Annotated in this window: 50 protein-coding genes, 3 tRNA genes and 1 pseudogene (1 of these 54 cut by a window edge); 30 read left to right on the forward strand and 24 right to left on the reverse strand. The window is 50.2% G+C overall.

From position 1 onward, the window contains the following. Positions 1 to 24 precede the first annotated feature (24 nt). The 4 genes from dksA to IAE48_RS06905 all read left to right on the forward strand — a co-directional run bounded on the left by dksA (position 25) and on the right by IAE48_RS06905 (position 2984). On the forward strand, positions 25 to 447 hold the full coding sequence (dksA, locus tag IAE48_RS06890; protein ID WP_110223138.1) for an RNA polymerase-binding protein DksA: 423 nt from the start codon (positions 25 to 27) through the stop codon (positions 445 to 447). Positions 448 to 502: 55 nt separating this feature from the next. Further along, positions 503 to 1438 (forward strand): GTP cyclohydrolase FolE2, encoded by a 936-nt coding sequence (folE2, locus tag IAE48_RS06895; protein ID WP_110223139.1) that lies wholly within the window; start codon positions 503 to 505, stop codon positions 1436 to 1438. Beyond that, entirely contained in the window at positions 1428 to 1988 is a 561-nt protein-coding gene (locus IAE48_RS06900; RefSeq protein ID WP_110223140.1) for a carbonate dehydratase, read from the forward strand. The genes folE2 and IAE48_RS06900 overlap by 11 nt, the downstream gene beginning before the upstream one ends. A 129-nt stretch (positions 1989 to 2117) precedes the next feature. Continuing rightward, positions 2118 to 2984, forward strand: coding sequence for an isocitrate dehydrogenase (locus tag IAE48_RS06905; RefSeq protein ID WP_370568970.1), 867 nt, complete (start codon positions 2118 to 2120; stop codon positions 2982 to 2984). 16 nt (positions 2985 to 3000) lie between these two features. Here IAE48_RS06905 and IAE48_RS06910 read toward each other — a convergent pair whose 3' ends face one another. Continuing rightward, a complete protein-coding gene (locus IAE48_RS06910) occupies positions 3001 to 3810 on the reverse strand; it encodes a DUF1460 domain-containing protein (protein WP_200133895.1) in 810 nt (269 codons plus the stop codon). A 2-nt stretch (positions 3811 to 3812) separates the two neighbouring features. Next, positions 3813 to 4081, reverse strand: a pseudogene (locus tag IAE48_RS06915) (metal ABC transporter solute-binding protein, Zn/Mn family); the annotation flags it as partial. A 203-nt stretch (positions 4082 to 4284) separates the two neighbouring features. On the opposite strand from IAE48_RS06915, the gene thrS reads away from it, so the two are divergent. The 7 genes from thrS to IAE48_RS06950 all read left to right on the forward strand — a co-directional run bounded on the left by thrS (position 4285) and on the right by IAE48_RS06950 (position 11841). Next, complete coding sequence (gene thrS, locus IAE48_RS06920; RefSeq protein ID WP_200133896.1) at positions 4285 to 6237, forward strand: threonine--tRNA ligase; 1953 nt, start codon at positions 4285 to 4287, stop codon at positions 6235 to 6237. Beyond that, positions 6230 to 7081, forward strand: coding sequence for a M14 family metallocarboxypeptidase (locus tag IAE48_RS06925; RefSeq protein WP_200133897.1), 852 nt, complete (start codon positions 6230 to 6232; stop codon positions 7079 to 7081). Before thrS ends, IAE48_RS06925 begins: the two co-directional genes overlap by 8 nt. Further along, entirely contained in the window at positions 7078 to 8427 is a 1350-nt protein-coding gene (locus IAE48_RS06930) for a dihydroorotase (protein WP_200133898.1), read from the forward strand. The genes IAE48_RS06925 and IAE48_RS06930 overlap by 4 nt, the downstream gene beginning before the upstream one ends. A 59-nt stretch (positions 8428 to 8486) precedes the next feature. Then, positions 8487 to 9509 carry a porphobilinogen synthase gene (gene hemB, locus IAE48_RS06935; RefSeq protein ID WP_110223146.1) on the forward strand — a complete coding sequence of 341 codons (1023 nt, stop codon included), beginning with the start codon at positions 8487 to 8489 and terminating at the stop codon, positions 9507 to 9509. Positions 9510 to 9661: 152 nt separating this feature from the next. Next, positions 9662 to 9997, forward strand: coding sequence for a hypothetical protein (locus IAE48_RS06940; protein WP_200133899.1), 336 nt, complete (start codon positions 9662 to 9664; stop codon positions 9995 to 9997). Between the two features lie 41 nt (positions 9998 to 10038). After that, the gene (locus IAE48_RS06945; protein ID WP_110223148.1) at positions 10039 to 11223 is read left to right on the forward strand and encodes an FAD-binding oxidoreductase; all 1185 of its coding nucleotides are present in this window, start codon (positions 10039 to 10041) and stop codon (positions 11221 to 11223) included. Positions 11224 to 11586: 363 nt separating this feature from the next. Next, entirely contained in the window at positions 11587 to 11841 is a 255-nt protein-coding gene (locus IAE48_RS06950; RefSeq protein ID WP_071825797.1) for a hypothetical protein, read from the forward strand. 223 nt (positions 11842 to 12064) lie between these two features. Here IAE48_RS06950 and aztD read toward each other — a convergent pair whose 3' ends face one another. The 7 genes from aztD to IAE48_RS06985 all read right to left on the reverse strand — a co-directional run bounded on the left by aztD (position 12065) and on the right by IAE48_RS06985 (position 19860). Continuing rightward, positions 12065 to 13318: a zinc metallochaperone AztD gene (aztD, locus tag IAE48_RS06955; RefSeq protein WP_200133900.1), complete on the reverse strand. Its 1254-nt coding sequence runs from the start codon at positions 13316 to 13318 to the stop codon at positions 12065 to 12067. 38 nt (positions 13319 to 13356) lie between these two features. Continuing rightward, positions 13357 to 14307, reverse strand: a complete 951-nt coding sequence (gene aztC, locus IAE48_RS06960; protein WP_200133901.1) for a zinc ABC transporter substrate-binding protein AztC — start codon at positions 14305 to 14307, stop codon at positions 13357 to 13359. Positions 14308 to 14338: 31 nt separating this feature from the next. Beyond that, the gene (gene aztB, locus IAE48_RS06965; RefSeq protein ID WP_076737899.1) at positions 14339 to 15196 is read right to left on the reverse strand and encodes a zinc ABC transporter permease AztB; all 858 of its coding nucleotides are present in this window, start codon (positions 15194 to 15196) and stop codon (positions 14339 to 14341) included. After that, positions 15193 to 15930 carry a zinc ABC transporter ATP-binding protein AztA gene (gene aztA, locus IAE48_RS06970; RefSeq protein ID WP_200133902.1) on the reverse strand — a complete coding sequence of 246 codons (738 nt, stop codon included), beginning with the start codon at positions 15928 to 15930 and terminating at the stop codon, positions 15193 to 15195. Before aztA ends, aztB begins: the two co-directional genes overlap by 4 nt. A 278-nt stretch (positions 15931 to 16208) precedes the next feature. Continuing rightward, on the reverse strand, positions 16209 to 18182 hold the full coding sequence (locus IAE48_RS06975; RefSeq protein WP_110223152.1) for a PhoX family phosphatase: 1974 nt from the start codon (positions 18180 to 18182) through the stop codon (positions 16209 to 16211). Positions 18183 to 18366: 184 nt separating this feature from the next. Continuing rightward, the gene (locus IAE48_RS06980) at positions 18367 to 19623 is read right to left on the reverse strand and encodes an integrase arm-type DNA-binding domain-containing protein (RefSeq protein WP_200133903.1); all 1257 of its coding nucleotides are present in this window, start codon (positions 19621 to 19623) and stop codon (positions 18367 to 18369) included. Between the two features lie 161 nt (positions 19624 to 19784). Continuing rightward, positions 19785 to 19860, reverse strand: a tRNA-Asn gene (locus tag IAE48_RS06985). A gap of 341 nt (positions 19861 to 20201) precedes the next feature. On the opposite strand from IAE48_RS06985, the gene nac reads away from it, so the two are divergent. Together nac and cbl are read left to right on the forward strand one after the other, a co-directional pair. Continuing rightward, positions 20202 to 21119, forward strand: a complete 918-nt coding sequence (gene nac, locus IAE48_RS06990) for a nitrogen assimilation transcriptional regulator NAC (protein ID WP_054803190.1) — start codon at positions 20202 to 20204, stop codon at positions 21117 to 21119. Positions 21120 to 21220: 101 nt separating this feature from the next. Continuing rightward, a complete protein-coding gene (gene cbl, locus IAE48_RS06995; protein ID WP_200133904.1) occupies positions 21221 to 22171 on the forward strand; it encodes an HTH-type transcriptional regulator Cbl in 951 nt (316 codons plus the stop codon). A gap of 41 nt (positions 22172 to 22212) precedes the next feature. On the opposite strand, the gene shiA is transcribed toward cbl, so the two are convergent. Then, on the reverse strand, positions 22213 to 23529 hold the full coding sequence (gene shiA / locus IAE48_RS07000; protein ID WP_200133905.1) for a shikimate transporter: 1317 nt from the start codon (positions 23527 to 23529) through the stop codon (positions 22213 to 22215). Between the two features lie 243 nt (positions 23530 to 23772). On the opposite strand from shiA, the gene IAE48_RS07005 reads away from it, so the two are divergent. The 3 genes from IAE48_RS07005 to IAE48_RS07015 all read left to right on the forward strand — a co-directional run bounded on the left by IAE48_RS07005 (position 23773) and on the right by IAE48_RS07015 (position 25171). Then, complete coding sequence (locus IAE48_RS07005; protein WP_054803188.1) at positions 23773 to 24312, forward strand: DUF2058 domain-containing protein; 540 nt, start codon at positions 23773 to 23775, stop codon at positions 24310 to 24312. A gap of 108 nt (positions 24313 to 24420) precedes the next feature. Continuing rightward, the gene (locus IAE48_RS07010) at positions 24421 to 24897 is read left to right on the forward strand and encodes a cold-shock protein (protein WP_023479132.1); all 477 of its coding nucleotides are present in this window, start codon (positions 24421 to 24423) and stop codon (positions 24895 to 24897) included. A 28-nt stretch (positions 24898 to 24925) separates the two neighbouring features. Then, on the forward strand, positions 24926 to 25171 hold the full coding sequence (locus tag IAE48_RS07015; protein ID WP_094420860.1) for a YmjA family protein: 246 nt from the start codon (positions 24926 to 24928) through the stop codon (positions 25169 to 25171). 77 nt (positions 25172 to 25248) lie between these two features. On the opposite strand, the gene IAE48_RS07020 is transcribed toward IAE48_RS07015, so the two are convergent. The 3 genes from IAE48_RS07020 to mtfA form a co-directional block, all read right to left on the reverse strand. After that, positions 25249 to 27222, reverse strand: coding sequence for a PhoX family phosphatase (locus IAE48_RS07020; protein ID WP_200133906.1), 1974 nt, complete (start codon positions 27220 to 27222; stop codon positions 25249 to 25251). Positions 27223 to 27393: 171 nt separating this feature from the next. Continuing rightward, a tRNA-Asn gene (locus IAE48_RS07025) sits at positions 27394 to 27469 on the reverse strand. A gap of 99 nt (positions 27470 to 27568) precedes the next feature. Next, a complete protein-coding gene (mtfA, locus tag IAE48_RS07030) occupies positions 27569 to 28366 on the reverse strand; it encodes a DgsA anti-repressor MtfA (RefSeq protein WP_200133907.1) in 798 nt (265 codons plus the stop codon). Positions 28367 to 28459: 93 nt separating this feature from the next. Here mtfA and IAE48_RS07035 point away from each other — a divergent pair. Continuing rightward, a tRNA-Ser gene (locus tag IAE48_RS07035) sits at positions 28460 to 28549 on the forward strand. A gap of 192 nt (positions 28550 to 28741) precedes the next feature. Here the strand turns inward: IAE48_RS07035 and IAE48_RS07040 are convergent. Then, on the reverse strand, positions 28742 to 29491 hold the full coding sequence (locus IAE48_RS07040) for an SDR family NAD(P)-dependent oxidoreductase (RefSeq protein ID WP_200133908.1): 750 nt from the start codon (positions 29489 to 29491) through the stop codon (positions 28742 to 28744). Positions 29492 to 29588: 97 nt separating this feature from the next. Between IAE48_RS07040 and IAE48_RS07045 the strand changes: the two genes are divergently transcribed. Both IAE48_RS07045 and IAE48_RS07050 read left to right on the forward strand, forming a co-directional pair. Continuing rightward, positions 29589 to 29948: a helix-turn-helix domain-containing protein gene (locus tag IAE48_RS07045; RefSeq protein WP_200133909.1), complete on the forward strand. Its 360-nt coding sequence runs from the start codon at positions 29589 to 29591 to the stop codon at positions 29946 to 29948. Between the two features lie 420 nt (positions 29949 to 30368). Further along, the gene (locus IAE48_RS07050) at positions 30369 to 31163 is read left to right on the forward strand and encodes a topoisomerase (protein ID WP_200133910.1); all 795 of its coding nucleotides are present in this window, start codon (positions 30369 to 30371) and stop codon (positions 31161 to 31163) included. Positions 31164 to 31514: 351 nt separating this feature from the next. On the opposite strand, the gene IAE48_RS07055 is transcribed toward IAE48_RS07050, so the two are convergent. The 3 genes from IAE48_RS07055 to IAE48_RS07065 form a co-directional block, all read right to left on the reverse strand. Further along, positions 31515 to 31883, reverse strand: coding sequence for a hypothetical protein (locus IAE48_RS07055; RefSeq protein WP_200133911.1), 369 nt, complete (start codon positions 31881 to 31883; stop codon positions 31515 to 31517). 70 nt (positions 31884 to 31953) lie between these two features. Continuing rightward, a complete protein-coding gene (locus IAE48_RS07060) occupies positions 31954 to 32469 on the reverse strand; it encodes a hypothetical protein (protein WP_200133912.1) in 516 nt (171 codons plus the stop codon). Positions 32470 to 32772: 303 nt separating this feature from the next. Further along, positions 32773 to 33174, reverse strand: coding sequence for a GNAT family N-acetyltransferase (locus IAE48_RS07065; protein ID WP_233631462.1), 402 nt, complete (start codon positions 33172 to 33174; stop codon positions 32773 to 32775). Positions 33175 to 33493: 319 nt separating this feature from the next. Here IAE48_RS07065 and IAE48_RS07070 point away from each other — a divergent pair, with 319 nt between their 5' ends. Next, positions 33494 to 33934, forward strand: a complete 441-nt coding sequence (locus IAE48_RS07070) for a hypothetical protein (RefSeq protein WP_124967925.1) — start codon at positions 33494 to 33496, stop codon at positions 33932 to 33934. A gap of 123 nt (positions 33935 to 34057) precedes the next feature. On the opposite strand, the gene IAE48_RS07075 is transcribed toward IAE48_RS07070, so the two are convergent. Continuing rightward, the gene (locus IAE48_RS07075) at positions 34058 to 35128 is read right to left on the reverse strand and encodes a LacI family DNA-binding transcriptional regulator (RefSeq protein WP_200133913.1); all 1071 of its coding nucleotides are present in this window, start codon (positions 35126 to 35128) and stop codon (positions 34058 to 34060) included. A 203-nt stretch (positions 35129 to 35331) separates the two neighbouring features. Here IAE48_RS07075 and IAE48_RS07080 point away from each other — a divergent pair, with 203 nt between their 5' ends. Then, positions 35332 to 35586, forward strand: a complete 255-nt coding sequence (locus tag IAE48_RS07080; RefSeq protein ID WP_200133914.1) for a hypothetical protein — start codon at positions 35332 to 35334, stop codon at positions 35584 to 35586. Beyond that, positions 35573 to 36838 (forward strand): MFS transporter, encoded by a 1266-nt coding sequence (locus IAE48_RS07085; protein ID WP_200133915.1) that lies wholly within the window; start codon positions 35573 to 35575, stop codon positions 36836 to 36838. The genes IAE48_RS07080 and IAE48_RS07085 overlap by 14 nt, the downstream gene beginning before the upstream one ends. A gap of 64 nt (positions 36839 to 36902) precedes the next feature. Here IAE48_RS07085 and IAE48_RS07090 read toward each other — a convergent pair whose 3' ends face one another. Together IAE48_RS07090 and IAE48_RS07095 are read right to left on the reverse strand one after the other, a co-directional pair. After that, on the reverse strand, positions 36903 to 38126 hold the full coding sequence (locus IAE48_RS07090) for an MFS transporter (protein WP_200133916.1): 1224 nt from the start codon (positions 38124 to 38126) through the stop codon (positions 36903 to 36905). 184 nt (positions 38127 to 38310) lie between these two features. Then, complete coding sequence (locus IAE48_RS07095) at positions 38311 to 39213, reverse strand: LysR family transcriptional regulator (RefSeq protein ID WP_200133917.1); 903 nt, start codon at positions 39211 to 39213, stop codon at positions 38311 to 38313. Between the two features lie 124 nt (positions 39214 to 39337). Here IAE48_RS07095 and IAE48_RS07100 point away from each other — a divergent pair, with 124 nt between their 5' ends. Further along, complete coding sequence (locus IAE48_RS07100; RefSeq protein WP_200133918.1) at positions 39338 to 40729, forward strand: MFS transporter; 1392 nt, start codon at positions 39338 to 39340, stop codon at positions 40727 to 40729. A gap of 282 nt (positions 40730 to 41011) precedes the next feature. Here IAE48_RS07100 and IAE48_RS07105 read toward each other — a convergent pair whose 3' ends face one another. After that, positions 41012 to 42220 carry a sugar efflux transporter gene (locus tag IAE48_RS07105; RefSeq protein ID WP_200133919.1) on the reverse strand — a complete coding sequence of 403 codons (1209 nt, stop codon included), beginning with the start codon at positions 42218 to 42220 and terminating at the stop codon, positions 41012 to 41014. 214 nt (positions 42221 to 42434) lie between these two features. Then, on the reverse strand, positions 42435 to 42821 hold the full coding sequence (locus IAE48_RS07110; RefSeq protein WP_200133935.1) for a VOC family protein: 387 nt from the start codon (positions 42819 to 42821) through the stop codon (positions 42435 to 42437). A 345-nt stretch (positions 42822 to 43166) separates the two neighbouring features. Between IAE48_RS07110 and drpB the strand changes: the two genes are divergently transcribed. From drpB to IAE48_RS07130, 4 genes are all read left to right on the forward strand, one after another. After that, positions 43167 to 43430, forward strand: coding sequence for a cell division protein DrpB (gene drpB, locus IAE48_RS07115; RefSeq protein ID WP_042717193.1), 264 nt, complete (start codon positions 43167 to 43169; stop codon positions 43428 to 43430). A gap of 33 nt (positions 43431 to 43463) precedes the next feature. Next, positions 43464 to 44162, forward strand: a complete 699-nt coding sequence (locus IAE48_RS07120) for a phosphohydrolase (protein ID WP_200133920.1) — start codon at positions 43464 to 43466, stop codon at positions 44160 to 44162. Positions 44163 to 44174: 12 nt separating this feature from the next. Continuing rightward, positions 44175 to 44645 carry a very short patch repair endonuclease gene (locus IAE48_RS07125; protein ID WP_200133921.1) on the forward strand — a complete coding sequence of 157 codons (471 nt, stop codon included), beginning with the start codon at positions 44175 to 44177 and terminating at the stop codon, positions 44643 to 44645. A 329-nt stretch (positions 44646 to 44974) separates the two neighbouring features. Then, positions 44975 to 52831: a hypothetical protein gene (locus IAE48_RS07130; protein WP_200133922.1), complete on the forward strand. Its 7857-nt coding sequence runs from the start codon at positions 44975 to 44977 to the stop codon at positions 52829 to 52831. A 101-nt stretch (positions 52832 to 52932) separates the two neighbouring features. On the opposite strand, the gene yedA is transcribed toward IAE48_RS07130, so the two are convergent. Beyond that, positions 52933 to 53844 (reverse strand): drug/metabolite exporter YedA, encoded by a 912-nt coding sequence (gene yedA / locus IAE48_RS07135; protein ID WP_200133923.1) that lies wholly within the window; start codon positions 53842 to 53844, stop codon positions 52933 to 52935. Between the two features lie 212 nt (positions 53845 to 54056). On the opposite strand from yedA, the gene IAE48_RS07140 reads away from it, so the two are divergent. From IAE48_RS07140 to dgcQ, 3 genes are all read left to right on the forward strand, one after another. Then, the gene (locus IAE48_RS07140) at positions 54057 to 54965 is read left to right on the forward strand and encodes a DUF808 domain-containing protein (protein ID WP_200133924.1); all 909 of its coding nucleotides are present in this window, start codon (positions 54057 to 54059) and stop codon (positions 54963 to 54965) included. A gap of 73 nt (positions 54966 to 55038) precedes the next feature. Then, positions 55039 to 55221 (forward strand): YodC family protein, encoded by a 183-nt coding sequence (locus IAE48_RS07145; RefSeq protein WP_042717206.1) that lies wholly within the window; start codon positions 55039 to 55041, stop codon positions 55219 to 55221. Between the two features lie 87 nt (positions 55222 to 55308). Continuing rightward, on the forward strand, positions 55309 to 57009 hold the full coding sequence (gene dgcQ, locus IAE48_RS07150) for a cellulose biosynthesis regulator diguanylate cyclase DgcQ (RefSeq protein ID WP_200133925.1): 1701 nt from the start codon (positions 55309 to 55311) through the stop codon (positions 57007 to 57009). On the opposite strand, the gene IAE48_RS07155 is transcribed toward dgcQ, so the two are convergent. Beyond that, a protein-coding gene (locus IAE48_RS07155) for a mannosyl-3-phosphoglycerate phosphatase-related protein (protein ID WP_200133926.1) crosses the window boundary here: on the reverse strand, positions 56973 to 57671 show its 3' portion. The gene runs 132 nt beyond the window's last position; only the last 699 of its 831 coding nucleotides appear in the window; its start codon lies beyond the right edge, outside the window; the stop codon is at positions 56973 to 56975. The genes dgcQ and IAE48_RS07155 overlap by 37 nt on opposite strands.

A 57671-nucleotide genomic window follows, 5' to 3' on the forward strand; every position in this document is an offset into this window, starting at 1 on the left:
ATATGCTTTTTATCGGTACAGGACATGACTAAACCTACCCGTGATGAACGAGAAAAGATCCTGGCTATGCTGCCAGAAGACTACATGAACTCTGTGCAACAGGACTACTTCCGGCGGCTTATCCGCCACGAAAGGCAGGAGGTACTCGATCATATCGATCAAATGAAGCAACAGTTGCAGGAGAATCCCGAAACGGGTGACGAAGGGGATATCGCCATTCGTGAAGAGCAGTTACGTCTGTTGTTCAGACAGATAGACAGGGAAAGCCGCCTGCTGCCGAAATATGATGCAGCGCTGATACGGCTGGAAAAAGGAGAGTATGGCTTCTGCCGGGATACTGGCGAACCTATCGGCCTGCAACGCCTGCTACTCAGGCCCACCGCAGAATTAAGCATTGAAGCCAAAACCAAGGAGGAAAAAGTTGAGGTTCAGTACCGAAAGAAATAAAGCCGCCCGGGGCGCGGGCAGGGATAGGAACGAATAACAGATCAGGCAGGTATATATGAGTATGGCAGCGAAACAAACCTTATGCCCCGGCATGCTACCGGATATTCAGTCCACTAAGGGCGAGGATGAGGGTGAGTCATTATCCTGGGTCGGTATGGAGCAAATCGATCTGCCGGTAGATATCGCAGGCAGGCCGGTGGCCGCAAAGGTTAATGCCGGCATCAACCTTCTCAGTTCACCTGAAGCCGAAAAGGGGATCCATATGTCTCGCCTTTATCTGCTACTGGATGAACTAACACAAGGGGAAATGACGCCGGATTTATTGCAACGTGTGCTGAAAGCATTTCTGGTATCGCATCAGGGACGTAGTGATGAAGCCAGTATTGAGATTTCAGGGGAGGTGTTACTGTCGCGTAAGTCGTTAAATTCTAATCACTCCGGCTGGAAAGCCTATCCTCTGACTCTGAGCGCCGAACTCAGGCAATCTTTTACGGTTACCCTCAAAGTGGGTATCCCTTATTCGTCAACCTGTCCTGCTTCCGCTGCGCTTAGCCGCCACGTCGCGGGTTTGCAGTTTAGCAAAGACTTTGGTAACCGGATCGACAGGCTCCCGGCAGCAGAAATAGCGGACTGGCTTGTTGAGAAAGGAATGCCGGCAACCCCGCACAGCCAGCGAAGCTGGGCATGGGTGAGTATCCGGCTTAATCCTGAAGCAAAATCACTGCCTGTGATTGAGCTAATTGATTATGCTGAAGTTGCTCTCGGGACAGCCGTGCAAACGGTTGTCAAGCGGAGCGACGAACAGGCTTTTGCGGTGGCTAACGGTCAGAATCTGATGTTTTGCGAAGATGCTGCCCGTCGGCTCCATAATGTTTTTCGTTCGGCACCCTTCTGTGAAGCATTTGATATCAGGGTCGAGCATCAGGAAAGTCTGCATCCTCATAATGCCGTTGCCCGTATCCACTGGAAAGGAAGTAATAATGTTACGTAAAAACCCATCGGGTCATACCCCCATTGTTTCCACTAAAGCCTATATTGATCCCACCGCGGTCATTTGTGGGCGTGTTATTATTCATGATTATGTTTACGTCGGACCTTATGCGGTTATCCGGGCTGACGAGCTAAATGCAGACGGGGATATGGATCCTATCATTATCCATTCCCACTCTAATATTCAGGACGGGGTGGTTATTCACTCAAAAAGCGGCGCGCCAGTGACAATAGGAAGCGGAACGTCTATTGCCCACCGTGCAATAGTGCATGGCCCCTGTCAGGTTGACGAGCGGGTATTTATTGGATTCAACAGCGTGTTGTTTAACTGTCATATTCAGACTGGTTGTGTTATTCGCTATAATGCAGTTGTGGATGGCGTTACCTTGCCTGAGAATACCTATATTCCATCAACGGAACGCGTGGGGCCTGATTCCGATCTTAAAAGTTATTCGAGGGTAGACCCCGCTTCTTTACAATTTTCAGAAGAAGTGGCCAGTACCAACGTTAAGCTGGTCGAAGGTTATCAGAAGTTACGCAATGAATTCTGAGTATGGCTCGGCTGGTGCCGTTAACGTAACACCGTATTATTAACGATTTGTTATTAATGTAGCAAAATGATACTTGCCTCTTCAAACCTTTTGCGGAAGAGGCTTTTCTGTTTTATTAAAGAGGTAGCGGTGAAACTTTTTATTAATGATCTGACGGTCATGGATTTTAGTTTCCTTGATGCGGAAGCCGGACTGATTGGCGATAGCCTTATCGTTGATATTATTCTTGAGGGGGATCTGAATGCTGAATCAATGGTAATGGATTTCTCACATGCAAAAAAAAGTATCAAGCATGAAATTGATAAACTGGCCGATCATGTCCTTATTGTGCCGGAACAAAATAGTCATATTATTGTTAGTCATGCAGGCACTACGACGGGAGTCGCCATGCTGCGTAAGAATGGGGAGACCCAGTGTTTTATTTCCGGGCCGCAGGAGAGTTTCTGGCTGGTCCAGACAGATAATATTAATTCCCGTTGCCTTGAATCCCAAATAGAAAAACATTTACTGGCGTGTTTGCCGCAGGGAATAAAGGATATAACGATAACGTTACGGCCGGAAGGTATTAATGGTGACAGTTATCATTACTCGCATGGACTGAAAAAACATCGCGGAAATTGCCAGAGAATAGCGCATGGGCATCGCTCTGCGATCAGAATTTTTGTGGATGGTGAGCGAAGCCATATGTGGGAACAGGAGTGGGCAACGCGATGGAATAACGCTTATCTGTTAAGCCGGGAAGATGTCGCTACAGTGACAACACTTTCACCGCGTGCCGTAGCATACTGGCATAAGGGGCTGACATGTTCTTCCTGGCGAAGTTCTCAGGGATACTTTGAAATCATGCTTTGTTCTGAGGTAGTAGATATTCTGCCGTGTGATACCACGGTTGAGTCACTGGCTTTATTTATCAGGCAATCAATTGAGCACGGTTTACCCGCAGCGAAAATAGAAGTCCATGCCTTTGAGGGAGTGGGTAAAGGCGCTATTGCCTGACACACTATTCTACTTTTCAGGGGTATTGATCTGTTTTCTCTCGTAAAACTACAATACCCGGTTTTGTAGCTACGTATCTAATAAAAGGCGAGTCAACAACCTTTCTGTTTTTCGCTAATGATGATGCATTTCTGAACCAGATGTTATTGTGGTTTTTGATAATTATCCCAACATGTGAAACATCCAGCCCTCTTTTTGTTGAATAAATACCCACGTAATCACCTGTTTGCAGTTTATTTATTACCTCTTTATCTATCGCAGAAGCCGGTATATAGCTTATCCGGCGTGAGATAATGCCGAGACCCTTAACATATTCTTGTTTTTTATTCTTCTGGTTTAGCTGTTTGTTGACAGTAATAGTATATGGGCTGATGTCCTGAGTAATATCTTGTGCATTTCGCGGAGATGTGACCGCCCAGTCCGTGAAAAAATGTTTTCTGCCAGTAAAATCAATCTTTCCGTTTGTATAACGGGTATTAACAAGTTCAGATACATAAGTTTGCCAGCTACTGGCGTGCGCCATGGAGCGAACATAATCAAGAAAAGTAAAACAATCCACGGTGCTGGGGTTAGTGACCAGCCTCTCTTGCATCGAAGATGATCCAATCAGTGTATGAGCCTGGTAAGGCGTTCCGAGGAAACGGGAAGATATCTGAGCAACGCGTTCACTATAGCTGAGGCCCTTCCTGTACAAAGAAGTGGTATGAAGGATTTTGTTAACTTTAGCCTGACCTTCTTCAGTAGAATAGTCGCTTCGTACCTGCTGAGGTTCAGCAAATCCCGTGCAGCTATAAAACGAAAGGAGAAAGATGGTTGCTATTTTCATAAAACATTAACTTCCTCAGAGGTATTTCTCATTCCCCCCTGAGCGCGCTTTATAACTCTGGTTGTAGGCTGATATTCATGGATTTCTGCGCCAGGCCGGGTAATCGAACTGGCTTCTGCGGCGTCCCCGCCACGTTCTGTGCCATGTCAGCAATTACCGTGAAGGTCGTGATGGCCTTACACTTTGCAGCAGCGTAAGCCCCCTGGATAGCTGTCAATCCTGTGATAGGCGTGCTTAACAGGATTATCTTTACCGTGTTGAGTTGAAGCATGGTTATCTCCTGATGACATCACTGCTTGTTAATGTCAGGTGATGTTATATCATATCATTTTTATCTAGCACCGCAATTTTTTATGCCTTACGCAGGGATTGATATTTCCATGCAGGCGACTTTTAATGCAACATGGTTGCGTTAATTTGTGGGTTAATGCAACATAGTTGCTGTTAATCACTGAGCTATGTCGGGATACGAAAATGTCAGAAGCGCTTATAACAGAGTCAGAACCTCTCACCTTTACTCTTCCTGATGGCTCTCTGAAGCTCGTCAGAAAAGGGACCACGTTGCAGAACGTCGCGGAAAGTATCGGTTCTTCCGTTGCGAAAAACGCCGTGTATGCTGAAATCGATGGCCAAAACATCGATCTGAACGAGGCAGTGCAGAAAAGTGGCACGCTCAATATCATCACGCTTTTTGACGAAGAAGCGTTGGACCCGATTCGCCGTGGCTGCCTTCTCCTTCTTGCTGCGTCAGTAAATCAGCTGTTTCCCTCTGCCAGAGGGGTAGAAGGGCATCTGACAGAAGAAGGGTTTTATTACGATTTCGCGACAGATAAGCCTTTTACCAGCAGCGATTTGCTGAAAATTGAGCAGCACATGACCAAATTGATCGCCGATAACCCGCCGGTTTTTAAAGAGCAGGTTACGCGAGCGCAGGCAGTCGACTGTTTTGAGCGGCAGGGAGAGAAATTCAAATCAATGAGGCTGATGGAAATACCGGCAGATGAGCTGGTGACATTATGCCATCTCAAACAGTTCACAGACGGCTTTAATGGCCCACTGATTCCGGATCTTCGTTTTCTGAAAAATATGAAGTTGCTTAACGTATCTGGTGCGTACTGGCAGGGGGAGGCCAGCAACGTACAGCTACAGCGGATTTATGGCACGGCCTGGGCCAGTAAAAAACAGCTTGATGGCTGGCTTGAGAAAACGGCAGAAGCGGAGAAACGCGACCATCGCAAGCTGGGCCGGGAGCTGGATTTGTTTCATTTTCAGGACAATGCACCTGGCGCGGTTTTCTGGCATCCCAAGGGGTGGACAATCTTTCAGTCGCTTATTGCCTATATGCGCAACCGCCATGAGGTGGCGGGTTACGTTGAGGTCAATACACCTGATGTCATGGATCGCAGTTTGTGGGAAATTTCCGGTCACTGGGATAATTATCGTGATCATATGTTTACGACACAAACCGAGGATGGGCGGAATTTTGCTCTCAAGCCAATGAACTGTCCGGGGGCGGTATCGCTGTTTAAATACGGGCTCAAGAGTTACCGCGATTTACCCGTTCGCCTGTCTGAATTTGGTAAAGTCCATCGTTATGAACCCTCTGGATCGCTGCATGGTTTATTACGGGTCCGCCACTTTACTCAGGATGACGCGCATATCTTTTGCACGCTGGAACAGGTAGAGGGGGAGTGTAAAAGTATCCTTCAACTGGTGCTTGATATTTATAAGCAGTTTGGATTTGAAGAGATCGCAATCAAGTTATCTACCCGTCCTAAAAAGCGCATGGGATGCGACGCCGACTGGGATCGGCTGGAAAACGCGCTTTCAGACTCTCTGGAAGCGCAGGGAATACAATGGTCGGTAAATCCCGGTGAAGGTGCCTTCTATGGCCCTAAACTGGAGTTTGTGTTGCGCGACGCGATTGGTCGTGACTGGCAGTGCGGAACGCTACAGGTGGATATGAATCTGCCTGAGCGATTTGATATTGGTTATATTGCCGAGGATGGCTCGACAAAACGCCCGGTGATGTTGCACAGGGCGCTCTTCGGCTCCCTTGAGCGGTTCACCGGTATCCTTCTTGAACATTATGCCGGTAAACTGCCCGCCTGGCTGTCGCCGGTTCAGGCCGTGGTCATGACGATTACCGACAAGCAGCACCAGTATGCGGAGCAGGTTGTGAAGGCGCTTCGCAAGAAAGGGCTGCGTTGTGAGGCCGACCTTCGCAATGAAAAAATTGGATTTAAAATCCGTGAACAGACTCTGGCCCGCATTCCTTTCCTGCTGATCGTTGGCGATGCGGAGGAGGATGCGGCGCGTGTCACGGTGCGCGATCGTACCGGGAAGTGCATGGGAACGCTGTTACTCAATGAGGCGGCAGAAGCTATCAAAATATGTTGCCAGCCACCGGAGATTCACGTTGATTAAGCAAAGCAGAAGCGATATCCCCCGGCGCAAGAGCGGTTGTCACGTCTGGCCAGTGAAGGAGGATGATACCCAAAGCAACGATATCGATTTTTATAAAACAGCGTTCAGAGAACAATCCAGGCTATGGGGGCTTTCCGAGATCATTCTTAGTAATACTGGTGATGGAGAAATATCACTCTATCAGTCTGTTAATCAGGGGGCAGATGTTCCTCACGTACTGATTGCGGCAGGGTTTCATGGAGAAGAACCCGCGGGATGTTGGGGGATGCTGGATTTTTTGTGCGAAGGCTCCCCTGAATTGTTTGATAACGTAGCCGTGAGTTTTTTACCGCTTGTAAACCTGTCTGGCCTGCGCACAGGTAGCCGCCTGAACAGTCTTGGACAGAACCCAAACCGAGGCTTTACCAAAGGGGCAGAGGTCGAGCCTTCTGTTGAAGGTAAAGTACTGCTCAACTATGAAACGCTTCTGAAAAACGCAGCCAGTCATGGTGTGCTCTGTTGCCATGAAGATATTCTTCGTCATAAGGCGTATCTCTACACTTTCGAACATGCTACTCGCCCGGGTCATTTCAGCGTGGCATTACGTGATGAACTCGAACGCTTTTTCCCGGCCATGGAAAAAGAGCAGGTTGATGGCTGTGAATGTGAGGATGGCGTCATCTTTAACCATTTTGATTCGTCATTTGAATCTTGGTTGTTCTCTTCAGGTTCCGACGTCGCAGCGTGCACTGAAACGCCGGGGTTGCAACCCTTTGCAAAGCGAATAGAGGCAAACCGTTATTTAATCGGCGCGTTTATCTCATCCATACTGGAGCGCAACAGCATCGGGGGCGGGATGTCATGAAGCCTTTATTACTAACCAATGCATTAATAATCAGTGAGGACATGCGCTATCCGGCCGACATCTTCATTGATAAAGGACGGATCCAGAAAATTGCCTCGCTTATTCCCTCCCGACCGGAATGGCAGGTTATTGATGTGCGAGGAAAGTGGGTGATCCCCGGTATGATTGACGATCAGGTTCATTTCCGCGAACCCGGTCTGACGCATAAGGGAAACATTGCCACTGAATCCACCGCCGCAGTAATGGGAGGCATTACCAGTTTTATGGAAATGCCGAACGTTACGCCACCAACAACGACCCTGCAGGCGCTGCGTGAGAAATTTCAACGTGCTTCGCATTCTTCGCTGGCGAACTACAGTTTTTACTTCGGCGCGACGAACAATAATCTTGACGAACTGAAGGCGCTTACGGCTTCGCAAGCCTGCGGGGTGAAGGTCTTTATGGGGGCGTCTACCGGGAATATGCTGGTGGACGATGAACAGGTGCTGGAAAGTATTTTCGCTAATGCCCCTTGTCTTGTGGCAACACATTGCGAGCATACCCCGACAATAAAGCAAAATGAAGCGATATGGCGGGCTCGTTTTGGGGGCGATATTCCTCCTGGCGAACATGCCGCTATTCGTTCTGTGGACGCCTGCCTGACATCCTCCCGCCAGGCCGTCTCTTTGGCGAAAAAACATCGTACCCGATTACATGTTCTGCACATTACCACCGCAGATGAACTTGTTCTTTTTGATGCAGCCCCCACGCTGGAGGCGCTGCGCCAGAAAACCATCACGGCTGAAGCCTGCGTTCATCACCTGTTTTTTAATCATGACGATTATGAAACGCTGGGGCATAAGCTCAAATGTAATCCATCCGTAAAGTCCTCGTTTCATCAGGAAGCTCTTTGGAAAGGCGTTAATGAAGGCATTATCGACGTTATCGCAACTGACCATGCGCCGCATTTACTGGAGGAAAAGCAGAATGACTATTTTGCTGCGCCTTCCGGCTTACCGCTGGTGCAGCATGCTCTTCCTGCACTGCTGGATATGAGTAGCAGGGGGATTTTTACCCCGGAAATGGTGGTAAGAAAGACCAGCCATGCTGTAGCCGAGCGCTTCCAGCTTAAAGATCGTGGCTATATCAGAGAAGGCTATTGGGCGGACCTGGTGGTTATCGATCCGTTCAGTCATCAACAGATAATCCGGGAAGATGTGGCATACAAATGCGGGTGGTCCCCCTTTGAAGGCCGGATTTTGTCAGGCGGTGGTGCGGTTGATATGACGCTGGTAAATGGCCACGTTATCTGGAATGGGCACACCATACAGCAGAAGTACGGCCTGCCACTGGAATTCTGTCGCTAGTCACGTATTTATTTTGCTCAGGCTTAACTTCTCCCTGAGAAGCAGAAAAGGTACATTTTGTGAGTATTATCATTCCTGGTTCTTTCCCGGCGCGACGACTGCGCCGTTCCCGCACCCATTCTTTCAGTCGCCGTCTGGTCGCTGAACATCAGCTGACCGTAAACGACCTGATTTTACCTGTATTCATTATTGAGGGGCAAAACGTGCGACAGGAAGTGCCGTCGATGCCGGGTGTATTTCGTCTGTCGGTTGATATGCTGGTTCATGATGCCGCTCAATTTGTCCAGGCAGGTATACCTGCTATTGCACTATTTCCGTGTATCGAAAGTTCTGATAAGTCGCTGATGGCAGACGCTTCATGGGATCCATCTGGCTTAGTTCCGCGAGCTATAAGGGCGCTTAAAAATGATTTTCCTGAACTTGGGGTGATAACTGACGTTGCTCTTGACGCCTATACGTCACATGGTCAGGACGGCATCATTGACGAACATGGATATGTACTTAATGAGCCGACAAAAGAAATTCTGACCAGACAGGCGCTTACGCACGCCGAAGCGGGTGCGGATATTGTCGCGCCAAGCGACATGATGGATGGCCGCATCGGGCATATCAGACAGGCATTTGAAACGAATGGCCTGCTGACTGTTCAGATCATGGCATATTCAGCGAAATACGCGTCAAACTATTACGGTCCTTTTCGCGAAGCCACTCAATCTGCCATGGCGCTGGGCAAGCGGGACAAAAAGAATTATCAGATGGACCCGGCGAATGCGATGGAAGCGTTGCATGAAATTGCCCAGGATTTGCAGGAGGGAGCTGATATGGTGATGGTTAAGCCGGGCATGCCTTACCTGGATATTATCAGGGAAGCCAGGAAAACTTTTGCAGTACCAGTCTTTGCCTATCAGGTTTCAGGGGAATATACGATGCATATGGCCGCTTTCCGAAATGGTTGGCTCGACGAAGAGAAAACGGTGCTTGAATCACTTATATGCTTCAAACGCGCCGGGGCGGACGGCATATTGACTTACTTTGCCAGCTCGGTAGCCCAGTGGCTAAATCAACATAAACGGGAATATTGATTTCCTGTTTACAAAATTCTTTAGTCGCTAAGCAGGAGCACCGCTGAGAGCAAACGTCATAATCAGCGAGAATTTCTATACTTTAATTCTTATCTTTATTGCGAATTCTGACGAATCGTTTGTATCAGCCCAATAATCTGGAGGAAGCAGTTATGGTCGAAACCAGTAAACAGGACCGTATGCCTTATCTACTTTTCCTGTGTGAAAACCGCATTCTTGCACAGAATATCGATGGTCATGTCATTGATCTTGGTGGATTAACCAAGCAAAACGGCACAATTAACTGGCTTCTGGATGGCAATAAGGAAAAGGGGGAAAATCTCAAAACAGAAATCGAAGCGCTGGAGGATATTGCCAATAAGATAGATTTTCTTTTTCTTGATGGTCAGTTTACCAGCCTTCCTGATATATCGGCTGAATATAAAGATAAGCTTACATCAGCTCCTTCAATGGAGATCGTATTGAATGAACCTGGCGATAAGCCATAAGAAAGCCCAACGTCAGGAAGCTGATAAAAAGGAGGAAAGGCATGTCGGTCAAAAAAATAGCAGTCATTGGTGCTGGCGTACTCGGCCTGTCCGTGGCCCGCTCCCTGGCGCAACAGGGAGCAAAAGTCACTGTTTTTGAGCGTAGCCATGTGGGGGCGGGGACAAGCAGCACGACTTTTGCCTGGATTAATTCAAATGGCAAAACACCAGAAAGTTATCATCATCTCAATGCGCTGGCGATTGACGAGCATATCCGGCTACAACAGGAACGGACCACAGAAGGTCATTGGCTAAAAGCGACTGGGACTTATGAATGGGCGGCTGGTGCGCCAGAGCAAAAACGGTTAGAAGACCGGGTTAGCCGTCTTTTGGAACTGAACTATCCTGTTCAGAACCTTTCCGCAGATGAACTTAAGCGCAAAGTTCCTGAAATCCGCGTGGGATCTCATGCGGGAGATATCTGGTATTTTCCAGGTGAATGCTTACTGGTACCTTCCATTTTTATGGCATGGCTGGTGTCCGAGCTTCATGTCTATAACTCCGAATTGAAAACACAAAGCGAAGTGACAGAGTTAACTGAAGAAAAAAATAGGGCAGAGATAAGCCTTGCCAATGGCGAACGTTGGCAGGGAGACAGTATAGTCATTGCGGCGGGAAGATGGTCTGCCGAACTTGCTTCGCTACTTGGGCAGCAACTGGCAATGATCGATCCGAACCAGCCAAATAAAATCGCATGTGGTTTTCTGGGCTATACGCGCCCGGTGTTAACCCAGTTACAGGCGAATTTAATCACGCCAGGGTTAAATGTCCGGCCAGAAGGAGGGGGGCGATTACTGCTTCAGTGTCCTGACCTCGACGGCTTTGCCAATCCTGCAAACCCGGCACCGGTAGATAGCTACATCGGTGAAGAAATGCACAAAAGGCTACGGAAGCTATTTAATAATATGGAAATGGCACAGCTGGAACGTATAGCTGTTGGGCAGCGTTCCCGACCGGCAGATGGACTTCCAGGACTTGGTTATATCTCTGCTAAGCGACGGATCTACCTCATGGTGACGCACAGTGGCATGACACTGGGGCCGTTGATCGGACGGCTTTGCGCGGAAGAGATTCTCCACGACAGGCGTTCTTCACTTTTGAGTGATTTCTCTCCTGAAAGATTACTTGGGAAAACGGCAAAGGATTTTCCTGCTTTTGCTACGTTACATTTCCCGGCCGCACAGTAATTTTTCAGTCGATGTTCACCACTGAAATGAGGATCAGAAAGCTAATAAACCAGATCCTGTTCAGCGGCATTAACAAAAAGCCTGTCCAACATGGGCAGGCCTGAAGCGTTTAAGCTTGCAAAAATACGACAAGGTGTGTGATGTCAGGCTATATCTGGCCATTATAGCCCGCGTACGCATTGGTTACAGTCAGCCAGAACGCCTTCTGAAGAGGAACATCACTACCCAATAGTATCATTTTTTTATGGGTGTGTTATGTTATTTTATAACATCCAGGCTCATGTTCCGCATACCGAAAGTTAACTGGTTGTTATGCGTTTTCTCATACTGTAGTTTCAGAGGAAGATTTAACAAGAGGTTAACATGAAAATCAGTAAGATAGTTGCATTCTCCCTGACAATGGCTTCGACTCCGGCTCTGGCATTTCAGGCGAAAGATACGACTGGTTTAGATCTTTCAGGAAAGCAGTTGCGCACAACAGAAGACAACATCATTAGTAACTTTTACAGCCAGCATAGTAGTCAGTTCCAGACGACGACCTTAGGAACCTGTGCTGCTGTGGCAGTAGCTGGATGCAATTGCCCTTTCTGTTCAATGTTGCGTAGTCAAAAACTTTGAGAGAGTTAAATAAATATATTACTTGTATGGGCCGAAATCTGAAAAGTTTCTGATGTAATTAGCAAGAGCAGTAAATGCTGTAAAGCGAGGTTAAAAAAATGAAAGGGAATTTGATATTCATGGATGTGATTCTCAGGATAAATTCAAAAAGATTATTAAAGCCAGAAAGTAGATCTGCTATCAGCAGATCTACTGTGAAAGGCGTTGTTAGGTTTTACAAGTATTAATGAGCGTGGTCATCCTCATGATGATGAGCTTCATGATCGTGATGTTCACCATGTACTTTTCCTGAACCGCCGACTGCAACAATATTAAATGGCTGCCCTTCGACACTAATTTCACTGGTCTTTTTAAAAGAAGTAGCGTCTAACACAATAATTTTACTTTTCAACGGATCGGTAACGTAAATTTTATTGTCAGCGACTGCGATTCTCGGCCGCGGATCATTCCAGTGGCCATCCATTGAATAGGGATCAGTGACACGCACTGACTGCGAAATTTCCCCTTTCAGGACATCTATTTGATTAAGCTTTCCGTCTTCTGTAAACACATAGGCGAATTTCGCGCGTACCGGGTCTACAACGAAATGGACTCGACGGGTAGGCAACTGAATCAAACGGAAGCTATCCGATTCGGTAGGGTCAACCAGAATAATTCGGTCTGGCCCATAATTACCGATAAAATATTGCATTCCCTTACCACCGATCAAGGTGGATGTGCTTCCCTCTGGCAACGTTTTCGCGTAGGGAAGGTGCCTGATAACCGGTGCCGCATTTTTTTGCGTAATCAGCAGGAGGCCGGTCTCACATGATAGGGCGAAAGTATCACCCGAGCCGGCTGAACCGTGAAGTCCGGGGCATAGGGCATCATCACCCACTTTTTTACCTTGCAGGTCCACCACGCGAGCGCCGACAGGTCGTTTTGAAGCATCATCAGGGTTGGGAATGGATACGACAGCATAATTATCGTAAGGAACAGCAACGCCGTGATGTGGCGCAACAACATTTACTTTAGTTATATTCTTCTGACCTTTAAGAACGGCGCTTTCACCCAGGATTTGCGCGCTATCTTCCCCGTCAAACCACTGGGCAATTTTGCCCTGACGTTCAACAAAATGACCAGGTTTTTTACCCGTTAGTTCCAGCGGTAATAGTTTTGGAGCGTCAATATCAATGTCTGCATGATCTCCGTGATCATGGAAAGCAATACCTGAAGCGATTGTGGATACTACGCCAGCACTACCCTGGATAGCGAAAATTGTGGCACCACTTTCGCTGCGAGATAAATTTGCAGGGCCTTTAACATTAAATGTTGCGAGCTTATCTCCATCCAGTGCATCAATAACATTCACAACGGGTTTATCATGATCGGCGACGAACAGACGCCATGCGGTTACGTCTTCATCTGCGAAAGCAGGCATCACAGAAAGGCCCAAAAGCAGCGTTGAGATTGAAGTAGATAATAAGCGTTTCTTCATAATGTTCTCCATCATATATAAAACTGATCGGCGGGTATTTATGGCTGGGTATTACGGCTATTGCTCGCCGCTGTCGCAATCGCCGTTACGTTATGTTCCATCATTTCCAGGTAGGTAGAAGCCGGTCCTCCTGGCTCTGACAAGGCATCTGTATAAAGCACGCCAGCCACGTTAAGGCCAGCTTCTTTGGCAATTTGTTCAACCAGACGTGGATTGGAAATATTTTCAGAAAAAACCGCGGATGCGTTATTTTCTTTAATTTTCTTAAGGATGCCGGCAACGTCAGCGGCAGAGGCCTCTGATTCGGTGGATATACCCTGAGGGGAAAGGAAATGTATACCATATGCCTGTTCAAAATATTTGAATGCATTATGGCCTACGACGACAGTACGCTTTTCCTGTGGAATCGTAGCGACAGTCTTAATAATTTTATTTTCCAGAGCCGCAAGTTTTTCATCATAAATACGGGCATTAGCCTGATAAAAATCACAATTACTTTTATCTTGTGCACAAAAGGCTTCTGCAATATTTTTCACGTATATTCTGGCATTCCCTACTGATTGCCAGGCATGTGGATCAAACGGTGCAGCATGAAAGACCGCTTTACCGTCATAAAAGTGATAGTGTCCGCCGGCCGGGTCCTGGAGAATATTTGCTCCTTTTGTTGTTTCAATTACCGGTGCGGAAGTTTCACTTGCCTCGATCAACCGTGAAATAAAGCCTTCAAGTTGTAAACCATTTACAAGTATGACATCCGCTTTAGACATAGCGATCGCGTCAGCAGGAGAGGGCTCATAAACATGAGCATCGCCATTAGGGCCGACAATAGTACGCAGTTCGATGCGATCCCGACCGATGTTTTTTGCCATATCGCCAATAACAGAAAAGCTTGCTATGACATTAATTTTCGCTTTCGCCGGGAAAGTAAAAAATAAAAAAAGCATAGATGTCGTCAGGATGCATAAAGATATAAAACCGGGTTTTCTCATTAAATAATTTCCTCGATTTGTAGTGAAAAGATTAACGAAGTTTTTTTAAGCGGATGTTTTTCACCATCATGGCCGCAGCAGAGACAAGATACATAATTCCCACAGATAATATGATTGACGGTCCTGAAGGGAGTGAAAAATGAAATGAAAATAACAAACCGCTTATACATGCAAGCATTCCTGTCAGGACAGAGGCTACGCACATTGTTGCTACACGTCTCGTCCAGAAACGAGCCGTCACAGCTGGCAAGACCATTACCCCGACAGAGAGTAAAGTGCCGAGCGCCTGAAAACCAGCGACAAGATTCAGTACCACCAGGGCCAGGAAAATAAAATGGACTGGCGATCCCAATCGTGAAACTGAGCGAAGAAATAAAGGGTCAAGGCACTCAGCAATAAGTGCGCGCCAGAATATAGAAACCAGCAGAAGTGTGAGCAGCGCGACAGAGAAAATTAACAACAGCGCTTCGTGATTGAGTGCAAGCACAGTTCCAAACAGGACATGCATAAGATCCACGCTTGAGCCTCGAAGCGATACAATGAGCACGCCGACGGCGAGTGAGATTAAATAAAAAGCCGCCATTGAAGCGTCTTCTTTTTGCACTGTTAAGCGGGAAACCGCCCCTGCAAAAATAGCGACTATCAGCCCTGCGACAAGCCCACCAATAGTCATCGGTAATATATCTAATCCGTAGAGTAAGAAGCCAAATGCAGCACCGGGCAAGATAGCATGTGACATGGCATCACCAACCAGACTCATACGGCGTAATGTTAAAAAAACGCCAACCGGGCAAGCGCTTAAACAAAGCAGAAATGAACCATAAAGCGCCCGGCGCATAAAACCGAAGCCGACAAAAGGTGCTAGAACCCATTCATGAAGCCAGCTCATGAATGTGTAGCCTCATGTTGCCCAGGTAAAGCACCTGCTGTGCCCATATTCTGTGTCGGTAGAAGTGAGGTATGGCGCAGAACTTGTTCTGTTTCGTCCCATGCCACTAATTCACCGTTTAACAAAATGGCCTGTGGAAAATGATTTCTAACCAGACCGATATCATGCATGACAGCTAAGACAGTACGTTTCTGAGCATGCCAGCGGTTTATTAGCACAAGCAAGTCATCAATAGTAGTGGCGTCAATGGCATTAAAAGGCTCATCAAGCAAGATGATGTTTGCCTGTTGAAGAATGACCCGTGCGAAGAGCGCGCGTTGAAGCTGCCCCCCGGATAATGCACTAATCTGTCTTTTTTCAAACCCTGCTAATCCTACTGACTCCAGTGCATCAGTAAGCCGTTTACGATCCTCAATTCTGTGATGACGGAATAACCCTCTTTCAGGCCATAAACCCAGGGCAACTAAATCTGAAACAGTTGCAGGGAAAGTGCGATCCAATTCCGATATTTGTGGCAGATAGGCAATGCGCGCCTTTGGTTCTACGGTACAGGAGCCACTTAACGGAGCCAGAATCCCTGCGATACCTTTAAGCAGTGTTGACTTACCAGAACCGTTAGGGCCAATGATGGCTGTAAGGGAGCCTTTTTGTATCGTCCCGGTAATATTTTGTATCGCAGGTAAACCCTCATAACCCAGCGCCAGATTTGCAAAACGCAAAGAGTAGTCGTGCATGACATCCATTCCACATAATTAGTTACTTTTTGGAACGTTATAACATAACAATTGCAATGTAAACGTTTAATCGATTTTTTGATATGGAACGTGCATGTACGAAGCCAGGCTTAAGGTAGCGCTAAAATTGATAATCGTTTCAGCGAGTAAGAGAAAACATAAAAGGCTAAGGTTAATTCCTTCAGATAACAGCGAGATTAAATATTTGATACCTGGGGAATGTTGGGAGGATCAAGCTGTTGCCATAAAAAATGGTGCCCAAAAGGGCACCAGATGTATCAGGTACCGATTATCCCGCCATTCGATTTAGTGATAACGACTGTTGAAGAACGTGGTCGTCCGTCTGATCTTGAATCTGGCCAGTTGGAGATAGCCCGAGGGTTGCTCGGATCGGTAATGTCGTCGCCGCCTTCGCCGGGATGCTGGATATTAATAAACAGCGTACGGTTGTCCGGCGTAAAGGCGATACCGGTAATTTCACACCCGCGTGGCCCGGTCAAAAAGCGGCGATACTCATTGGTACCGGGCAGGGTCGCCACCATCTGGTTATTTCCCATCCCTTCATACGCTTTTTTATTAATCGTACTGGAGGAGACATCGGTCTGGATCCACAGCACGCCGCGGTGATCGAAGGAGAGCCCATCAGGGCTACCGAATTCTGCCCCCTGCATGGAGCCTTTCGCTTTAGGATCGTCACTGTCAGTACGCCCGGCAAGCACCAGAATATCCCACGTAAATTTCGCTGAGGCGGGGTCTGCGCTCTCTTCGCGCCAGTGCATGATGTGGCCGAACTGGTTGTTGGCGCGTGGGTTGGCTGCGTCTACCGTGGCCTTGCCCTCTTTACCGCGATCGGAATTGTTGGTGAGCGTGCAATACACGCTGCCTTTCGCATGGGTATCAACGGCTATCCATTCCGGGCGATCCATTTTTGTTGCGCCCACCGTATCGGCAGCAAGGCGCGTTTTGATCAGAAGATCACCCTGGTTGTCGAAACCATTGCTTTGATCAAGGCCATCTTCACCGAAGATCAGCGGCAGCCAGTCGCCGGAACCGTCGTCATTGAATCTGGCGACATAGAGCGTACCTGACTCCAGCAACTTCATATTTGCCTTGCGATCGGCAGGGTCATATTTATTCTCGGAGATGAATTTATAGATGTATTCAAATTTCTGATCGTCGCCCATATAGACCACAACGCGATTATCCCCCGCCAGCGTCACGGCGGCACCTTCATGCTTAAAGCGACCTAATGCGGTATGTTTGCGCGGTGTGAAGGTCGGATCGTAGGGGTCAATCTCCACCACCCAGCCAAAGCGGTTTGGCTCGTTGGGCGTTTTATCGACGCTGAAACGTTCGTCAACCTCGTTCCAACGGTAGGATTCATCGCTATCGCTAATGCCGTAGCGCTTCTCCAGCACGTTACGCGGCGCTTTTTTAACAAAAATATCTGACCAGTTCTCTTCACAGGTCAAGTACGTCCCCCACGGGGTTTGACCATTGGCGCAGTTTTGCATGGTGCCCAGTACCACTTCGCCTTGCGGATCGGCGGCGGTTTTCATCAACGCCTGATGACGCGCCGGACCGCTCAGTTGCATGGGGGTATTGACGGTAATGCGACGAGCAAAGCTGGAGGGACGGACCACCTGCCAGCCCACGTTATCTTTTTTCACCTCGATAACTGATATACCCATCGCATTCTGACCCTTACGGGCCTTATCAAGATCCCAGTTGGCGGTACCGTCTTTAAACAGCATGCCGTTATCAATGTACTCATGGTTGAGCGCTAGCAGACCGTGTGCTGGGTTCTCTTCGCCCTGCGGCAGGCTAAACCAGGCCATGCCGTCATGGTGCATACCGGCCTGCGCCGCCTGTTCGTCGGTAGTGTTGCTGGCGTCGAATTTAAATTCCGGCAGATTACCCTTTATGCCCACAGCATCGCCCCAGCGATAAAACGGACGGGCTATATAGCCTTCCGGCACGGTGACAGTGTCTGCGATCGAAACGGGAATGCTGGTGAAGCCCAGCGACACCGCTTTAGATAATGCTGAGGGATTTGCCTTCGCCGCGAAGGCGTTTTCTGGCTTGACTAGATAAGGAAAGGAGACGGCAGCGCCCGCCACCATTCCCATTTGCAGAAAGCGGCGACGGGACATAAAAGCGCTGACTACCTCAGAAAAGACGGGGTTCACGCTGTGATTACTGATCTCATCGCTGTGCTCCTTTTTAAACACCGATTTAAGAGGTCTGCTCATATCGTTTTCCTGTAATTTCCATAGATTTGCGGGGCAATACAGGACAGTTTAAAAAATATTTGTTACAAATTTATAACATCAAAAATAACGGAGGTTCAGGTGAAATAGTTCACTGGCATTTTTGTATTACTGATAAATAAAGCCGTTCCCACATAAGCGGAGACGGCTTCATTATACTAACAATTCAGCGGTTCTCCTGAACCATCATATAAGGCGACACATATGCTTTTCTGCATATATCCAGATAGTCCGACCACCACTGCATCATCGCCTTGCGGGCTTCCAGATGTTCTGCCTTGTGAATATAAGCCATGCGCACGGTATTACGCTCCTGATGACTCATCTGGCGTTCTACTGCGTCTTTTGCCCATAAACCCGATTCCATCAGCGCACTGCATGCCATCGCCCGAAAGCCGTGTCCACAGATATCCTTTTTCGTGTCGTAGCCCATCACCCGCAATGCCTTGTTGACCGTGTTTTCACACATTGGCTTATACGGGTTATGGTCTCCGGGGAAGACCAGTTCATTATTACCGGTGATATCTTTAATCTGTTTAAGAATGGCGATGGCCTGTTCTGAGAGGGGGACGATATGCGGCATTCGCATTTTGGCCCCGCGCCCGGAATAACGCACGCCAATAATGGGTTCTCGCGTCGCGGGTATCGTCCAGACCCGGTTTGTGAAATCAATCTCTGACCAGCGGGCGAAACGCAGTTCACTGGAGCGAATGAACACATACAGCATCAGCAGGACGGCCAATCGCGTCAGTTCACGGCCCTGATGATATGCCTCAATACGTTCAAGCAGTTCAGGCAGCCGCTCCAGTGGCAGGGCAGGATAGTGCCGTCTGACAGGAGGTGTGGTCGCGCCGCCAAGGTTTACTGCCGGGTTCATATCGATTAACCCCTGATGGACCGCATGGCGCATTATGTTACTCAGATGCTGCCGCGTGCGGGATGCAACTTCCAGCAGACCTTTTTCCTCGATCCCTTTCAGCAGGTCAATGAAATGACGGGGTTTAAGTTCTGATACAGGCAGGTTCCCGATGACCGGAAAGATGTGATTGTTCAGGCTGGCAAGCAGACGGTCAGCGGTATTCTGCGACCATTTCCGGTTACTTTTATGCCACGCCAGCGCCACGTTTTTAAAAACTTTATCCGGTGTTCGTGAGCCACGTTCAGCAGCCCGCTGCTGTACCGGGTTGATATTCAGCGCCAGCATTTTACGGACACCTTCACGCTGCTGTCGCGCATCAGAGAGGGAGACGGCAGGATAGGCACCCAGCGCAATGCGCGATTCTTTACCGTTAATACGGTACTTGAGATACCAGTGACGTGAGCCACCCGGCTTGACCAGCAGATACAGACCGTGGGAATCGGAGACTTTAAAAGGTTTATCAGAAGGCTTGAGAGTGCGGATTTTCGCGTCGGTAAGGGACATATGGGGGTCACTCCATTATCGAACTAACCTGACCCCAGATTTGACCACCAATTTTTCCCGATGCGGAGGGTAAAATCAAAATGCACCGGGAAGACTTTTCACGCTAACCTGTTGAACCAACATCATATAATGATTCGCAAGGATGCATGAAAACAGGAAATTGGCTCCTCTGACTGGACTCGAACCAGTGACATACGGATTAACAGTCCGCCGTTCTACCGACTGAACTACAGAGGAATCGTGTGAACGGGGCGCATATTATCGATGACCATCGGCCTTGTCAAAGGGTGGATTGCAGTGAGATGACCGTTTGCTGACAAATTGGGCAATCTGTTCATCCCGCGCCCATTTGCGCCGCTTTTGGCGCTGTTTTGCACCGCGTTGGTGCAAATTACCCCTTATGGGGCATAAGCAAACCGCTGTTTCATCCTCTATTTATCCCATAGCGATTAGAAAGGCTTATTATCCAGCCGCTTAACTCTCCTTTTATTCATCTCAGGAAATGTGGCAAGCATATTGCAACTCTCCCAACATCATCACTCTTAGCGTTGGCATGGGTAATCCTTACAGGAGGCAAAATGAACTTAAGACGCCTGAAGTACTTCGTAAAAATCGTCGATATTGGCAGCCTGACGCAGGCCGCTGAAGTGTTACATATTGCGCAGCCTGCGCTGAGCCAGCAGGTCGCAACGCTGGAAGGCGAGATGGATCAACAGTTGCTGATCCGCACCAAGCGCGGCGTCACGCCGACGGAAGCGGGCAAGATCCTCTATACCCATGCGCGCACCATTCTGCGCCAGTGTGAACAAGCGCAGCTGGCGGTGCACAACGTCGGCCAGACACTGCGCGGCCAGGTATCGATTGGCCTCGCGCCCGGCACTGCGGCATCTTCGGTGACCATGCCGCTACTGCAAGCAGTGCGCGCCGAGTTGCCGGAAGTGACCGTTTATCTGCATGAAAATAGCGGCACGGTGCTGAACGACAAATTGTTGAACGGCCAGCTCGATATGGCAGTGCTCTACGAGCGCGCGCCGGGTGCCGGGATTAATAGCCTGCCGCTGCTGAAAGAGGATCTCTACCTCGTCGGCACGCGGGATTGCCCGGGGCAGAGCGTCGATCTGGCGGCGGTTGCTGAACTCAATCTCTTCCTGCCGCGCGATTACAGTGCCGTGCGTTTACGGGTGGATGAAGCCTTCTCTCTGCGCCGCCTGACGGCGAAGATCATCGGTGAGATTGAGTCGATTGCCACTCTGACGGCGGCGATTGCCAGCGGAATGGGCGTGACGGTGCTGCCGGAATCCGCCGCGCGCTCGCTCTGTAGCGCCACAAACGGCTGGATGGCGCGCATCACCACGCCATCAATGAGCCTGCCGTTGTCGCTGAATGTCTCCGCACGCGGCAGCATGTCACCACAGGCGCAAGCGGTGAAAGACATTCTGCTGTCGCTGGTCAGCCGCCCGACGATGGAGAACCGCGAGCTGCAACTGGCAAGCTAGTCTTTATTCCTTAAAAGTATAAGTTGCTGGTTTTTATTATTTGTTCTGCCTGGCCGCAGACTTTAACAATAACGTCATGATTGATGGGCCAGGAGCGAAGGGTGAACTTCCAGCAACTTAAAATTATCCGTGAGGCGGCGCGGCGGGATTACAACCTGACGGAAGTCGCCAACATGCTGTATACGTCGCAGTCCGGCGTGAGTCGACATATCCGCGAGCTTGAAGAGGAGCTGGGGATTGAGATCTTTATTCGCCGCGGCAAGCGATTACTGGGCATGACCGAGCCGGGCAAAGCGCTGCTGGTGATTGCCGAGCGCATTCTTAACGAGGCGAGCAACGTCCGCAGGCTCGCCGACCTCTTCACTAATGACACCTCCGGTGTTTTGACCATCGCAACCACCCATACGCAGGCGCGCTATAGCCTGCCGTCGGTAATCAAATCCTTCCGCGCGCTCTTTCCTGAGGTTCGCCTTGAGCTTATCCAGGGGACGCCGCAGGAGATTGAAACCCTGCTGCATAACGGCGGCGCAGATATCGGTATCGCCAGCGAGCGCTTAAGCAATGACAGCGCGCTGGTCGCTTTCCCGTGGTTCCGCTGGCATCACAGCCTGCTGGTACCGCAGGATCATCCGCTGGCGCAGGCCTCGCCGCTGACGCTGGAGGATATCTGCCGCTGGCCGCTTATCACCTATCGTCAGGGCATCACCGGGCGCTCGCGCATTGATGAAGCTTTTTCCCGCAAAGGGTTAATTCCCGACGTGGTGCTGAGCGCGCAGGACTCCGATGTGATCAAAACCTATGTCGAGTTGGGTCTCGGCGTCGGGCTGGTGGCGGAGCAGTCCAGCGGTGAGCATGAAACGGGGAAACTGGTGCGCCTCGATACCCGGCACCTTTTCGATGCCAATACCGTCTGGTTGGGCTTAAAGCGCGGTCAGTTGCAGCGCAACTATGTCTGGCGCTTTATTGAACTCTGTAATGCCGGGTTGTCGGTCGATGAGATCAAACGCCAGGTGATGGAGCCGGATGAAGCGGCGATTGATTACCAGATTTAACGCCAAAAAAAGCCTGCGCAGACGCAGGCTTTTTTATCGGATTAGTGCGGCTGCGGCCTGATAAATATCGCTGTCACCGCTGAGAGCAAGCAACCCATCATCAGGTAGATCGCCACGCTGTGCCACTCACCGCCGGAGAAGGTTAAAAGCGCGGCGGCGATAAACGGTGTAAAGCCACCGCCGACCACGCTTGCGACCTGATACCCGACACCCGCGCCGCTGTAGCGGTAACCTGCGCCAAACATCTCGGTGAACATCGGCTGTTGGACGCAGACCACCATATCGTGGGCGATATTCGCCAGCAAAATGGAGAAGATAACTACGCCAAGAATAGAGCGTGCTTCGAGCGCCATAAAGAAGGGGAAGGCGCTCATAGCCCCGAGCAGGGCACCGGTAATATAGATACGCCGACGCCCGAAGCGATCTGCCATCCAGGCGAAGAGCGGGATAGTAAAGCAGCTGACGCCGCCCACCAGCAGCCCGATATTGAGAAATAGCTCGCGCGGCATGCCCAGGTTTTGCGTGGAGTAGTTAAGCGCAAAGGCGGTGACGATATACATGGTCAGCAGTTCGCACAGCCGCAGGGCGATAATCTTAAGAAACGCGCCCGGATGGCGAACCAGCGCTTCAAACACCGGCGGGCGGGTTTTCGCCTCAGTAGGTTTTTCTGCCTGCGCGCGTTCAAACTCGACCGACTCTTCCATGCCATTACGCACCCACAGCGCGCCAAGCACCAGCACAATGCTGAACAGGAACGGCAGACGCCAGCCCCAGCTCAGGAACTGCTCATCGGTGGTCAGCGTGCTGATCAGCGAAACCAGCCCGGTAGAGAGCAGCAGGCCGACGCCATAGCCCACCTGAATGCCGCTACTATAAAAGGCTTTCTTACCGGCCGGAGCGCTCTCCACCGCCAGCAGCGCCGCGCCGCCCCATTCACCGCCAACGGCGAAGCCCTGAATGGCGCGCAGAGTCACCAGCAATACCGGCGCCCACCAGCCAATGGTGGCGAAAGAGGGGAGTATGCCAATGCAGGCGGTGGCAATGCCCATCATCCAGACGGTCATCATCAACATCCGCTTACGTCCTAAGCGGTCGCCGAAATGGCCGAAGACGATGCCGCCGAGTGGGCGGAACAGAAAGCCGACGCCAAAGGTAGCAAAAGCGGCAAGCGTGCCCATTGCCGGGTCGATCTGCGGGAAAAATTCGCTGTTAAACACCAGCGCGGCGGTGATGCCGTAGAGTAAAAAATCGAACCAGTCGACCACGGCGCCCGCAAAGCTGCCCCATGCAGCGCGGCGTGCGCGGTGGGAGGATGGGGTCTGCTCATCGGGTCGGGGGGGAATGAGTGTGGAGTCCATAGCTGTCCTGTCTGTTCCTTACATCTTGCAATTTTTTATTATTAAAACCAGGGAAAGGATTACTCACATTGTATGCGGCAAAATTAAGGCCGCCCTTGAGACTACAGCGACAGCCCGCGTGAGAAAACCCTTTTACACAGATGTCGTACCTGACGGCGTTAAATGGTCTGATCCTGCGCCTGGTATATCCTTAACAATTCCCGCTATAATCCGGGAAATTTGTTAACGGATTCAGAAGCGAAAATGGCAAAACTTACCTTACAAGAGCAGCTCCTGCAGGCGGGGCTGGTCAACAGCAAAAAGATGGCAAAAGTGCAGCGCACGGCGAAGAAGTCCCGCGTGCAGGCGCGTGAGGCGAGAGAAGCGGTAGAAGAGAACAAAAAGGCGCAGCTTGAGCGTGATAAACAGCTCAACGAGCAGCAGAAGCAGGCGACGCTCGCCAAAGAGTATAAAGCGCAGGTGAAGCAGTTGATTGAGATGAACCGCATCACCATCAGCAGAGGTGATATCAACTTCAACTTCACCGATAACAACCTGATCAAAAAAATCGTCGTCGATAAGGTGACGCAGGCGCAGCTGATTAGCGGCCGTCTGGCGATTGCCCGTCTGATGACGGAAAACCGCAGCGAGCCGGAGTACGCAATTATTCCTGCAAGCGTGGCTGATAAAATTGCCCAGCGCGATGCCGACAGCATTGTGCTCAACAGTGCACTGAGCCAGGAAGCGCAGGATGAAGACGATCCGTATGCCGACTTCAAAGTGCCTGACGATCTGATGTGGTAAGGCGCGCAGAAGAATATCGGGCCAAAAGCGTGGTCTGCGCGGGCAATGTGCTTTACACTGCGCGCGGCAAAAATAGCACAGAACAACGAGTCAACAGGCGGTAAGGCGATGAACGGAAAAATCACAACCTGGTTTAAAGAGAAAGGTTTTGGATTTATCAAAGATGAGAACGGTGAGAACCGCTATTTCCATGTGATCAAGGTCGCCAACCCAGAGCTGATTAAAAAAGATGCGGCGGTGACGTTTGAACCCACCACCAACAATAAAGGCCTCTCGGCCTATGCGGTAAAAGTGGTGCCGGACAGCAAGTATATTTTTATCGCTGGCGAGCGCCTGAAGCTCACCTCGATCAAATCTTATGTTGTCTTCAACGAAGAAGTGCCTGCTGATACCCGTATCGATAAAGAGAGCCCTGTGCTCTCGGTCGGCGTGCTGATGAGCAGCATCCGGCCAAAATCCGATATCAAGCCAGGGGAGATGCGTACGCTGAAAAAGCTGGCGATCACCACCTTCCAGGGGTCAACGCTTATCTTTACGGAAGATGAGATCGATATCGACGCGACGGTGAAACTGCTTAAAGTTTGACGTTATCTGCTGCTTTTAAGGATCCCTTATGAACCACGATATTCCGCTGAAGTTTTATGACATCGCCGATGAGTATTCGACGGAGTCCGCGACGCCGGTGAGCGAGTCCGAGCGTGACGCGGTGGCGCACTACTTCCAGCTGCTGCTGACCCGCTTGTCCAACAATGAAGAGATCAGCGAAGAGGCGCAGCAAGAGATGGCCCGCGAAGCCGGCCTCAAAGAGAGCCGCATTGATGAGATCGCAAACTTCCTCAATGCGTGGGGCAACGAGTAACGCGGCATAATCCGCGATTTTCGCTGCTCATAAACGCAAAAAGCCCGCATATCATGCGGGCTTTTTCTTTAACGGTATCAGGTACCGATAATGCCGCCGTCGGATTTGGTGATCACCACCGTGGAGGAGCGCGGTCGGCCGTCGGCTTTGAAATCCGGCCAGTTGGAGATGGCGTGCGGATTATTGGGATCGGTGATGTCATCACCGCCTTCACCGGGATGCTGGATATTGATAAACAGCGTGCGGTTGTCCGGTGTAAAGGCGATACCGGTAATTTCACACCCGCGCGGCCCGGTCAGGAAGCGACGATAATCATTGCTCCCCGGAATGGTTGCCACCATCTGGTTATTGCCCATCCCTTCATAGGCTTTTTTATTGATGGTGCTGGAGGAGACATCGGTCTGGATCCAGAGCACGCCGCGATGATCGAAGGAGAGCCCGTCCGGGCTGCCAAACTCCGCGCCTTTCATCGAGCCTTTTACTTTCGGGTCATCACTGTCCGTGCGCCCGGCGAGCACCAGGATATCCCACTTAAATTTGGCTGACGCCGGATCGGCGTTCTCTTCGCGCCAGTGCATGATATGGCCGAACTGGTTATTGGCGCGCGGGTTGGCCGCATCCACCGGCGCTTTACCCTCTTTACCGCGATCGGAGTTGTTGGTTAGCGTGCAGTAGACGCTGCCTTTCGCGTGGGTATCGACCGCGATCCACTCCGGGCGATCCATTTTGGTTGCGCCTACCTTATCGGCAGCAAGGCGGGTCTTGATCAGCAGATCGCCCTGGTTGTCGAAGCCGTTGCTTTGATCAAGCCCGTTTTCGCCGAAGATCAGCGGCAGCCAGTCGCCGGAGCCATCTTCATTAAATTTGGCGACGTAGAGCGTGCCGGACTCCAGAAGATTCATATTCGCCTTGCGATCGCTCGGGTCATATTTGTTCTCAGAGATGAATTTATAGATATATTCAAACTTCTGGTCGTCGCCCATATAGACCACCACGCGGTTATCCGCCGCCAGCGTTACCGCAGCGCCTTCATGCTTGAAGCGGCCCAAAGCGGTATGTTTGCGCGGCGTCGAGGTCGGCTCGTAAGGGTCAATCTCCACCACCCAGCCAAAGCGGTTTGGCTCGTTGGGGGTTTTGTCGACGCTAAAGCGCTCATCCACTTCGTTCCAGCGGTAGGACTCATCGCTGTCGCTGATGCCGTAGCGCTTCTCCAGCGCGTTGAGCGGCGCTTTTTTGACAAAAATATCTGACCAGTTCTCTTCGCAGGTGAGGTAGGTGCCCCATGGCGTACGACCATTGGCGCAGTTTTGCATGGTGCCCAGCACCTGTTCACCCTGCGGATCGGCCGCGGTTTTCATCAGCGGCTGGTGACGCGCCGGGCCGCTCAGCTGCATCGGCGTATTAACAGTAATGCGGCGCGCAAAGCTGGAGGGGCGAACCACCTGCCAGCCGGCTTCCGCTTTTTTCACCTCGATAACCGACACGCCCATCGCGTTTTGCCCTTTACGTGCCTTATCGAGATCCCAGTTGGCGGTCCCGTCTTTGAACAGCATGCCGTTATCAATGTACTCATGGTTGAGCGCCAGCAGACCGTGCGCCGGGTTCTCTTCGCCCTGCGGCAGGCTAAACCACGCCATACCGTCATGGTGCATACCGGCCTGCGCCGCCTGCTCATCGGTGGTGTTGCTGGCGTCGAATTTAAATTCCGGCAGATTGCCCTTTAAGCCCACGGCATCGCCCCAGCGATAGAAGGGATGGGCGATGTAGCCTTCCGGTACCGTGACGTTATCGGCGGTCGAGACGGGAATGCTGGTAAAGCCGAGCGACATCGCTTTCGTTAAGGCGGACGGTTTCGGCATCGCCGCGAAGGCGTTTTCTGGCATCAGTAAAGAGGGGAATGAGACCGCAGCGCCGGCGACCATCCCCATTTGCAGAAAGCGGCGGCGTGACATAAACGCGCTGACCACCTCTGAAAACGCGGCGTTGTGGCTTGGGTTACTGATCTCATCGCTGTGCTCTTGTTTGAACACCGATTTAAGGGGTCTGCTCATATTGTTTTCCTGTGATTTCCATAGGCTTGCATCGCAATGGAGAGCAGTCTAAAAAACTTTTGTTACAAATTTATAACGTTTGAGGCACAGCGGCTTAGTAAGTCGTGTTTGGCTGGGGGAGGGTAAAGAATAAAAAGCAAAAAGCCCGCTAAAAAGCGGGCTTCTTAAATTTGGCTCCTCTGACTGGACTCGAACCAGTGACATACGGATTAACAGTCCGCCGTTCTACCGACTGAACTACAGAGGAATCGTGTGAACGGGGCGAATACTACTGACCCCGTACTTTAGTGTCAACACTAAATTTAACATGCTGATTCAATTGGCTAATTAACATCCAGGACTGTAATTAATGCACCGGATTCGTCTCTTCGCCGTAGCTTCCTGGCTGATCGCGCAGGCGGCTTAAGGGATCCTGCTGATAGAAGTGGCAGAAGCGCTGCCACAGGGCAGGGAAACGCGGGGCAAACAGTTCTGGCGCGCTAAAGAAATACTCTGACAGCACCGCAAAACACTCGGCGGGGTCGGTGGCGGCATAGGCATCAATGCTGGAGGCGCTTTCGCCGACGAGATCGATCTCATCCTGAATATTCTCCATGGCGGCACGCAGATCGTGCTCCCAGCCCGCCACATCGCGCAGCGGGATCAGCGGAATGCCGCTGGCGCGATCGCCGTTGCGCATATCAAGCTTGTGCGCCACTTCATGAATAATCAGGTTGTAACCGGAGGCATCAAAGGAGTCCTGAATGTCGAGCCAGTTAAGCACGATAGGGCCCTGCTGCCAGCTCTGCCCGGAGTGGACCATGCGCTGGTTATGTACGAGGCCGAAATCGTCCTCCCACTCATCATCAACGATAAAAGGGGCAGGGTAGATCAGCACTTCGTGAAAGCCATCCAGCCATTCAAGGCCCAGCTCCAGCACCGGCAGGCAAAACAGCAGGCTGATGCGCGCGCTTTTCAGCGCGTCCAAATCGAATCCCTGTAGTGCCACCAGGCGCTTTTGCTGCAAAAAACGGTCGGCCAGCTGAACCAGTCTGTTTTGCTCGTCGGGCGATAAATTCGCTAATACGGGGACTTTTAACGCATCTTGCCAGGGAAGATCTGCTTCATCGGCAGACTCCCGGATTTTCCAGGGCCACTTAATCATCGTTTTGCTCGCAAACTCGCCACTTGAATCAAATCAACGGGACTGGGTCTGTTAAAATGCCAAAATTCCTGGCATGATGGCAACCATCTGAACGGAGAGATGCCGGAGCGGCTGAACGGACCGGTCTCGAAAACCGGAGTAGGGGCAACTCTACCGGGGGTTCAAATCCCCCTCTCTCCGCCATTATTCAAGCACTTACCCGCATAGCTTTCAACGATCCAGATCCCAATGAGAAAATCCTTTAACAAAAATGCGAATCTAAAAGTTCACGTTTTTTGGTTCAACCTCGGGCTCACTTTCACCTCTCTGTCGTAAACCCATACCAGCGATTTATGCTTACAGGCACCCCGGCACTTATCGGAGCGCCTGAATTGTTTACACTTGTGCCATGCCGCCATCGACGAAGACTTCGCTGCCCGTCATGAAGCTGCTCTCATCGCTTGCCAGGAACAAGGCCACAGCGGCCGTCTCTTCCGGGCGGCCGATGCGGCCAAGCGGCGTTTGTGCGGCAAGGCCCGCGAGCAACGCTTCCGACTGTCCACTGGCCCCGAACAGGTCGAGCAACCCTGGGGTTTCCGTACCGCCGGGTGAGAGCACATTGATGCGAATACCGGTTTCCTTCAGATCGAGGGCCCAGCTTCTGGCGAAGTTTCTGATTGCCGCCTTCGTCGCGCTGTAGATGCTGAAAGCGGGCGTTCCCATTGAACCTGTGGTTGACCCGGTCAGGATGATCGAGCCGCCAGCGCGCATGAGCGGAAGCGCCTTCTGAACCGTAAACAGCGTCCCCTTCACGTTGACGCCGAACATGTGGTCGAAGTCCGCTTCGCTGATCTCGCCAAGCGGGGCGAACGTTCCTAAGCCAGCGTTTGCGAACAGGATATCGAGCTGACCTGCTTCGCTCTTGATCTGCGCGTAGAGATGGTCGAGATCCGCCAGGCTGGAGACATCACAACGGATTCCCGTCGCGCCATGACCAATTTTGGCTATTGCCTTGTCAATCTCGGCCTGGCGACGTCCCGCGATATAGACGCGGGCGCCTTCTGCTGCGAAGCGTATAGCGCTTGCAAGGCCGATCCCCGTGCTTCCACCTGTAATCAATGCTGTCTTACCTGTGAGTCTGGACATAAGCGTCTCCTAAAGTGATTTGCCGACAGCTGCACTTTAGACGGGAAATTACTTTTGGTATAGTATGCACCTTTTGGTAAGTACCAGAGGAAACCCGATGACACCCTCATTTACATGTGGTCTGGACGCAGCGCTGGCTGTAATCGGCGGTAAGTGGAAGCCTTTGATCCTGTTCCATCTGGCGTATGACACCCGTCGCTATGGTGAGCTGAAACGCGCGGTTGCTGGCGTCAGTGACAAAATGCTTATTCAGCAGTTGAAGGAGTTGCAGGCCGACGGAGTGGTTCAGCGCATCGACTACCAGACTATTCCGCCCAAAGTCGAATACTCGCTTACCGAATTCGGCGTCAGCCTCGCCAATAGTCTCGCCCCACTGTGCGCATGGGGAAGTGCGCACATGAGCCAGATTGAGAAGATTGCGCTCGCCCGGCAGGGCGCGTTGACGTCGACAGAGTGATAGCCGTTGTGGCAGGTGAAACCAGCCGTAGTTGTTTGACTGTGCTCAAGGCCTTAAACGCTGTTAAAAGAAGTCAATGTTCGCTCTGTGCCAAGAACGGACATTGCCGTAATCAGGTATTATTTGGCTTTGTGATGCTTCATTTGCAGATTTTTTATTTAAAAAACTGGCTAAGAATATCAAAATATTGACTAACCTAGAATTTTCACGCCCGATGTACTAAAAGTATAAATTTTTACTATAAAATCATAAACGCATTGAGTTACAAGGAAAAAACACTAGATTGATATTGGTGAAAATAATGTCTGGCTGTGGGCGCAGAATTTTCTCTTAAATTATTGGAAATATTATGGCGAACATGACCCAGAAAAATCAGCGAGAAATCGCATCATAGCAAAGATTAAGGAAGAACTGCGCACGTTGTTGCCAGCGGTTTTGGCTGAGACAGGTGTTGTTTTAGAATTGTCGTTAAATGCAAAAATAGGTAGTAAACATGATGAATTTTTCGATTTAAAAAATGTAGTCATTATTTCTCAAGATGAGTTTACTAACAAATGGCTACTCGGGCTAAGAGTTGGTGCAAATACATATAACTCTGATGCATACACATGGATACTCGATAGTCTCAAGAACAGCGTTACGTTCAAGAAGTATCTTTTCTTATTCCTTAAGCGGTCGTATTTAAAGCGATTTGATGAGTTCTCAAAGAATAGACCTAAGTCTTCAGAATCGATTTTGTGGATAGGGCAGGAGAAAGCAAATTACGGGTTACTTGTTACACCACGCTTTCAGAATGGAGTATGGGAGAACGATAAAAGCGAGATTCGTAAGTTTGACCATGGCTATTGGACTATTGGTCACGTTCTTAAAACTGGGATTGTAATTCCAGGCATGGATAAGGTTTTTAAGTTTAATGATTTTGAACAGTATTTTTTGTTCTTTACGGATACTCTCGTCAGGAATTCTGGGTCTAAATACGAGTACATAATAGCGGAACAGTACGCTAATTTTGTCAGAAAAGCTAAGAATCCGTACGACGTTCCTTTACTGATCCCAAAATTCCGCTACCTGGGGTTAGAGAAGAAACATAAACATCGACTCGATTTTTTAGTTATTAATCCATATACACTGAATCAATATGGGATTGAGTTGTCGCATTGGTCTACACATGAATATTTAGAAAAAAACCAAAAATCTGACGCAGGAGAAAATTAATGAAACTGCTAAAGGCAATTTTGAAAAAGAATCGAAAAAGCTCCGTGACTATTTTAAGAGGCATGGTGTTTATGCATTGATTTATACAGATGAACAGCTTACGGACTGCGAAGCACTATTCAAGGACGAAATAGTTCCATTGCTGAAAACGGAGAAACCTTCCAATCAAGTTTCATTTCAGATCATGGAAGAATTCTATGATTAGGTATAACAAAATTCAATCAATTATCGGATAAGTTTTCGTAATACGTAACGATGCCGCTGAGTAGCAGAGTTATGTCCGCTCCTCGCTCATAACTGACCAAAGGATCTTTTAGTCTTATAGTTTGGGCAAGAAGCGGAACCACTTAGCTAGTTAAGATAATTTTGCCAATCTTCTTGGTTGGCATTTATGATTTTTGTTTTAAACCCTAAGTATTCATATGTGGGAATTAATTTCTTTAACAGGTTTTTATCTCGAGTAACGAAGTAATCACAATAAGCGCCATATATTGAGTGCGTATTATCATGGAGGCTGGACATAGGAGCCTCACTTGAAGCATAACCTAATTCAATCATAGTGAGGATTAAAGCATCGACAACTGCCTCGGTTACACCGAACCCCCAAGCTGTTATATTACTATTCTTTCTGTCACTCAATATTTTCTCTGCTTTCACAGAAAAATACACACTCTGCCTGGAGCGTATTTCAGATATTTTCTTATCGATTAATTTCTTCACTTCAGCAGTACAAGGCTGTATCTGTATGTTAGCTTTGATTAACTGATTTAGTGCTGCATTATGTATTAGTTTATCTGTTAGTATTTTTTTTGAGTAAAGTTATAGCTGATGGGTCTTTTTCTAATATGATATTTATATTTGCATTACCTAACTTGCTTTTAACATTTTGGTCAACTTCATCGGCCTTACCAATTGAGAATTCCTGAGCAGATTCCGCTACACTATTGGATTCATAATTATCATACACTCTTTTAAAGCAGCCTGCAGGGTGTTCTAAAACGATGTAAGGACCTTCCTTTCCCGAAAAAGAGTGAATTATATTAAAATCATTCCGATAAGGAACGATTTCTCGATTACGTGTTACTTTGGATAATATACTAAGACGAAGATCTTTCTCTTCAGTATCAATGCGATTTTTAATGTGGGGACTACAATAAGAGTTGCATATCTCTTCACAGTTAGCCGGGGAATAAATTATCTCAACTTTTTTTCTGTCAATTTTTCTTAGGACACTTTCTAATGAGGTATCAGATCTTCCAAACTGAATGTCGAACCATATGTTCTGATCAAGATAAATTCTTTTCATACATGAATCCATTTTAAGTGAAAACTCAATGAGTAAACGGCCATTCAATCAAAAACTTTAGAGATTTTTTGTCAACTTAAACTAAATCACCTGAAACATTTTGTCTGTATGGCTGATCTACCATTAGATACCCAAACTGTCACCTTCATGATATTTGTGACAATGTGTTGGCTAGTTCCGCTTCTCGCTCATAGCTGACCTTAACGCTACTTATCTTGTCTGCCTTGTACAGCAAGAAAAGAGTCATATAGACATATTTCATATCAACACGCGACCACAGATTTAACGTTCATTTTCAGCAGATTAACTAAATATCACAGGTAAAAACTCAAATCTGAGAATGCATGTCCGCCCCGCTTTTTCAGCAGTCTTTATCGACGGCAAATTTTCCGGAATGATAGTCCCTATCATTAGGCAGGGTTCCCGGCTGGAGCGTTGAAGATGGTTACAAAGCAGGCGCTGAGCCCGGGAGGCCAGAGAGCGTCCGCGAAAGGCAGGAAGGATTACCTCTTCAGAAATCCGGTAGCCACTCAAAAAAGCAACGGCTCCTTTTTCGCAAATTATCAGTCCGACGCGTACTCCCTCTTCATAAACAATATGCGCATCGCCCTCTGAAATATGATGACTGAGTTCTTCGTCATCGACAGAGCACAGATTGCCTCTTAAGGCTGGGATAGCTAACAACGAATGCTGATAGGTATCCATGAGCGCCTTTCGACACCATTCAAAATCGGCGTATTTAGCAGGCCTCAGGGTTACTGTGTCATCCTGGTGTTCTGAGGCACCTGACAGGCAGGATGCATAGATGAATTGATCTGTTATACCCTGATTTTTTTGGTGGCCGGGTGTAAGAATTTGAATGTACAGCGGCTTTAGCTGCGCCCACTCCTGGCAGACAGATTTGAGTACAGAACAATCTATCCTGGCCAGGGGCGGACATTGCTTGCATCGCAATATATTAATTTATGGTGACCTGGTCACAGATCTGGGCAATATATGTGAAAACCGATATCAGAGGTAGAGGATGGTGCGTTTAGAGATATTCGAGAAACACCTGGCAGAAAAAATGAAGGTTGCAAGTGAAGAAAAACGAAGAAGTGCAGTCAGAGTGGCATGCGAACTCGCTGTTCAAAACTGCCCGGTAGACCTGCCTGTAGTGGACGAATCACTCAGGCAACTATTATCAGGATATAAGCTATCGTTCGAGCAAGTTTCTAAACTGGAAAGGCTGGCCGCACAGTTAGATGAAGAATATTTTAACCTGCATGAGAGTCAGAACGAAGAGAGGGAATTAAGTCCTCAAGCTTTGCATTTGTTTAGCCAGGCACGCGCGGTATCAGCCCTCGCTTTCGCCGGGAGAGATGATTCAACTGAGTCAGCAATCGAAGCGATTTATGAAGCAGCCACAGCCATCAATGATGACCAGGTTTTTAATGCAGTCTTTTCGGTTCTGTCAGAAATTTAGCCGACATCTATATCATGGTTCTGCAACGTCCACTGTTCGCTCATAGCTGTCCTACGCCCGCTCTGTGCAGGAGTGGACGTTGATTAATAAGATGGGGCGCTCCACGGACAGAATCTGTAGATCTTACAGCTTCTTCACCAGTGTTTTTAATTGTGTAATGAGCTGCGCGTTGTCTTCCCCGGAGTGACCGGCTACAGGCCAGGTTGACTGACGAATAACCAGTCGTGTAGGCAGCAGCTCACGGATCCTGATTTGCGGGTCGGCCATGAATTGGATAAGCAACTCCACGGCCCGCTTACCGAGTTTGTTGAAATCCTGTGCCACGGTGGTCAGCGGCGGCTGGAAGTAAAGGCTATCTGCCGTATCGTCATAACCCGTGACGGAGACTGCCTGGCTCCCGCTGCGATTGAGCTGCGCCAGGGCGCTCAACACGCCGAGTGCCATCTGATCGTTCGCCACAACGATCGCACTTATCTTCGGGTACTGATGTAACAGTTTGAAAGCGTTGTGCCAGCCGCTGGCCGCACTCCAGTCGCCAAAAACCGTCACCGCATTACTTACCCCAAGTCGATGCAACGTCTCACGCCAGCTGCTCAAGCGCATGCGTGCTGAAACCGAACTTTCAGGTCCGGCAAGCAGACCGAAATCCCGGTGCCCCAGCTCCCAGAGATGACGGATGCAAGCGCTACAACCATCAAGATGGTCAAAGCGCACGCAGCAGACATCGGTCTCCGGCGAAATATCCAAAAACAGACAGCAAATATCGGGATTTTCACTTACCAGCTTTTCGGCAACGCTGCCTTCCAGCGGCAGATTAATAATTGCTCCACGGATATTCTGTGCGCGAAACTCATTGAGCCGTGCCTGAAGCGAGGCGTAATCCACGATCGCGGGCATCGCAATAGCGACCTCCAGCTCGCGTGCGCTGGCGTGACTTTTTATTGCCGCGGCGATTTGTGAGGGCGCATGCAGGGTCAACGACGCGGTAATCAAACCAATCGACGGCGCAGACTTCCCCGCCAACAATTGCGCCGAACGGTTAGGAACATAGAGCAACGCTTGCATTGCGCTGATAACCTTGTCGCGGGTGCGTTCTGACACAACCCCGGGTTTATTCAGTACACGCGAAACCGTCTGCTGCGACACTCCGGCCTTGCGAGCCACATCTTCTAACGTTGCCGTACGGCGCTGCATAAACCACTCCTGTACACGTCTGTAACAATGTCGTTCGCTAACATCTTATGTCTTAAACACGACAAAATAGCATCATTTCCGCGCTATTTCGTGATCGCGTATGAGTTTCACTTTCGCCAGCATTGTGGCTTTAAACAAAATATCTGATAACTCACCCATCTTGTCTAGCGAACGACATTCTCATTTATCAGGCGAATATACCTATGCAATATCACGATCCCCGGACGTCCCCGGGCCACCTGTTTCATGACCTGCTGGCGCGAGAGGACAGACAAAAGCCGACAGGCTGCGACTCACTGACGTTCAGCGTCGAGGAAAACTGGCGGGCTGATGGCCAGAAGCAGGTTATCTTCGATGGCGATAACGCTCTGACCGGGGTGAAAGTGCGAAACCACCAAAAAAGCGGCTTTAATAATGACGCGTACACAGGATGGAATATAGACAATGAAACTCTCTGAACTCGCGCCAAGAGAACGGCATAACTTCATCTACTTTATGCTGTTCTTTTTCTTCTACTACTTCATTATGTCGGCCTACTTTCCCTTTTTCCCGGTCTGGCTGGCGGAAGTTAATCATCTAACCAAAACAGAAACGGGGATCGTTTTCTCCTCAATCTCGCTGTTCGCGATTATATTTCAGCCGGTATTTGGCCTGATATCGGACAAGCTGGGGTTACGCAAACACCTGCTATGGACCATTACGATCTTGCTGATCATGTTTGCGCCGTTCTTTATTTTTGTGCTGTCGCCATTATTGCAGCTGAATATTTTCGCCGGTGCGCTAGCGGGCGGTATTTATCTGGGGGTGGTTTTCTCCAGCGGTTCCGGGGCGGTAGAGGCCTATATTGAACGCGTCAGCCGTGCGAACCGTTTTGAATACGGAAAAGTGCGCGTTTCCGGCTGTATTGGCTGGGCACTGTGCGCGTCCATCACCGGTATTTTGTTTGGCATCGATCCCAATATCACCTTCTGGATTGCCTCAGGTTTTGCGCTGGTGCTGGGAGTGCTGCTGTGGATGTCACGTCCGGAAGGGAGCAACAGTGAGCTGGTCATCGACGCGCTGGGAGCCAACCGTAAGGCCTTCTCGATGCGCACCGCCGCGGAACTATTACGCATGCCACGCTTCTGGGGATTTATTGTCTACGTAGTTGGCGTCGCCAGCGTATATGACGTATTTGACCAACAGTTTGCCAACTTCTTTAAAGGCTTTTTCTCTAGTCCGCAACGCGGAACAGAAGTATTCGGCTTCGTCACCACCGGAGGGGAATTACTTAACGCGTTGATTATGTTCTTTGCTCCTGCCATCGTGAACCGGATTGGTGCGAAAAACGCTCTGATCACTGCCGGTATTATTATGTCAGCGCGTATTCTGGGTTCTTCTTTTGCCTCTTCAGCTATCGAAGTGGTGATCTTAAAAATGCTGCATATGTTTGAACTCCCATTCTTGCTGGTGGGCACTTTCAAATACATATCATCTGCCTTTAACCCGAAACTATCAGCAACGCTGTTCCTGATTGGTTTTAACTTATCGAAACAGCTTTCAGGTGTTGTACTCTCCGTATGGGTCGGAAGGATGTATGACACCGTCGGCTTCCACCAGGCTTATCTCATTCTGGGCAGCATTACGCTGAGCTTTACCATCGCCTCCCTCTTTACCCTGAAAGGGAGTAAAACGCTGCTGCCGGCTACCGAGTATAAAAGCGCAGCCTGATAATAAAAGCCCGCTCTTCAAAGCGGGCTTTATCTTTATTTTCCATCCTGCGTATAGCAGCGTTTTATTCTTTTCTGCCCGCTCTGTTTAACCAGAGCAAGATTCCCACTCCTGCCAGACTAAACAGAGAAAGGCTGTAAAGCGCAGTAAATGAGCCAAAGACCCGCGCTAACACGCTGGCTATCCCGGTAGATATCGCGGCGGTCAGAACCTGGCCGCGCCATGCAATTGCACTGGCTTTGGCAACCTGATCTTCTGCGAAGTTTTTAAGCACCCCGAAAGTTCCAATAGCAAATACAATATTCGAGGCCATGTGTGCACCGAATATCAAAGCAAGCCCTGTGTAGGGAAAGCCGGCAGAGAGCGGTAATAAAAAGTAGCTTCCGATATATCCACCCAGGCATAACAGCAACAGCCTGTTATTAGCGGAATAGTGCGGTAATTTACCGACATCAAGCATGAGCGGGCCGCAAAGTTGCCCGAGGCTGCGCGCAAAAAGAAGCGGTAATGCAAGCCCTGCGGAATCTCCAGGCCTTATTTCCTGCGCAAGGGCAGGTAAAAGCGCCATTGCTGGAGAACCCACGGCTGCAAGAGCAGGTAATAGCATCACGCTTCTTTTTTGCAATGGGGATAAACATCGCCAGAATGGCTTGGGTGTGACATCGACAGATTTTTCAGATTGCGGTTTTCTTACCTGAATAACTGAGGCTGACATCAGAAGTAAGATCGTGGAAGCGACAAAGCTTAGGGCATCAATAGCGAGGAGATGTAAAGGAGAGATCAGGTCGAATAATAAAACGCCCAATCCGGTACCGAGTAATACCTGTGAGGCAAAAATTATCGTTTCCATTGCTGTTGCTGCAGGTAATTCGTCATGGCGTAATCCGCGTTTAAACAACAGAGTCAGCGCCGGATAACTCATGCCGCTGAACAGCGATTCCGAACACTGGACCGCAAGCAAAGCCGGAACGTTATGATGCAGCAAGCCATACAACGGAAAAAAGAGTGCAATCAGGCCGAGCAGCTCGGTAAAAATCAGGACCCGGAGGGGTGAAATTCTCTTACACAGAGTTTCGCCCCAGATACTCCCTAAAAAGCTCGGCAGCATTGACAGCATGTAAACAATGGTCAGAGTCGCGGGAGAGGCCTGCCAGTGTAAAAGTTGTCCAAAAACAATTACCTGAGTAAGCCCGTTGCCCAATGATGAAAGGATATAGGCAAAACCAAGGAAGCGTAGCCAATCGTGACTACGCAGTGCGCGAATCAGCGCAAACAGCAATGTATTCATCGAAAGATTCTCATCTCGAATAACAGAATTCCACAAAGCCAACAGGCAATGCGGAAAGTAAAAACTGTTAAAAGACAGAATCTCTACATCGGAAATTTACTCTCATGACACGGATGCAGCACTGTATCACATAAAAAGTAGGGGGCGCTTTTGAAACTACTTAGTTGATATGGGACGAAATACGTTAACGTTCCCGACACACCTCTAAAATTTTCTCCCGAAGCCAGCGGTGCCCGGGATCTTTTTCCATTCTTGGATGCCACATCTGCGACACCACAATGTTGCGGGTTTTGAATGGCAATTCAAAGAGATGTAAATTGTCTGTCATTCGTTGATTGCGCAAGTACAGCGCGGGAACCATGGCGATAAGGTCGGAGGCCAGGGCGACGGATAACGCAGTTGGAAAGCCTGGAACCACGCTCACCACTTTGCGCGTGACGCCTAACGCCGCCAGGGCATCATCGACAAAACCATGTAGCACGCCGTCGGGTGACGCCACCACATGTCCCCAGGCAATATAATCTTCAACGCTTATTTCCGGCCGTGACGCCAGCGGATGCTCCTTGCGCACCGCTCCAATAAAGCGATCCTGAAAGAGTCTCTGCACCCGAATTTCTGGCCCCATATTGCTCTGGACACCAATCTCCAGGTCAACCAAACCCTCACGAAGATAACGAGACGTTTTTTCAGGTTTCGGCGCAAAGCGTATGCAAATCCCCGGGGCCGCTTCGGCCACGGCGGCAATGAGCAGCGGGCCAAATGCCACCACAAAACCATCATTGGCCCTGATGGTGAACAGCCGTTCGAGGTTTTCCACCTTGAGCGTCCCGGATGAGGGCTGAAGTACCGCTCTCGCCTCATGGACCGCGCTTCTGGCACGATCCCGGGTTGCTTCAGCCCAGGGGGTGAGCACCATGTTACGTCCTGCTCGCACCAGAATGGGATCCCCCGTCACCTCACGTAGCCTGCTGAGCGTGCGGCTCATCGCTGAGGTGCTCAGGTTTAAGCGTCGAGCCGCCCTTGCAACGCTGGCTTCTGCCAGCAAAACGTCGAGCGCGACCAGCAAGTTAAAATCAGGATCGGACATAGTGGTTCCTGGTGAGAATTCAGATAGGGCGTCGAATGCAATTATAGAGTGCAAATGCTGCGTCTTCCGCCTCGACTTGTTGCTGATTATAGTTTTCGCATCCTTCCTTTCACAGGCATTAAAGATGACAACGTTATTTGCAAATCAGCCGGGCGATGAAGGCCTGCCGGGACAAGAGCGTGCACGCGTGATGGCCGCCGTGATGACCACGACGTTGATGGGCGTGTTTGACGGCACAATGATTAACATCGCCCTGCCATCCATGGCAAAAGCGATGCAGGTACCGGCGAATATCTCAGTCTGGTTCGCCAACGGTTACCTGCTCTCCGCCGCCATGACGTTGGCTATCTTCGCTGCGCTGGCAGTACGCGTTGGTTACCGCCCGGTATTTCTTTCAGGCCTTACCCTCTTTACGCTCGCTTCACTGGGTTGTGCGCTGGCCAGTACTCCGCAGATGCTCATCGGAATGCGCATTGTGCAGGGGATCGGCGGCGCAGCGACTCTGAGCATTGCCCCGGCGATACTGCGTTCTGTTTTCCCCGGGCGATTGCTTGGCCGCATTCTTGGGCTGCATGCTCTGCTTATTGCTTCAAGCTCGGCTATAGCGCCTGTACTTGGCGGCACAGTGCTGGGCATACTGAGCTGGAAATGGTTATTCGCCATAAACGTGCTCCCTGGCGCCGTTTCCCTGCTGCTGGTATTCAGGTCGCTGCCACCAAAACCGGCATCCGACAGAATGCCGTTCGATACGCCAGGCGCTGTGCTGTCTGCACTACTTTTAGGCTCAATGGTGATGGCGGCAAACAGCTTCTCCTCTGACCATCACATCAGCGTCGGGGCTATCAGTTGGAGTCTGCTCGCGATGTTCAGCGCCATCACATTTATCTGGCACATCCGCCGGGCAAAGCATCCTTTATTACCACCCGTAATGTTCAAAAATGGACGCTTTACCCTTGCGGCTTTAACTTCGCTGGCCTGTTTTGTGAGCCAGGGCATTACCTTTATTGCGCTGCCATTTCTGTTTCAGAGCGTGTATGGCTACAGCCCCGTAATGTCGGCGTTACTCTTTACGCCATGGCCGATCGGCATTGTGTTGATAGCGCCTCATGCGGGTCGTTGGGCCGACACATTTTCAGCGCCTCTGATTTCTACCGTTGGGTTAGCGCTTTTTGTGGTGGGGTTGATTTTGCTGGCAACGCTACCCGCCAGCCCTGCGGCATGGGATATCTGTTTACGTAGCCTGTGGTGCGGCATCGGATTTGGTTGTTTCCAGAGCCCTAACAACCGGGAGATGCTCTCTAACGTATCCCGCGACTATGCCAGCTACGCATCAGGCGTATTGTCTATCGTCCGGACATTCGGTCAATGTCTCGGCGCTGCTGTCATGGGGGTACTGCTGGCAATAAATGAGCTACAGGCTGTCCATTATGCTCTGTGGATTGCTGTCGTCGCGTCTGCGGCATCAGTGCTATTAAGCGTGAGCCGGTTACGTAAAACAGGCCTGGCGGCAGCCTGAAGTTATGTGCTCATTCTGTCTTGTAGCTACGATTGTGAATGGATGGCGCTCAGCTAAGGGATGTGAAGCTAATTATATTGATGTAGCCATGCTGACCGTAAGCAGCCCGTATTAACGTCTTTTTCTTCTTGCAAAGAGATAGTGGGGAAGTAAGTTCTCGGAAAAGGGCATTAACCTGATTTTGGTCCGCTCCGTGCCAGGAGCGGACGTTGAATTAATGAGAATAAAACCGGAGCAACAGCGGCGGTCAATCGTGCTTGGTACGTATATTTATGAGAACTGTCAGCCTATTAGTGAACTCTTTTTTGTAGAGAGATTTCTGTTTATACAAAGCATTAGCAAAGCAGCACAACACACTGATAACAGTGGAACAAGCAGAGTCATTTTAAACCCTGCCAGCTGCGCCATCAGACCGGCAATTCCATTTCCAGCCATCATGCCTGTGCGCATGGCATTGGAGTGAAATGCTGATGCGAAGCCGCTACGTTCTGGCAATGCGTCCTGAATAACAGAAATGCCCAGGCCGACAAAAATACCAAAGAATAATCCGTTAAAAAGTTGCAACACAATCAGTTCGGTCATGTTAGTGGCCAACTGAAGCAGGCTGTAATAGACGGCTGCAAAGAGAAATCCGACCATAATCAGTGGCTCTTTCCCTGTTTTCTCTGCCAGATGAGCAGCGGCAAGCATAACGGGAATTTCCATTATCGCGGTTGCGCCAAGCAGAAAGCCCGGAAACGAAGCGGGTAAATTAAGCTCGTGTACCAGGTACAGCGGCATAATGGTCAGGTACATGTTATTGGATAAATTTGCCAGCATCATTACTGCGCCGAGTGCCCAAATCATACCCGTGATAGGGGCTTTACTGGCTTGAGTTTTTTCTGCTCTGCCGGTATCGACACTGTTTTTATCCTTCGAAAGCAGCAACTGGCTGACAAGTAACGTGATGGCCGCAAGCAGGGCTGAGGCCAGAAAATTAAAGGTGAAGCCAAATCGGTCGGCGAAGACAAATGCCAGAGCTGGCCCGGCAATCCACACAATTGACACGCCCGAACGCATTTGCGTATTGAGCCGTGTAGCGTTAAGCCCTGCCGTCAGTGAATGCTTTCGGATCATCGACAGGAGTAACGGGATAGACGCATTGCCTGGCCCCATCAAGAAAATACCGATGACCAGAGCTTCGATGGGTTGACGGCAGAAACTGAAGGCTAAACCCGCCAGAAAAAGCGACGTAACAGAAATCATGAAAAGTTGCCGGACTGGATGTCCCTTATCTGCAAGCGATCCCATCAACTGGCTAAAAAATAATCCTGAGAGGGCAAACCCCAGGCTGTAGAAAGTGATAAAAATCGGGCTGGCATGTAATCCGTTTATTAAAAAAAGACTCATGACAGGCAAAATGAAGGCATATGAAATGGCGGTCATTACGTTTATAAGGAATAGCCGCCCAGTAATTCCGGAAAAAAAAGCCATAAAGAACAACATCTCCATGTAGGTTAATCTTATTTTTTAACATGGAAATGTCTCAGGACAGCGCACTATTTTACTTCATATGAGATGTACTGGTGTTCGGGTCGTTAGAGCTTCGTCAGAAGGTCTTTGTCCCGCTTTTTAGATATTCTGGCGGACGATCCGCTTCTCGCTCAAAGCAGACCTTCAGTTCTGTTAAGTTGTCAGCTTTGTATCAGAAACGGACATTGATATTTCATTCAATGTACTGGCTAAAGCGTAAAAGATAACCATCGGGATCCTGCACGAGGAACTCTCTCTGGCAGGCGGACGTTTCTCCGGTACTGTAATGGTTATCATGGAGATCCCGATAAAGCGTTACGCCATGTGCATGCACCCGGGCGAGGATCTGTTCAATATCGTCCACTTCTATCTGAAAATTAATGCCTCGTCCAAATGGCCTGGTGAGTTCGCCCGTATTCCAGCCATCCGGATGATACTGCTCAAGCATCAGTTGTGCTTCACCAAGAGAGATATAAGCAAAATCAGGATCTTTGCGCTTTATCATGATGTTAAAGCCAAGCACGTCTGCATAGAAGTGCAGGGAGGCTGTAAAATCCGTTACAGTCAGCTCTGGAACCATTCGGTTCCAGAAGGGTTCATTCTTATCAGTCAACTTTCTTATCCTTTATTAACAGACCCAACATCCGGCAGACCTTCTGAATCCTGCGCGTGCATGCTTATTCTTTTTTCGGCTTTGCTAATACCATATATTCATAAGGGATTTTATAATCGTTCTGTTTATCAATAGGTTAATGGGTTATTAACACTGCAGGCGATGCCAGTTATTGCGCCGTTATGCCTTAAAAGTATCAATATTGTTGATATATCTTTAATTCATATTTTCTGACGATATGATGTCGGAGAACTCTGAATAGTGAGAACGTTTCTTATTAACAATCCCCGACCACAAAAGGAAAACGAGATTATGGACGATTTCGCAGTTCGTAGCGCAGGTGGAAAGCTCGCGCTATGGGTCTTCTGGATTTTCTGCCTCTATTTTTGCTGGTCTCTGGCGAGTAATCTCTGGCTTGCCGGCCCGGCTGATATCGTCTCAGGCTTCGCCAGCGGCGCAGCGCGATCTGTCGAAAGCGGGTTAAACACGGTGTCTGGCATCGTTGCATTAAGTGCGGTAGGTGCGATACTGGGCGCCATTGCCTGGTATACACGTCCACGTGATATGCAAGCGTGACGTCAGGGCTCCACCGTTTTCACAGGATCATGCATGTCTCTCTTCGACTGGCAGCAGCGCTTTGACAGCTGGATGACGCAGCACTTTACCCACGCCGATGCCGCCCACGATCTCGCGCACTTTCGCCGCGTATGGCAAACGGCGCAAACCTTGATGGACGGCGAACAGGCTGACGCGCTGGTGGTGCTCACCGCCTGCTACTTCCACGATATTGTCAGCTTTGCTAAAAATCATCCGCTGCGTCACACCTCGTCGCAGCGGGCGGCAGAAAAAGCCGCCGCGATCCTTACTACCGACTTTCCTGACTTTCCCGAAAGCGCCATTCCTGCGGTGCGCCACGCCATTGAGGCGCACAGCTTCAGCGCCGCCATTACGCCACAAACCCTTGAAGCTAAAATCGTGCAGGATGCCGACCGGCTGGAGTCCCTCGGCGCGATTGGCCTGGCTCGAGTTTTCGCCGTCTCCGGCAGCATGGGCGGCGCGCTGTTTGACGGCGACGATCCTTTTGCTGCCCGCCGCGAACTGGACGACAAGCGCTTTGCCCTCGACCACTTTCGCTGCAAGCTGCTTAAACTGCCTGCGACGATGCAGACCGCCAAAGGCCGCGCACTGGCCGAGCATAATGCCGATTTCCTGGTACACTTTATGGCAAAACTGAGCGCCGAACTGCAGGGCGATTTTCAGCGTCTTGATGACGAGGTGCTGCGCCGCTACAGCGCGCGCCCATCCTGAGGAGAGGGAACGATGGCAGATGTGCATGACAAAGCGACGCGCAGCAAGAATATGCGCGCCATCGCCACGCGTGATACCGCCATTGAGAAACGGCTGGCCGGTTGCCTGGAGGCGCTGGGGCTGGAGTTTCGCGTGCAGGACGCCGCTCTGCCCGGACGCCCCGATTTTATCGTTGATGCCTACCGCTGCGTTATCTTCACTCACGGCTGTTTCTGGCACCATCACAACTGCTATCTGTTTAAAGTTCCCGCCACGCGCACCGATTTCTGGTTAGAGAAGATTGGCAAAAACGTGGCGCGCGACGCCCGCGATTGCGCACTGCTGCTGGAGCAGGGCTGGCGGGTGTTGGTCGTCTGGGAGTGTGCGCTGCGCGGAAAACTGAAACTGAGCGACGACGCGCTCAGCGTTCGCGTGGAGGAGTGGATCTGCGAGGGGCAACAGACCGCACAGATCGATACTCAGGGAATTCATGGCGCCTTTTAATTTTCCATAGCGAAAATACCCTCTCTGGTAAATAAGGATAAGTGAGACCCTGACTCCTGATAAGGAAATTAAAATAACCTCTCTGTTTTCATTAATTCCTGCCCTAAAAAATAACGCTCTTTTGTTGCTTATTACATTGAAGGCCATCGCTGCGTAATTATCGGATTGAATTAGATTCGTGTTTTGTTGTGTGAAGCGCACGCCATCTGACTCGCTTTTATTAAAACCAAAACATGTTGTATTTACTGGTGATCAACAGGGCTTTGTCGTCTGAATAAGACGGCCGCCAATCGATTGAAATAGATCACTCTTTTTATTGCGGAGGTTTTATGTCATCTCACGAGGTTTTATCTAAAACAGTTCATATTCTATTTGCTGATGATGACAAGGCGTCTTTGTCGTCTGCAGCAGAAGAGGCTCAAGATGGTGAGGCGTTATTCTGTGAAGAGATGATTGACGTTGCGATCGATATTCCGCCGCGAAATCTCTCTGGAGTGAGCAGCGAATGCTTATCGCGGCAAACAGAAGAGGCACAACAGCTGAAAGCACGCCTACTTGAGGCCCTGAGCAGCAAAATGCCGCACCTCATCGAAAACCGACATCAGGGATATAACGGGCATAAGCCTGATGCGGCCGACATCCGGCGGATACAGGAGAAGCTACGGGCGGTGCAGGGTACATCTGTGCCGGAGACGCTTCTCGCCCCCGCTCACCATTTTCTCGACACCCTGTTATCGCTGTCGCAAAGCGACGATCCCGCCGTAAATGAAACAGAGCATTACGCCTTTGATTTAATGCACGCGATCTCCGATGCGCTGGATGCCATCACCGCCGCCGAAAAAGTTGGGCATCTGGAGTGGCAAGCGCAGGTTGCCGCAACGGTGGATGCGTATCGACATAAATTGCTCGCTGCACTCCCACAGGAACTCACCCAGCCTCAACAGGCTGAGGATTTACTTCTCTCCGCAAACAATGCGTCATGTGTGGAGTATCAGCGATTCGTTCAACTGAAACAGTCGCTTATGGCTGAAACCCGGCTGACCCGTCAGCGTCTGGCAGAATGCCTGCAACAGCAGGCCGACGTTATACAGAGTAATGCCCGTGATGCGCGGCTATTTGCGATGAAGATGTTACTCAGGCAAGGGGATCGCGCTGCGCCGGGGAGTGCTGAGCAACTTGCAGACTGGATGCAGGAGTATCTGGTCTTCGCGTACCCCATGCCCGGGGCTGATGGTGTGCCGCAAGGCAATCCGCAGGTGAGGGAGCGCAAACCTGGGGAGGAGCCCGATGATGTCCGGCTGGTTCGTCATATTCTGCACACTGGTAACATGCTTGGAAGCCTTGCTGCGAGGCTGAAGCAGGTACAAGAGCGTGTCACGCCTGACGATAAGAAAAAAGCGGCGGATAAACTGTGGCATCGCGCTGGGTGCCGGGGCAGAAATCTCACCCAGCTTGCAAAGCAGGCCGGCTCCGGCCCACACAATATCCTTACCAGAGTGAGCGCAGGGGAAAAGCCAACCTACAGCGAAGCGCTCAACCGTGCGGTAAGAGACAGCGCGTTGCTGCTGCTTGATGCAATTCAACACACAGAACGGCGAATTAAACAGATCCCTGTCGCCGCAGGGAGAGTGGCGGACGCAGTTGAGCAGTATCTGCAAGTGACTGAATCTTGCTCGGGTGATGAGGCGTTGCCGGCGCTCAATCATCTGCTCACACAAGAGCTGGAGGCTGAGGCAACGCGCTGGCACTCTGTCACACATCACGCGCAGCAGCAGCTGGAAGCGCTTATTGATCCTCTGGCTAAACCCACAGAAGAGGAGTGGGCAGACTTATTCCGCAGCGCTCAATTTGCAGCGCTTCGCGAGGCGGGCAGAGGAGAAGAGATCGAAAAACTCGATAAAATTCTCCGTCAAACCGCCGAAGGGTTAAGCCAGCTGGCATTACAAATGCAGGGCGCAGTGGTTCGCCTGGCGAAACTCGGTCACAGCGGCAGGATTGAATTTAATCACCATATTGCGCAGTGGTTAGTGGCGTTAAAGCGGATGAAAGCCGGGGTCAAAAATAGTGTCGTTGAGATAACGGGCCGCGCGCTGGGCAGTTTCTCTCACCGTGGGATGTTGGTGCGCGGCATAAGTGATTGGGCAACAGCGTTACGTCACGAGTACTTACGTGACGTCCACCCGCAAAACAAAACCGAAGCAGCCATCTTATTTGACCGAACGGTGCTGGAACTCATTAACGATAGCCGCAATCACTTGGCGAAAAAATCCGATCCGCAGGCTGAAGGTCTCATAAGCAGGCTAAAGCTCGCGCTTGAGCTTGCAGCAGAAGAGACCACGGCTTACCCGCCCACGCCGGAGGCGATCCTGGCCGGATCGCGAAGCCTGCCGGAGGATATCCAGCGCTGGGCTGAGAGAAAGGTAATCAGTAGCGCATTGTCAGCAGTACTGCGGGAAGGTTTTAGTCTGGCAACCGCACCATTTTCTCTACCCGTGCGCGTCGTGCTAAGGGAAGGACAAACAGAGGGGAAGAGTTCCCGTCGCGATTGCTTTATCAATAAAGCGTTATCGCCAATCGCGTTTCGTTTAACCATGTCACTGTCACCAACAGAAGAGCTGGGCGTCGCGGGCACGCCGCTCTATAAACAGCAGGGTGAGATCACAAAACAGATCCTTACGTTGCCGCAGACGCTGGCCTGGACGGCAGGGTTTGTCGGAACGGGGGCAGGGGTTAATGCTGCGGTGAGGCGTTGTATTGAGCAGGCACTGGTGTGGGAAGTTGAGAAATTCATGGCCGAAGCCGCTCTACAAGGTGAGCTGACGGCGCCCTTCGCAGAAGCAGATGAAAATTTACCGCCACGGCGAAAAAAACGCGCAGCCGGGTATCCTCAGGAACCCTCCGCGAAAGATTTTGATCTTGCGCCCGAACGGGAAACGGCACCTGATTTACAGCATGAGAGTGAAGTAAAAGAGGAGCCGGGTAATAAAGGTGCAACGGCTGCTTTATTATCTGATGTCAGGGGCTGGAGCGTACGGGGCGCTTATAATCTTGACCTCACTGGCTTACCCCGTGAAGGCGGTATTTACCAGCATGACGATGGGCATTTATATATTTATCTTGCCGGTCGCTTCTGGCCCTGCAAGAAATTGAGTGCCGATCTATACGGCGTGTTTGTTAGCGCGTGGGGTATGAAAAAAGTCGTTATAATCAGTGATGTTAATGGTCGCTGGGATTATGCAGATCAAACCGATGTGGAAAAGTTTAACGCCTTTATAGCTATCCAAAAAAACATTGCAGAATCTAACCTCGAATCTACCGCAAAAAAAAGGATTGATGAGTCTCTTGCTGCGGAGAACTTTATCTCCTGGGGCGATCTGATTCAACGGATAGTTAATATTATGAATAGGGAGTTTTATAATCTTTATTTGAACCCGGAGAATGAAAATCTTATCGGAATTATGATGCTCAGAAAAATGATTCTCGACACCCAGAGTGTGGCGGACGGGATCCTTAAAGGCAGAGCATATGAGAGCACGAATTTATCCTGGAATCAGCAACTGCTGTCTCACTATTGGGAAGCGTTTAATGTTGATATTACCGATGTCACTATATTAGCCACCGCGCACTATGCGCGCATCCTCGCCGATGACGCGCTGGCTAAATACAGTAAGCTTGATGAAAAGTTCTTCGAGAAAGAGAAGAAACGCCTGGCGAAAATTAATGCCAGCATCGCTGACTTGAAAAACAAAATATGGGAGGCAGAAGCTAATCCGCAAGAATATATTAGCGCCTCTCTTGCTACGGCTTTCTATGTAAGATATAGCAAAGATTTCACTACCGAGTTGAAGAAAAAGGAGGGTGAAAGGAGCGTTGTACAATCTATAGTGAACAGAATGCAGAAAAAAAGAGATGGCTACGGTGAGATTATTAAATCGTACAAGAAAAAATACCAGGGCTATGAAGAGGGAATGGCGCTTGGTGATAAAGCGTTTACCCAACGCCTTAGATTGCAGAATAATGAATCAGATATCATTACCGCCGCAAAAGAAGCCGTTGCCGAACTGGCGCTGAAGGAGGTTAAACTTCGGCAAAGCCTGCGCTTCGGTGATGGGGAGTGGGACAGCGAACAGATTGATACGCTTCGTATCGCCCGGGCAACGGTAAGAACAATACTGGTGCAACAACAAACGTATGTCGATCTGGTCGAAACTCTGGCAACGATAAATATTACAATACCCGCCGCCAGGGAGAGTTATGCTGATATTGTTTGGGCCAACAAAATGACTGAAGAGATCTACCCGACAATATTTGCTGATGAAGAAAATGCCGTAGCACGCGATCTTCTTCCCGCGATCCTGCACTGGATGCAGAGGAATAAAAAGAGTGTTTTGTATCTTAAAAATCTTCGTGCCCAGGAGATCATCGATAATTATGCAAAGCGACGTCACGAATTAAATCCATTAATGATTGAAAAGGATATTCCAGATGGGTATGCCTCATTATTCGAAATGTTGGGTAGAGAGTATTTTTCGAGCAAGTGGTATTACAACCAGCAATTTATTGAATACAAAAAAAAGTACAGCAGTTATGAAGCAAGCGAACGCGTTAGAGAGTTGCTGATTATTTCAGGTCTTTCCATTGAGGAAATTACCGCAACTGTCAAAAAAGCAATTCGACTTGATGTCAGGAAGAAAAATAACGTCAAAAATATCCATGCCGGAGAGCTTTTGTTTGTTCAGCTTGAAAACAATGATTGGGTCTTTTTCTCCCTTTTCCCAAATGCAACGTTTAGCCGACGCTTCACTGATGCGCAAATGCGAGGCAACCCGTGGCTGCAAACCATTGCCAATCTTGAAATAAAGAAAGTTCATAGTCACGGGCTGGAGAGTGTGTTTACCGAGGAGTTTTTTAAAAATCATTTTGGTCACGCAAATGAAAAAATTTATTGGGACAGCACACGACGTGCGGCGAAAGAAAAAGAGGAGCTAATTAATAAAATCCTTTATAACAAAGACGGTGATACGGAATATCCGAACCCCTTTGAGAACACTCACTTTGGCGGTACCGAGTACAATTTTTACAAACATGATGAAAAATCGAAGAGTAGTCTTGTCGCTATCCTGAACATCAGTATGAAAAATGCCCTCGATCGTTCAGCCAATAAACTTAAATCCGATCTTTATAAACCCTCTGCGTTGCATCGCATTGCGTCTCTTTTTATTCCATTCTATTCCGATATATACGGCTCGCTGACTGATGCAGAATATCGACCCGATGGTTATGCTCTTATGGCCGATATTTTTGCAGTGGTGTGCGTTGCGGCGCAGGCAGGTATGAAAATAGGCGCTCTGCTAAATAATGCGAAAGGGATCGCCACTATTGCACGAGAAGGGGTAACGAAAGGTTTAACCGGTAAGGGTTTATATAAGTTCATGATTCGCGAGATGGGGGAGCAGGTCGTTATTAACGCCATTAAATTAGGGAAAATAAGTGCTAACGCCATGTTTGATTTAGTCGATGCATTAATGTTACGCGATCTCTCAACCTATATTATGTCTAAAGTTCGCGCTAATATGATCTTTCATAATATTATTCCCGGTAAAACTGGCGCTGAAGAGGTGGGGAAAGAGTTTATTCGTGTCGATGTTGCGTTGAAAGATATGCATAAGCAGACTTTGCGCGGCGGTGAGGTCTATGTAAGCATCGCTCCGAAAACCAAGCTGCGTGTTTATTATATAGAAACAGCAAAGGGGATCTCTGAAGTTCGTTGGAGCCCGACAACCAAAGCATGGCGTACGGTTGATCCCAAAGACCCCTCAAATCCCGGTCAGATTATGCACCCTGAAAAAAACAAATGGGTCGTTACCTCAGTCACGGAAGGTGGCGGTATTCAACCTGAGATGGGTATACAGAGGTTGCGTAATGATTTACCAGATAAAAAAATTTCCTTTGATACCCAGCATGCAAAAGAAACTGAAGGAGTGGATGCGCGGGCCTTACTTGAAGAGCTTTACAGGCGTGATTCGACCAGACTGGCGATGGCTAATCCTGCAGAGCGAAGCAAATATTTAATGGCGCCCGTTGCCAATTTCTTGAGCGATCATGGCTTCGAAAACATCCGCTATCGTGGTATGGCTGTTTTTGTAGATTCTGTGGATCAAATGCCCGCAAATCACTTTGTTGTTATCGGTGCTAAAAATAATCGCGACTATGTTTTCGATCTCACGGCGGGAGCGTTCTCCAGAAAATATGATGAATTCAGTGGCCCTGTTATTCTTCCTGAAGAGTTGTGGGCGCAGAAATACGCAAATATTAACGGTGCCAGCCTGATTAAATATGCTGATTATAAATCCCGTGTAAAAGCGAATGAGATATTCGGTGCGTACAGCGAATATACTCATCATGGACCTGAAGCTATCATTCCCAATGCGAAAGTACTCAGGCGCCCTGAATGGTATTACCCCGATTCGGTAGCGGCAAATAACAGTGCTGAGGTAGTGAAAACTGCGGCGCTCTGGCCCGGTGCAGGAAATGAACTTATGTCATCGGTGCGCCGTAGCCAGAAGAGAACGGTCACCACTGACGATGCTGCGGATTACGCTGTGGATCTGCTCGAAAATAGTGAAATGCTGAATAAAGAAACGGCGAATTTACTCCGTCAAAGTTTGAAGAATATGAAAGAGGGGGGAATGGCGATCGCCGAAGTCACGGACCTGTTCAATACACCGCGGCAGATTACCTCTCAGCACGATCTCCTCTGTGTGGAAAAAGGGGAGATGCTGATTTTCTTCAGGACGAATACCGCTGCGCAGGCCTCACCGGCGCATTCGTTTCACACTATGGTCAGCGTCGGTAACGGACGTTTTGCCGGCATAAATAACAGCACGCTTGATAATGTGCTCACCGACGATCCCCGCATACTGCTGGCTGAGCAGCTCGGTGACTTTACAGGGAGCCAGGTCAAACGTCATGCAGACGGTGAAAAAGTGCAGATCTTCGCGGCCAGGCCGACAGGGCTTCTCATCGCGGAAAAACCTGCATTACGCGACATAACCAGCACGATTCCTGCTGACACGGACAGCATTAACGGGTTAACCGATTTGCTGGCAGAATCCGGGAAATTGTCGCCCGAACAGGCTCAGGAATTAGCGCGAGCGCTTCAGCCGGTGGTTAACAACCCCGCGCCTGTTTATGGCCAAATTGGCGCCATTGAAGAGGTGCTGGCTTCACCCGTGAGTATCAGAACCGAGGCCGAGATGATGGCTGTGCCGGAGGGGCACCTTGTTACCTTTATGCGCATCGGTAAATCAAATAGCGGTCATGTGATGTACAGCCTCGGCGATGGTGAGTTTGTCATTATCAATCCTGCAAAGCTCGATGCTTCATTAGCCGATAAAAGTGCAATCATTCACGCCAGCGATATCCCTTCCGACGTGCTGCGCCATAACATGGTTTCTGGCGGTGAAATTGCCCTGAAAAAAATGCGCGTTTCGGCGCTACTGGGTCAGGGGAGCGCATTTTCTGTAGAAGGTGGCACGCTGTCCATTAAAGCGATGGGGGGGCCCGGTGCGGTTAATAGCATGGATGCGCAGGAGCTGGCGGATACTATCCGCGGGTTAGCAAGAAGCGACGATTTTGCCGTTGATTTATCCAGGATAAATGAAATCAAGTTTTATAGTCACTTTGGTGCCTTTGGTTCGCTACCGGTGGGTAAAGCGCTGGCCTGGCTCCTGAATAAAAAGGTCACGGCGTATCCGATATTTTATAGCCCTAAATTACAGGGCAAAGAGGCGTTACTGTCGGAGGCCAGAACATTTCTTCCTGAGGATTTATCTGCAGATGAACTCGCTTTACTGGCTAAACAGCAAACACATAGTCATGAATTTTGGCAACATACTCGCTCATTATTCGGTGATAAAGCCGCAACGGAAAGTGTGGAGATGAGCAATGAACTTAAAGATCTTTTACTTAAAGTGGCTGATTATATTCGCGGCAAGATATCAATAGATGACTTTTTGGAGGGTATGCCTCACTTTACCAATGGATTGATGATTTTAAAGGTTGGTCTGAACATTCTTTATAATCATGAAGAGACCGATTTTGACGGCTACGTTTCGCTAACTTGTGATGTATTAGGCGCAAGCCGGTTCGGCATAGAGTTGATGATCCATTTTTTTGAAAAGTAACCCGCTGGCGGGATGGCTAAATGGTCGTTGTGAGTGCAGGAAGTATTACTCTCTTTTACCAGGGTAATACTTCCTTTTTTATGGCGACGATGAGAAGGGGATTACTTCTTCACTTCACAGCGTTTTACCACCGGGGGCGCAGGCAGAAGATATTTGCCGAGCGTGACCAGCACTACCGCAAAAATAATCACCCCCAGCGCCAGCCACTCAATTGAGGAGAGGTGCTCACCCGCAAAGGTCGTGCCGAGCAGCACCGCCACCACGGGGTTGACGTAGGCATAACTGGTGGCAACAGCGGGTGTGACATTGCGGATCAGATACATGTAGGCATTGATGGCGATAATTGAGCCGAACAGCGCCAGGTAGCCGACGGCAAAGAAACCCTCAATAGGCGGCACGGCGGCCAGGCGCTCGCCGCTGAGCGCGGAGGCGGCGAGCAGTACGATCCCGGCGGCCAGCATCTCAATTGCGCCAGCCATCATGCCGACCGGCAGTTCAATACGTGAGCCGTAGACGGAGCCAAACGCCCAACTGAGTGAGCCAATCAAAATCAGCCCGGCTCCCCACGGATTACCGCTTAAGTTCCCGCCGCTGTTAAGCATTACGATGCCAACCAGGCCAATGGCGATGCCCAGCCACTCCAGCTTGCGTGTGGCAATACCAAAAAAGCGGCTAAAGCAGAGGGTAAAGAGCGGCACCGTCGCTACCACCACCGCCGCGATGCCGGACGGGACATTCTGGTGCTCAGCAACGGTAACAAAACCATTGCCGACCGCCAGCAGCAGCACGCCAATCAGCGCTGCGTTAAGCAGTGGGCGCAGCGGCGGCAGCTTGTGACCGGTCAGCAGCAGCACGACGGTTAACAGCGTGCCGGCGCAGAAAAAGCGCGTCCCGGCCAGCATAAACGGCGGCCAGCTCTCAACGCCGATGCGGATAACAAAATATGTGGAACCCCAGATAATGTAGAGCGCAAAAAGCGCGCCAATCAGCGGTAAAACCTGCCTGAAACGCATAACCCACCACGGGAAAGGATAAGAGGCTTATAGTTAACGATAAAAGTATTTCCATGGCGAGGGGTTAATCACACCTCTGGTGTTAAATATTTGTTGACATTATGTTCGCTCATTCACCAAGGTTATTTTCGCCTGCTATCTTTTACCGCATACTGTTACACGTTCAACACTCGCTGGGCGGTTTGCGCAGCTTAATTAAAAAGGAAGACATTTTGGCAGGAAGTAGTCTATTAACCCTTCTCGATGATATCGCCACCTTGCTGGACGACATTTCGGTAATGGGAAAACTGGCGGCGAAGAAGACCGCGGGCGTGCTGGGGGACGATCTCTCCCTTAACGCACAACAGGTTACCGGCGTGCGCGCCAATCGTGAGTTACCGGTTGTCTGGGGCGTGGCGCGCGGCTCACTGCTCAATAAAGTGATCCTGGTACCGCTGGCGCTGCTGATCAGCGCCTTTATACCGTGGGCTATCACGCCATTACTGATGCTGGGCGGAGCCTATTTATGTTTCGAAGGGGTAGAGAAAGTGCTGCATACCTTCGAAGCGAGAAAACATAAAGAGAGCCCGCAAGCGCGGCAAAAGCGGCTGGAAGCGCTGGCGGCGCAAAACCCGCAGCAGTTTGAAAAAGATAAAATCAAAGGTGCCGTGCGCACAGACTTTATCCTCTCGGCGGAAATCGTCGCCATCACGCTGGGGATTGTCGCGGATGCGCCGCTGCTCAACCAGGTGCTGATCCTCTCCGGGATTGCGCTTTTAGTCACCATCGGTGTTTATGGCCTGGTGGGGATTATCGTCAAGCTGGATGATATGGGCTACTGGCTGGTGGAGAAGAGGGGCATGCTGGCGCAGGGGCTGGGCAAAGGGCTGCTGTTTGTCGCGCCGTGGCTGATGAAGATCCTGTCGGTGGTGGGCACGCTGGCGATGTTCCTTGTCGGCGGCGGCATTGTGGTTCACGGTATTCCGGCGCTACACCATGCGATTGAGCACTTCGCCAGCACGCAAAATGCGCTGGTGCAGGCAGTGGTGCCGATGGCGGCAAATCTGGTTATCGGTTTTGCTATCGGCGCGGTGGTGATCGCGGTAGTCAACGGCATCAAGCGCCTGCGTGGCGCGAAATAAGCCGCTCCTATTACGCAAAACGTAAAAACTTCGTCTATGGTGAAAACGTTTCACTCTGATTCAGGAGGCAGGTATGGTCTTTGTGGTCAGTGATGAGGTTCAGGCTAAAAAGGGTGGTCCGCGCATGATTGTCACCGGTTACGCCAGCGGTATGGTGGAGTGTCGGTGGTATGACGGCTATGGGGTCAAACGGGAAGCCTTTCGTGAAGATGAGCTAATGCCCGGCGAAGGGCAGCGCATTCACGAAGAAGCATAACCAACCAAACGCCCGGCTCTGCTGGGCGTTTTTCTTGGCAACCGGCGCGCGACAAAAGCAGTTAACCAGACTTTTCAGGGAGCCTCTGTGCGCCACTCCACCTTTAATCATCTGCCCAACAACGCCGGACGCTATTTCGATCCCACCTGGGTGGTTAACCTCTGTTTTGTGATCGTGATGGTCTGCTCGACCGTGCTCACCTGGCGCGAAGTGCTGGTGCTGGAGAACGCCTATGCAACGAGCCAGCGTAGCGCGCTGGAGAATGTCAGCAATGCGCTGGATATGCAGATGCAGGTCGGCGTTGAACGGCTGCTCTTCTTCCGCCACACCATGGAGGCGGCGCTGCAAACGCCGCTCGATCTTAATGTCCTGCGAAAACGCCACGGGGAGTTTGACAGCAAACGCGCATTGCCGCAGTGGCAGATTGGTCGCGATAACCAGCGCACGCTGCCGGTATATGGCGTGTCGGACTATTTTGTTGAACAAACGGCGCTGCTGACCCGCGATAACCCGAACCTGCACAATGAACTGACCGCAGCGATGGAGCTGGGCTACCTGTTTCGTCTCTCCACTCATGCGCAGATGCTGCCGCGTCGCGCCTGGTATATCTCCCGCGCCGGATTCTTTATTACGACGGATACTCAGGCCAGCGAAGAGGCCATTGTGCCTACCTATTACCGTCTGCTGATGCGCCCATGGTTTACCGGCCAGCAGAGGCAGCAGAACCACGGGCGTGGCGTACGCTGGTTCAGCGACCTGACGCCGGGCAGTGAGCATCATGGCGATGTCACGGCCAGCGTACCGCTCGATTATCAGGGCGACTGGCTGGGGGCGCTGGGAGTCAGTTTTTCCGTTGATGCCATTCACGCTCTGCTGATGCACGCCAATCCCGGTGGCGAGAGTGATGAGAAAGGCGACTATCTGCTCTATGACAGCCACTTTAAGCTGCTCACTACCACCTCGCTCGACGACAACGTGAAGCCCGCCTTTAACGCTGAAGAGCGCGCGCGGCTCAGTGCGGAGATAGCGAAAGATACCGTGGGCGGCCTGCGTCTCGGCGCACGCTACATCAGCTGGCAAAAAATGAAACATTTCGATGGCGTGCTGGTGCGTATCCACACTTTGCGCGAAGGGATCAGCGGCGATTTTGGCCGTATCAGCATTGCGATGGCGATTCTGTGGCTGCTGTTTATGACCATGCTGCTGGTGGCCTGGGGAGTGATCCGCCGGATGGTGAAGAATATGTACGCCATGCAGAATACGTTGCAGTGGCAGGCCTGGTACGATCCGTTAACAAGGCTCTGTAATCGCGGCGTGCTGTTTGAACGGGCAAAAATCCTCTCACAACAGGCGCGCATGCAACAGCAGCCCTTCGCGGTGATCCAGCTCGATCTCGATCACTTTAAAGAGGTTAATGACCGCTTTGGTCATCAGGCCGGGGATTTGGTGCTGTCGCATACCGCCGGGTTAATCAGCAGTAGCCTTGATGAGCAGCAGGTTGCCGGGCGCGTGGGCGGCGAGGAGTTCTGTATCCTTCTGCCGGGCTGCACGCTGGCTGAGGCCGCCGCGACAGGCGAGCGTATTCGCCAGCGTATCGCCAGCAAAGAGATCCTCATCCATAAGCATACGACCATTCGCATTAGCGCATCGCTGGGGGTTAGCGATGCGCTGGAAGAGGGGAACTATGATTTTGAACACCTGCAATCCGTTGCCGACCGACGTCTCTACCGGGCGAAGAATCAGGGGCGTAATCAGGTTTGCGCCGACGATGAGAGGCCGAACAGCTGATTAAGCCCCTCGCGCCAGCCCGCTGCGCCCTCAAGCTCGGTGTGGTAGACCCGCTCAGGGGTATCGCGGCGCACTGTCACACCTTCACGATTCAGCCCACGGACGACGATTGCGTAATCGACGCTGTCGAGCAGCGGCGCATCGTTCGGGCCATCACCCAGCCCGACGGTGGTAAAGCTTTTCCCGGTGTAGTGATGATATTGCCGCGTCAGCCAGTTCACCGCCTGATCTTTACCACCGCGCTCATCCAGCACGTGCCAGAAACGCGCCCCCTGCACGAAACGCAGACCGAGCTGCGATAACGCATCGTCAAACGCCGCCATTTCGGTATCGCTGTCGCGCCAGATGAGCGTTTCAGAAGCTTCCTGTAACTTTGCCAGCGCGGCTTGCGCAGGCGGTAGGCCTGTTACTTCCGCCAGTACGCTCTCATCGAGATCGGAAAAGGAGGTAAATTTCCACCCGTGCGTATTACGCAACTCATTCAGCACGCGGGCAATCTCTTCATGGGGGGCGCCGCTCATCAGACGCGGGTAGTGCTCATCATCGTGCCAGGAGTCATCAAGCTGAACTACCGCCCCGTTTTCCGCAATAAACGGCAAACCTTCGAGGCTCAATATCTTTTGCAGGGCAGCCATCTCGGCGGCGGTTTTACTGCTGCATAA

It is taken from the genome of Kosakonia sp. S57, from assembly GCF_016516575.1.
Taxonomy (GTDB): domain Bacteria; phylum Pseudomonadota; class Gammaproteobacteria; order Enterobacterales; family Enterobacteriaceae; genus Kosakonia; species Kosakonia cowanii.

Bases quoted from the DNA above. Each gene is read 5' to 3' on its own strand.
- dksA (WP_110223138.1), top strand. From the start codon at position 25: ATGACTAAACCTACCCGTGATGAACGAGAAAAGATCCTGGCTATGCTG.
- folE2 (WP_110223139.1), top strand. From the start codon at position 503: ATGAGTATGGCAGCGAAACAAACCTTATGCCCCGGCATGCTACCGGAT.
- IAE48_RS06900 (WP_110223140.1), top strand. From the start codon at position 1,428: ATGTTACGTAAAAACCCATCGGGTCATACCCCCATTGTTTCCACTAAA.
- IAE48_RS06910 (WP_200133895.1), bottom strand. From the start codon at position 3,810: ATGAAAATAGCAACCATCTTTCTCCTTTCGTTTTATAGCTGCACGGGA.
- thrS (WP_200133896.1), top strand. From the start codon at position 4,285: ATGTCAGAAGCGCTTATAACAGAGTCAGAACCTCTCACCTTTACTCTT.
- IAE48_RS06930 (WP_200133898.1), top strand. From the start codon at position 7,078: ATGAAGCCTTTATTACTAACCAATGCATTAATAATCAGTGAGGACATG.
- IAE48_RS06940 (WP_200133899.1), top strand. From the start codon at position 9,662: ATGGTCGAAACCAGTAAACAGGACCGTATGCCTTATCTACTTTTCCTG.
- IAE48_RS06945 (WP_110223148.1), top strand. From the start codon at position 10,039: ATGTCGGTCAAAAAAATAGCAGTCATTGGTGCTGGCGTACTCGGCCTG.
- IAE48_RS06950 (WP_071825797.1), top strand. From the start codon at position 11,587: ATGAAAATCAGTAAGATAGTTGCATTCTCCCTGACAATGGCTTCGACT.
- aztD (WP_200133900.1), bottom strand. From the start codon at position 13,318: ATGAAGAAACGCTTATTATCTACTTCAATCTCAACGCTGCTTTTGGGC.
- aztC (WP_200133901.1), bottom strand. From the start codon at position 14,307: ATGAGAAAACCCGGTTTTATATCTTTATGCATCCTGACGACATCTATG.
- aztB (WP_076737899.1), bottom strand. From the start codon at position 15,196: ATGAGCTGGCTTCATGAATGGGTTCTAGCACCTTTTGTCGGCTTCGGT.
- aztA (WP_200133902.1), bottom strand. From the start codon at position 15,930: ATGCACGACTACTCTTTGCGTTTTGCAAATCTGGCGCTGGGTTATGAG.
- IAE48_RS06975 (WP_110223152.1), bottom strand. From the start codon at position 18,182: ATGAGCAGACCTCTTAAATCGGTGTTTAAAAAGGAGCACAGCGATGAG.
- IAE48_RS06980 (WP_200133903.1), bottom strand. From the start codon at position 19,623: ATGTCCCTTACCGACGCGAAAATCCGCACTCTCAAGCCTTCTGATAAA.
- nac (WP_054803190.1), top strand. From the start codon at position 20,202: ATGAACTTAAGACGCCTGAAGTACTTCGTAAAAATCGTCGATATTGGC.
- shiA (WP_200133905.1), bottom strand. From the start codon at position 23,529: ATGGACTCCACACTCATTCCCCCCCGACCCGATGAGCAGACCCCATCC.
- IAE48_RS07005 (WP_054803188.1), top strand. From the start codon at position 23,773: ATGGCAAAACTTACCTTACAAGAGCAGCTCCTGCAGGCGGGGCTGGTC.
- IAE48_RS07010 (WP_023479132.1), top strand. From the start codon at position 24,421: ATGAACGGAAAAATCACAACCTGGTTTAAAGAGAAAGGTTTTGGATTT.
- IAE48_RS07015 (WP_094420860.1), top strand. From the start codon at position 24,926: ATGAACCACGATATTCCGCTGAAGTTTTATGACATCGCCGATGAGTAT.
- IAE48_RS07020 (WP_200133906.1), bottom strand. From the start codon at position 27,222: ATGAGCAGACCCCTTAAATCGGTGTTCAAACAAGAGCACAGCGATGAG.
- mtfA (WP_200133907.1), bottom strand. From the start codon at position 28,366: ATGATTAAGTGGCCCTGGAAAATCCGGGAGTCTGCCGATGAAGCAGAT.
- IAE48_RS07040 (WP_200133908.1), bottom strand. From the start codon at position 29,491: ATGTCCAGACTCACAGGTAAGACAGCATTGATTACAGGTGGAAGCACG.
- IAE48_RS07045 (WP_200133909.1), top strand. From the start codon at position 29,589: ATGACACCCTCATTTACATGTGGTCTGGACGCAGCGCTGGCTGTAATC.
- IAE48_RS07060 (WP_200133912.1), bottom strand. From the start codon at position 32,469: ATGAAAAGAATTTATCTTGATCAGAACATATGGTTCGACATTCAGTTT.
- IAE48_RS07065 (WP_233631462.1), bottom strand. From the start codon at position 33,174: ATGGATACCTATCAGCATTCGTTGTTAGCTATCCCAGCCTTAAGAGGC.
- IAE48_RS07070 (WP_124967925.1), top strand. From the start codon at position 33,494: ATGGTGCGTTTAGAGATATTCGAGAAACACCTGGCAGAAAAAATGAAG.
- IAE48_RS07075 (WP_200133913.1), bottom strand. From the start codon at position 35,128: ATGCAGCGCCGTACGGCAACGTTAGAAGATGTGGCTCGCAAGGCCGGA.
- IAE48_RS07080 (WP_200133914.1), top strand. From the start codon at position 35,332: ATGCAATATCACGATCCCCGGACGTCCCCGGGCCACCTGTTTCATGAC.
- IAE48_RS07085 (WP_200133915.1), top strand. From the start codon at position 35,573: ATGAAACTCTCTGAACTCGCGCCAAGAGAACGGCATAACTTCATCTAC.
- IAE48_RS07090 (WP_200133916.1), bottom strand. From the start codon at position 38,126: ATGAATACATTGCTGTTTGCGCTGATTCGCGCACTGCGTAGTCACGAT.
- IAE48_RS07095 (WP_200133917.1), bottom strand. From the start codon at position 39,213: ATGTCCGATCCTGATTTTAACTTGCTGGTCGCGCTCGACGTTTTGCTG.
- IAE48_RS07100 (WP_200133918.1), top strand. From the start codon at position 39,338: ATGACAACGTTATTTGCAAATCAGCCGGGCGATGAAGGCCTGCCGGGA.
- IAE48_RS07105 (WP_200133919.1), bottom strand. From the start codon at position 42,220: ATGGAGATGTTGTTCTTTATGGCTTTTTTTTCCGGAATTACTGGGCGG.
- IAE48_RS07110 (WP_200133935.1), bottom strand. From the start codon at position 42,821: ATGGTTCCAGAGCTGACTGTAACGGATTTTACAGCCTCCCTGCACTTC.
- drpB (WP_042717193.1), top strand. From the start codon at position 43,167: ATGGACGATTTCGCAGTTCGTAGCGCAGGTGGAAAGCTCGCGCTATGG.
- IAE48_RS07120 (WP_200133920.1), top strand. From the start codon at position 43,464: ATGTCTCTCTTCGACTGGCAGCAGCGCTTTGACAGCTGGATGACGCAG.
- IAE48_RS07125 (WP_200133921.1), top strand. From the start codon at position 44,175: ATGGCAGATGTGCATGACAAAGCGACGCGCAGCAAGAATATGCGCGCC.
- IAE48_RS07130 (WP_200133922.1), top strand. From the start codon at position 44,975: ATGTCATCTCACGAGGTTTTATCTAAAACAGTTCATATTCTATTTGCT.
- yedA (WP_200133923.1), bottom strand. From the start codon at position 53,844: ATGCGTTTCAGGCAGGTTTTACCGCTGATTGGCGCGCTTTTTGCGCTC.
- IAE48_RS07145 (WP_042717206.1), top strand. From the start codon at position 55,039: ATGGTCTTTGTGGTCAGTGATGAGGTTCAGGCTAAAAAGGGTGGTCCG.